This is a genomic window from Chitinophaga japonensis (assembly GCF_007830125.1).
Lineage (GTDB): Bacteria > Bacteroidota > Bacteroidia > Chitinophagales > Chitinophagaceae > Chitinophaga > Chitinophaga japonensis.
Genome location: NZ_VLLG01000004.1, coordinates 230,687 through 288,357, shown reverse-complemented (window position 1 = coordinate 288,357; position 57,671 = coordinate 230,687). Strand labels below are relative to the sequence as shown.

At 54.9% G+C, this 57,671-nt stretch carries 43 protein-coding genes (1 of these 43 cut by a window edge); 19 read left to right on the top strand and 24 right to left on the bottom strand.

The window, feature by feature from the left end:
• From LX66_RS18265 to LX66_RS18235, 7 genes are all read right to left on the bottom strand, one after another.
• Positions 1–852, bottom strand: partial view of an ABC transporter permease gene (locus tag LX66_RS18265; RefSeq protein WP_145716232.1) — the 5' portion only. 1,536 nt of this gene lie to the left of the window's left edge; only the first 852 of its 2,388 coding nucleotides appear in the window; the start codon lies at positions 850–852; its stop codon lies beyond the left edge, outside the window.
• Between the two features lie 119 nt (positions 853–971).
• A complete protein-coding gene (locus tag LX66_RS18260) occupies positions 972–2,171 on the bottom strand; it encodes an AGE family epimerase/isomerase (RefSeq protein WP_145716230.1) in 1,200 nt (399 codons plus the stop codon).
• Entirely contained in the window at positions 2,143–3,345 is a 1,203-nt protein-coding gene (locus LX66_RS18255; protein ID WP_145716228.1) for a glycoside hydrolase family 130 protein, read from the bottom strand. Before LX66_RS18255 ends, LX66_RS18260 begins: the two co-directional genes overlap by 29 nt.
• Before the next feature lie 83 nt (positions 3,346–3,428).
• Positions 3,429–5,255 carry a sodium:solute symporter family protein gene (locus LX66_RS18250; protein WP_145716226.1) on the bottom strand — a complete coding sequence of 609 codons (1,827 nt, stop codon included), beginning with the start codon at positions 5,253–5,255 and terminating at the stop codon, positions 3,429–3,431.
• Positions 5,256–6,347, bottom strand: a complete 1,092-nt coding sequence (locus LX66_RS18245; RefSeq protein WP_145716225.1) for a glycoside hydrolase family 26 protein — start codon at positions 6,345–6,347, stop codon at positions 5,256–5,258.
• 22 nt (positions 6,348–6,369) lie between these two features.
• Positions 6,370–7,959: a RagB/SusD family nutrient uptake outer membrane protein gene (locus tag LX66_RS18240; RefSeq protein WP_145716224.1), complete on the bottom strand. Its 1,590-nt coding sequence runs from the start codon at positions 7,957–7,959 to the stop codon at positions 6,370–6,372.
• Positions 7,960–7,985: 26 nt separating this feature from the next.
• Complete coding sequence (locus tag LX66_RS18235) at positions 7,986–11,135, bottom strand: SusC/RagA family TonB-linked outer membrane protein (RefSeq protein ID WP_158642672.1); 3,150 nt, start codon at positions 11,133–11,135, stop codon at positions 7,986–7,988.
• A 212-nt stretch (positions 11,136–11,347) separates the two neighbouring features.
• Here LX66_RS18235 and LX66_RS18230 point away from each other — a divergent pair, with 212 nt between their 5' ends.
• From LX66_RS18230 to LX66_RS18220, 3 genes are all read left to right on the top strand, one after another.
• Complete coding sequence (locus LX66_RS18230; protein WP_244620447.1) at positions 11,348–12,238, top strand: helix-turn-helix domain-containing protein; 891 nt, start codon at positions 11,348–11,350, stop codon at positions 12,236–12,238.
• Between the two features lie 59 nt (positions 12,239–12,297).
• Complete coding sequence (locus LX66_RS18225) at positions 12,298–12,828, top strand: hypothetical protein (RefSeq protein WP_145716222.1); 531 nt, start codon at positions 12,298–12,300, stop codon at positions 12,826–12,828.
• Positions 12,829–13,004: 176 nt separating this feature from the next.
• Complete coding sequence (locus LX66_RS18220) at positions 13,005–13,826, top strand: acyl-CoA desaturase (RefSeq protein WP_244620446.1); 822 nt, start codon at positions 13,005–13,007, stop codon at positions 13,824–13,826.
• Here LX66_RS18220 and LX66_RS18215 read toward each other — a convergent pair.
• The gene (locus LX66_RS18215) at positions 13,744–15,549 is read right to left on the bottom strand and encodes a T9SS type A sorting domain-containing protein (RefSeq protein ID WP_145716221.1); all 1,806 of its coding nucleotides are present in this window, start codon (positions 15,547–15,549) and stop codon (positions 13,744–13,746) included. The two genes, LX66_RS18220 and LX66_RS18215, sit on opposite strands and share 83 nt — an antisense overlap.
• Positions 15,550–15,707: 158 nt before the next feature.
• Here LX66_RS18215 and LX66_RS18210 point away from each other — a divergent pair, with 158 nt between their 5' ends.
• Positions 15,708–18,380 carry a cation-translocating P-type ATPase gene (locus LX66_RS18210; RefSeq protein ID WP_145716219.1) on the top strand — a complete coding sequence of 891 codons (2,673 nt, stop codon included), beginning with the start codon at positions 15,708–15,710 and terminating at the stop codon, positions 18,378–18,380.
• An 82-nt stretch (positions 18,381–18,462) separates the two neighbouring features.
• Here LX66_RS18210 and LX66_RS18205 read toward each other — a convergent pair whose 3' ends face one another.
• A complete protein-coding gene (locus tag LX66_RS18205) occupies positions 18,463–18,666 on the bottom strand; it encodes a cold-shock protein (protein ID WP_145716217.1) in 204 nt (67 codons plus the stop codon).
• Positions 18,667–18,856: 190 nt separating this feature from the next.
• On the opposite strand from LX66_RS18205, the gene LX66_RS18200 reads away from it, so the two are divergent.
• Positions 18,857–19,954, top strand: coding sequence for a fatty acid desaturase family protein (locus LX66_RS18200; protein ID WP_145716215.1), 1,098 nt, complete (start codon positions 18,857–18,859; stop codon positions 19,952–19,954).
• Between the two features lie 88 nt (positions 19,955–20,042).
• Positions 20,043–21,089, top strand: coding sequence for a succinylglutamate desuccinylase/aspartoacylase family protein (locus tag LX66_RS18195; RefSeq protein WP_145716213.1), 1,047 nt, complete (start codon positions 20,043–20,045; stop codon positions 21,087–21,089).
• 11 nt (positions 21,090–21,100) lie between these two features.
• Here the strand turns inward: LX66_RS18195 and LX66_RS18190 are convergent, their stop codons facing one another.
• From LX66_RS18190 to LX66_RS18180, 3 genes are read right to left on the bottom strand one after another with little or no spacing between them, the layout of a single operon-like run.
• Positions 21,101–21,649, bottom strand: coding sequence for a hypothetical protein (locus LX66_RS18190; protein ID WP_145716211.1), 549 nt, complete (start codon positions 21,647–21,649; stop codon positions 21,101–21,103).
• A gap of 35 nt (positions 21,650–21,684) precedes the next feature.
• Positions 21,685–23,643, bottom strand: a complete 1,959-nt coding sequence (locus LX66_RS18185) for a hypothetical protein (RefSeq protein ID WP_145716209.1) — start codon at positions 23,641–23,643, stop codon at positions 21,685–21,687.
• 19 nt (positions 23,644–23,662) lie between these two features.
• Entirely contained in the window at positions 23,663–24,322 is a 660-nt protein-coding gene (locus tag LX66_RS18180) for a DinB family protein (RefSeq protein ID WP_145716207.1), read from the bottom strand.
• 105 nt (positions 24,323–24,427) lie between these two features.
• On the opposite strand from LX66_RS18180, the gene LX66_RS18175 reads away from it, so the two are divergent.
• From LX66_RS18175 to LX66_RS18155, 5 genes are read left to right on the top strand one after another with little or no spacing between them, the layout of a single operon-like run.
• Positions 24,428–24,751 carry an ArsR/SmtB family transcription factor gene (locus LX66_RS18175; RefSeq protein ID WP_145716205.1) on the top strand — a complete coding sequence of 108 codons (324 nt, stop codon included), beginning with the start codon at positions 24,428–24,430 and terminating at the stop codon, positions 24,749–24,751.
• Positions 24,752–24,757: 6 nt separating this feature from the next.
• Positions 24,758–25,225, top strand: coding sequence for an SRPBCC family protein (locus tag LX66_RS18170; RefSeq protein WP_145716202.1), 468 nt, complete (start codon positions 24,758–24,760; stop codon positions 25,223–25,225).
• A gap of 12 nt (positions 25,226–25,237) precedes the next feature.
• On the top strand, positions 25,238–25,627 hold the full coding sequence (locus LX66_RS18165) for a DoxX family protein (protein ID WP_145716200.1): 390 nt from the start codon (positions 25,238–25,240) through the stop codon (positions 25,625–25,627).
• 5 nt (positions 25,628–25,632) lie between these two features.
• A complete protein-coding gene (locus LX66_RS18160; protein ID WP_145716198.1) occupies positions 25,633–26,199 on the top strand; it encodes a DUF4256 domain-containing protein in 567 nt (188 codons plus the stop codon).
• 38 nt (positions 26,200–26,237) lie between these two features.
• Complete coding sequence (locus LX66_RS18155; RefSeq protein ID WP_145716196.1) at positions 26,238–26,816, top strand: YdeI/OmpD-associated family protein; 579 nt, start codon at positions 26,238–26,240, stop codon at positions 26,814–26,816.
• 1 nt (position 26,817) lies between these two features.
• Here LX66_RS18155 and LX66_RS18150 read toward each other — a convergent pair whose 3' ends face one another.
• Positions 26,818–28,380 carry a hypothetical protein gene (locus LX66_RS18150; protein WP_145716194.1) on the bottom strand — a complete coding sequence of 521 codons (1,563 nt, stop codon included), beginning with the start codon at positions 28,378–28,380 and terminating at the stop codon, positions 26,818–26,820.
• Positions 28,381–28,562: 182 nt separating this feature from the next.
• Between LX66_RS18150 and LX66_RS18145 the strand changes: the two genes are divergently transcribed.
• Positions 28,563–29,261: a uracil-DNA glycosylase family protein gene (locus tag LX66_RS18145; protein WP_145716192.1), complete on the top strand. Its 699-nt coding sequence runs from the start codon at positions 28,563–28,565 to the stop codon at positions 29,259–29,261.
• 62 nt (positions 29,262–29,323) lie between these two features.
• Here LX66_RS18145 and LX66_RS18140 read toward each other — a convergent pair whose 3' ends face one another.
• Entirely contained in the window at positions 29,324–29,584 is a 261-nt protein-coding gene (locus LX66_RS18140; protein ID WP_145716190.1) for a hypothetical protein, read from the bottom strand.
• A gap of 96 nt (positions 29,585–29,680) precedes the next feature.
• Here LX66_RS18140 and LX66_RS18135 point away from each other — a divergent pair, with 96 nt between their 5' ends.
• From LX66_RS18135 to LX66_RS18125, 3 genes are all read left to right on the top strand, one after another.
• On the top strand, positions 29,681–30,667 hold the full coding sequence (locus tag LX66_RS18135) for an ABC transporter ATP-binding protein (RefSeq protein WP_145716188.1): 987 nt from the start codon (positions 29,681–29,683) through the stop codon (positions 30,665–30,667).
• 7 nt (positions 30,668–30,674) lie between these two features.
• Positions 30,675–32,327: a M1 family metallopeptidase gene (locus tag LX66_RS18130; protein WP_158642671.1), complete on the top strand. Its 1,653-nt coding sequence runs from the start codon at positions 30,675–30,677 to the stop codon at positions 32,325–32,327.
• Positions 32,328–32,395: 68 nt separating this feature from the next.
• The gene (locus LX66_RS18125) at positions 32,396–33,109 is read left to right on the top strand and encodes a 2OG-Fe(II) oxygenase (protein WP_145716185.1); all 714 of its coding nucleotides are present in this window, start codon (positions 32,396–32,398) and stop codon (positions 33,107–33,109) included.
• 3 nt (positions 33,110–33,112) lie between these two features.
• On the opposite strand, the gene LX66_RS18120 is transcribed toward LX66_RS18125, so the two are convergent.
• Both LX66_RS18120 and LX66_RS18115 read right to left on the bottom strand, forming a co-directional pair.
• On the bottom strand, positions 33,113–34,099 hold the full coding sequence (locus LX66_RS18120) for a sodium:calcium antiporter (RefSeq protein ID WP_145716183.1): 987 nt from the start codon (positions 34,097–34,099) through the stop codon (positions 33,113–33,115).
• Between the two features lie 12 nt (positions 34,100–34,111).
• Positions 34,112–34,957, bottom strand: a complete 846-nt coding sequence (locus LX66_RS18115) for a universal stress protein (RefSeq protein ID WP_145716181.1) — start codon at positions 34,955–34,957, stop codon at positions 34,112–34,114.
• Between the two features lie 145 nt (positions 34,958–35,102).
• Between LX66_RS18115 and LX66_RS18110 the strand changes: the two genes are divergently transcribed.
• Together LX66_RS18110 and LX66_RS18105 are read left to right on the top strand one after the other, a co-directional pair.
• Positions 35,103–36,911, top strand: coding sequence for a TrkH family potassium uptake protein (locus LX66_RS18110; protein WP_145716179.1), 1,809 nt, complete (start codon positions 35,103–35,105; stop codon positions 36,909–36,911).
• Between the two features lie 12 nt (positions 36,912–36,923).
• Complete coding sequence (locus LX66_RS18105; RefSeq protein ID WP_145716177.1) at positions 36,924–37,604, top strand: potassium channel family protein; 681 nt, start codon at positions 36,924–36,926, stop codon at positions 37,602–37,604.
• An 8-nt stretch (positions 37,605–37,612) separates the two neighbouring features.
• Here the strand turns inward: LX66_RS18105 and LX66_RS18100 are convergent, their stop codons facing one another.
• From LX66_RS18100 to LX66_RS18075, 6 genes are all read right to left on the bottom strand, one after another.
• Positions 37,613–38,506, bottom strand: coding sequence for an alpha/beta fold hydrolase (locus LX66_RS18100; protein WP_145716175.1), 894 nt, complete (start codon positions 38,504–38,506; stop codon positions 37,613–37,615).
• A gap of 176 nt (positions 38,507–38,682) precedes the next feature.
• Positions 38,683–42,123 (bottom strand): PA14 domain-containing protein, encoded by a 3,441-nt coding sequence (locus tag LX66_RS18095; protein ID WP_145716173.1) that lies wholly within the window; start codon positions 42,121–42,123, stop codon positions 38,683–38,685.
• Positions 42,124–42,235: 112 nt separating this feature from the next.
• Complete coding sequence (locus LX66_RS18090) at positions 42,236–44,680, bottom strand: glutaminase family protein (protein ID WP_145716171.1); 2,445 nt, start codon at positions 44,678–44,680, stop codon at positions 42,236–42,238.
• An 89-nt stretch (positions 44,681–44,769) separates the two neighbouring features.
• Positions 44,770–45,483 (bottom strand): DUF3823 domain-containing protein, encoded by a 714-nt coding sequence (locus LX66_RS18085; RefSeq protein WP_145716169.1) that lies wholly within the window; start codon positions 45,481–45,483, stop codon positions 44,770–44,772.
• A gap of 14 nt (positions 45,484–45,497) precedes the next feature.
• Positions 45,498–47,393: a RagB/SusD family nutrient uptake outer membrane protein gene (locus LX66_RS18080; RefSeq protein ID WP_145716167.1), complete on the bottom strand. Its 1,896-nt coding sequence runs from the start codon at positions 47,391–47,393 to the stop codon at positions 45,498–45,500.
• An 11-nt stretch (positions 47,394–47,404) separates the two neighbouring features.
• The gene (locus LX66_RS18075; RefSeq protein ID WP_145716165.1) at positions 47,405–50,575 is read right to left on the bottom strand and encodes a SusC/RagA family TonB-linked outer membrane protein; all 3,171 of its coding nucleotides are present in this window, start codon (positions 50,573–50,575) and stop codon (positions 47,405–47,407) included.
• 258 nt (positions 50,576–50,833) lie between these two features.
• Here LX66_RS18075 and LX66_RS18070 point away from each other — a divergent pair, with 258 nt between their 5' ends.
• On the top strand, positions 50,834–53,944 hold the full coding sequence (locus LX66_RS18070; protein ID WP_145716163.1) for a ligand-binding sensor domain-containing protein: 3,111 nt from the start codon (positions 50,834–50,836) through the stop codon (positions 53,942–53,944).
• A gap of 7 nt (positions 53,945–53,951) precedes the next feature.
• A complete protein-coding gene (locus LX66_RS18065) occupies positions 53,952–54,722 on the top strand; it encodes a response regulator transcription factor (RefSeq protein WP_145716161.1) in 771 nt (256 codons plus the stop codon).
• Positions 54,723–54,763: 41 nt separating this feature from the next.
• Here LX66_RS18065 and LX66_RS18060 read toward each other — a convergent pair whose 3' ends face one another.
• Both LX66_RS18060 and LX66_RS18055 read right to left on the bottom strand, forming a co-directional pair.
• On the bottom strand, positions 54,764–55,057 hold the full coding sequence (locus LX66_RS18060) for a hypothetical protein (RefSeq protein ID WP_145716159.1): 294 nt from the start codon (positions 55,055–55,057) through the stop codon (positions 54,764–54,766).
• 378 nt (positions 55,058–55,435) lie between these two features.
• The gene (locus LX66_RS18055; protein WP_244620445.1) at positions 55,436–57,616 is read right to left on the bottom strand and encodes a GH92 family glycosyl hydrolase; all 2,181 of its coding nucleotides are present in this window, start codon (positions 57,614–57,616) and stop codon (positions 55,436–55,438) included.
• Positions 57,617–57,671 lie beyond the last annotated feature (55 nt).

Genomic DNA, 57,671 nt, shown 5'->3' with positions numbered 1-57,671 from the left:
TATGCGGCCGCCGGTATTAACACCGTTCTCAAATGATTCATACAAATGCCATTCACGCATAGGGTGCAGGAATAAGACCGGTTGTTTGGAGGCGGCTTCCGCTTCACTAATATATTTGCGTTTTAAGTCCCTGATCACGGCAGATGCCTGCTCCATACTCACATGGTCTGCCACCTGCACAAACAATTGAAAGCTGTTGCTGCCCCAGGAACCGGTAGTGCCCCTGATCCAGGTATCTGTTTCCAGCATCAGTTTCCAGGGAGCCATAAAGGTCATGTCGGCAAAAGCGCTGTTGTGCGGCAGGTCCTTAAATACACCGGCCACTTTCACATCCTGCTTATTATCTACCCGGATAATCTTACCCAAAGGATCTGCGTCGCCAAAGAAGGTTTTGGCCAGCGATGCGGACAGCAGGATGGAATGAGGGTCGTCCAACGCTGTACGGCTGCCGCTGATCATTTGCAGGTCCAGCATTTCCGGGCCCTGCGGCTCCATGAAGTTGCCCTCTTTTATGAATTTCTTTTCACCTGCCGACAGCAGACGGGTCTGCGTCCAGGACGACATGATCACCGCCGAAAAATAATTGCCGCAGTTATTACGCACCGCCTCTCCTACCGGGTATGGCATGGCGGTCCAGCTTCGGATGCTGCCGTTAAACGACTGGTTTTGCATCACCTGTGCAATGCGGTCGTAATTTTTATTGTACCGGTCATAAGTCAGCTCATCCCTTATCCAAAGGCCGATGAGCATGGCCACCGCCATGCCGGCAGCCAGGCCCGTGATATTGATGAAAGCATGCAGCCTATTCTTCAACAGGTTGCGGAAGGCAGTCTTCAGGTAGTTTTTCAGCATATCAGTAGTTTAGCCGTTAAAGGCGCACGCCAATAGTGTACCGGAAATTATGTAGCTGCCAATCAATTAATTAAGTGTGAAGCCATGTCCGGTTGCGATACAGGGGTGTCCGCTTTCGGTCATACCAGCTCATCCACCCGGCGTATCACCTCCAAACATGCCCTGCTGTTGTGATAAGGACATTTCCAGAAGCCGGCCTTATCCTGCCCGGGCATTACGGTCAGGTTGCCGGTTACGCCCCAGAACCATTCCCCGTGCTGCTTGTCCAGCAGGTATTTTTTTACGAAGGCCCAGGCATCCAGGGATTGCTGCAGGTAACGGTCCTCCCCGCTCTGCTGGTAGGCATTGAGGAAGCCCACCATGGCTTCCGCCTGTACCCACCAGTGTTTTTCCGCGTTCATGTGGCGGGAAGCCGGTTCATATTCATAGCGCATGCCACCGGTGCTGTCCAGCCCTTCCGCAGCGGCATTGGTCAGGGCCATGCTCACCGCCTTCACCTGCTGCGTGAGCTCGCTGTCATGTAGCAGGTGGACCGCTTCCGGCAGCAGCCAGGCGGCCTCAATGTCATGCCCGTAGGACACCAGGGGGGACGGGTGCCGCCACTGGTCGTCAAAGAACAGGATGAGGTGATGGTTGCCGGCGTTAACGATGTGATCAATGAACACTTTTACCAGGTAGTATAGCTGGGTGCGCAGGCCATCATCCGGCCATACACGGTATAAATTCGTATAGGCTTCCAGTACATGCAGGTGGGTGTTCATGGTTTTGGCGGCATTGTCGTCCTTGTCGCTGAGCCGGGTGTCTGCTATGCGCGCCCACTGGCGGGAAAAAGCGTCTATATATCCCTTGCGCTGCGGGTCAAAGCTGTGGCGCTCCAGCAGCTCATAAATATGAATGGCCCAGTCCAGCGCGGGCTGGTGCTTTGTATGCCGGTAATATTCGCTGAGCGCGTAAATGGCGAAGGCCTGCCCGTATACCTGCTTGCGCATATCCTGCGGGCTGCCGTCTGCCGCTACGGACCAGTATACACCGCCGTATTGCTGATCGCGGAAATGCTGCTGCAGGTAATCATAAGCCCTTTGCGCAAGGGATAACCAGTCCGCATTGCGATCAAACCCGTAAGCCGCTGCAAAGGTCCAGAGAATGCGGGAGTTGAGCACGCCGCCCCTGGGGGCGCCGGGCTGTATCTCGTTGGCATTATTCAGCGCGCCGTAAAAGCCGCCCTGCGCGGTATCTACCGTATGCGACTGCCAGTAGCGGAGAATGTTGTACAGCTCCTCCTTTACTTCCTCACGGTAACGAATAAGCGGTGTTTGCATGAGACAGGTATTGTTTGTTCTTGTTGATGATGCGGTATACAGTGTTCACAGTCTCGGCGGAACGGCCGCCATCTGCGGGGCTGTGCGTCACATAATCCAGCAGTTGCTGCACACTGCTAACGGCCACGTGCATGCGGGTATCTGAAGAGCCGTAGTAGATGAGCACCCTGCCATCGTCGTCTGCTATCCAGCCGTTGGAGAACACTACGTTTGACACGTCGCCGATGCGCTCCTCCCCTTCCGGTGCCAGGAAATAGCCCGCCGGCTTGTGAGTGATGCGGGCCAGGTCCTGCAGGTCTGTCATGAACATGTACAGCACATAACGCAGGCCGGCGGCGGTGTTGCGCACCCCGTGGGCCAGGTGCAGCCAGCCCTGCTCCGTTTTAATGGGCGCAGGCCCCAGGCCGTTCTTCACTTCATATACCGTATGGTAGGCCTTGCCGTCCAGGATGCTTTCCTGCGTGATCACCGGGCGGGTAATATCGCTGCACAGGCCAAAGCCGATGCCGCCGCCGGTGCCGGCCTCAATGAAGCCGTCCTGGGGACGGGTGTAAAAAGCGTACTGCCCCTGTACCAGCTCCGGGTGCAATACCACGTTGCGCTGCTGCGGCGAAGGCGTTTGCAGGTCCGGCAGGCGCTCCCAGGATTGCAGGTCCCGGGTGCGCACAATACCGCAGCCCGCCAGCGCGGCAGACTGGTCGTACGGCGCCGCTGCCGGGTCTCTCCGCTCCGTGCAGAACAGGCCGTAAATATAGCCATCTTCATGGGCTACCAGCCTTATGTCGTAGATATTGATATCCGGGTCTTCCGTTTCAGGGATCTGTACCGGGTAGTCCCGGAAGCGGAACTGGTCAATACCGTTGGGGCTCTCTGCAATGGCAAAGAAAGATTTGCGGTCCACGCCCTCTACCCTGGCCATCAGCAGGTACCGGCCCTGCCATTTGATGGCCCCGGCATTGAAAGCGGAATTGATGCCAAAGCGCTCCATCAGGAAGGGGTTGGACGCGGGGTCCAGGTCGTAACGCCAGAACAGGGGCGCATGCCCGCCGGTCAGTACGGGGTAGCGGTAACGCAGAAAGATGCCGTTGCCCGGCAGGATGGGCTCATTGGGCCTGGTCACCAGGGTTTGGTATGCCTGCTCCAGTTGCGCCAGCCTTTCACTGTAGTGATTCATGGTTCTAAATATTAAGTGTGTAGTGAAAAGTGAAAGGTGAAAAGTGAATGGTGAAATAGGATGCTTTCACCATTCACTTTTCACTATTCGCTATTAAGGTGTTTCCACCAGGTTTTTCTCAATATGATGCAAGCCGCTACCAGTATGGCAACGGTAAGGGCTAATGGCCACTGCATGGACAGCACCAGGTAAATGGGCAGCAGCGTGAGGCAGAGCTGGGCAATAATGCCCAGCAGCACGTTGAACATGTCTGCGCCGAATCTTTTATTGGGCCGGAAACCGGGATCTTCCGCCACTACCTGCGCATGCACCGGTTTCCACCAGCCCCAGGGGCGCACGGTACGGTAAAAATGCCTGAGGGTCGCCATGTCCGTGGCGGGGGCCGCATAGGTGCCGGCAATACAGCCCGCCAGGGACACCAGGAATATCCATGGGAAATAGTACAGCCCCAGGGTATGCGGGAACAGGTGCGGGAAAATAAGCGCCGGCACAATACCGGCCAGCATGCCCCAGAAAAAGCCGTTGCCGTTAAAACGCCACCAATGCCATTTCAGCACATTGGCAGCCACGTAGCCCCCATACAGGGCAGACACGATCCACTGCAGCACGCTGTTCACATCCCGGGCAAAGAGGCCCAGCACGATGCTCACCAGCGTCACCAGTATGCCGGAGCCATAGTTCATGAAAGCAATGCTGCGGTTGGACGCCTGCGGCCGTACATATTTCAGGTAAATATCGTTCACGATATAAGCCTGCGCCGCATTGAGGGTGCCGGCAAAAGTGCCCATGAAGGCGGCCAGCAAACCGGCCAGCAGCAGGCCGGTAAGGCCCACCGGCACAAAATTGGAGATGGCCGACGGCAGTATCTTTTCAAAATCAACGCCCTGGGGCGTGGCCAGGTTCAACTGGTCGTAGTACAACAGGGCCAGCACGGCAAAGCCGATGATCATGGAATAGCGCACCGGTATCAGCACCACGGACACAATGCCGCTCATCATGGACGCCTCTTTGGGCGAGCGCGTGGAGAGCACTTTCTGCATGTCGTAATTGGGAGCAGGACCGGCCAGGCTGGCCAGGATGCCTTTGAACACCATCATCATGAAGAACACGCCGAACAGGGAGAAGCCGTCGCTGCGGATCTTGTCGTTCACCTCGCGTATGATACGGCTCCAGTCCAGTTGCAAACGCATGCCAAAGAAGGGGTTGTACCAGCCCTCCGGCACCGGCAGCGCCCGCCCCGCCAGGTTGCGGTAAGCGATCACCGCAATGGTCAAGGCCGCCACGGTCATGATCAGGTACTTGATGGCATCGGCCCATACCACGCTGTTCATACCGCCCATTACGGCGTAGAACACGGCAAACAGGGTAAAGAGGATGCCATAGCAATGCGGCACATATTCCGCGCTCACCTCGAAAGGCACATAGGGCTGCACCGCCTGCCAGGGCACAAATATCTCCACGAACTTGCCCAGCCCTATAAAGCCATAGGCCAGGAAGCCCAGGCAACTGATGAGCGCAAACACCACCACGATGGTATGGGACAGGGCCGCGCCCCGCCCGGCGCCGAAGCGGGTATTGATCCATTCCGCGCCCGTGGTCACATTGGAGCGGCGCAGCCAGGCAGACAGGTACACCATCATGAACACCTGGTTAAAGGAAGGCCAGAGCCAGGGTATCCAGATGCTTTTGAGGCCGTACACAAATGCCAGGGTCACCATCCACATGGTGCCGGAAATATCGAACATATCCGAAGCGTTGGAAAGCCCCAACATGTACCAGGGCAGGGATTTGCCGCCCAGCATATATGCGTCTTTGCCGGCCCTGGCCTTTTTCTTCAGCAGGATGCCAACGGCGATCGTGGACAGCAGGTATACCAGGATAATGAACAGGTCTACGGTGGCTAATTTCATCTATTGTTTTTTGGGTTGCAGGTCCGGCAGGAAAAGCGTTCGCTTGTCTGCCCGGAACTTTTTAAAATCGGCGGCGCTGGCCTGGCCGGGAAAGGGTGCATAGTAATGGTCCGGCCGGCCGTTGCGCCATACCAGCACATAGGACAGCGGGTAGGGCTGCAATGCGGGTAGCAGGGTTTGCGTCCACCAGTTGGGTTCCGGTATCCTTTCGAGGCCGGTTTCCGTAAGCGCGGGTATTTTATGATGCGCGGCCGCTACCTGCGCCAGCACCTGCAGGCGCTGCTCCAGTTGCTGCCGGTATTGCGCGGCGCTGCCGTACTGGTACAGGTCAAAACCGATGATATCCACGAACGCGTCGCCGGGATAGCGCTCCAGGTACCGGGCGGCATCGCTGAAATCCGCTGCGGAATAGGCATACAGCAGGTTATGTACCTGCTTTACCGCGCCCAGGTAGTTGACGGTGAACTGCCAGAGCGTTCTGAACTCCGTGGTGGTGCAATGGCGTTGTCCCCACCAGAACCAACTGCCGGTATGCTCATGGAACGGCCGGAAGATAACGGGAATGAGCGAACTGTCTGCCGCCCGCAGGCTGCCCATAAAAGCCGCTACTTTGTCCAGCCAGGCCGTATAGGCCGCATGGCTGCTGCCACCGGGCAGGATGGCGGTCACGGCCAGGGAAGTGTCCCAGGTGGAGCCGCCACTCACGGGATTATTGCTATGCCAACTGATGCTGTTCACCCCTCCCCTTTCATGCACGGTACGGATGTAGGCGCGCATACTGTCAAAGGGCACGCTGTCCAGGTTATGGGGGCTGCCCAACTCCAGGTGGCCCAGGTCCCAGCCGTACATCGCAGGCCACTGGCCGCAGGCGTCCTTTACGTCCGAACGGTTATGGATGTACTTCCAGCCAACGCCGTAGGCCATATCGTCCTGGTGGCCAAACATGATGCCGCGCTGCCGCAGCGCCTGCAGGCGGGCGTACAATTGCCGGGTTGACGGGGTGGCCGCCGCATCGGCAGGGCCGGGTTGTGCAGGCAACGTTGTTGGCTGTACGAACAGGGCCAATAGCGTAATTGTCAGGAGATGTTTCATCGTTGATTTTACATTCTTTTTTTCAATACCCTGGGTTATTCGTCTCTATCAGTTTGTTCCCGGCAATTTCCTCCTGCGCAATGGGATAGAGCTTTTGATATGCCTGGCGGGGACGACCGGCGTCATTCATGGTTTGCAGCCAGGTACCCCAGCGGACCAGGTCCCAGCGACGCTGGAACTCGCCATACAGCTCAAACCTTCTTTCGTCCCGCACCTTCTGGCGGAAGGCGCTTTTGTCCAGGCCGGACAAGGGGGCCAGGCCGGCGCGCGCCCTTACCGCGTTAATGGCGTTGTAGGCCACGGCGGTAGGGCCGTTCACTTCATTCTCCGCTTCGGCCAGCAGCAGCAGCACGTCTGCATAGCGCAATATAATGGGATCGTTGCCATTTTCATCCTTTGCCTGGGCATTGGGGTCGGTATATTTCAGGCTGTAGTAGCGCGGAGAGCCGTAAATGGTGCTCCCGTTCAGAGTGTAGGTGTTCTGCCCGTAACCGCCGCCGCCATCGTATTCCTGGCCCCAGGTGCCGGTGTTGGTGAGCACGGCGCCGGCCGGCACCTGGGAAATGTGATAAAAGGTACTGCCTCCCTGGTCTTTCCAGGCAGACCAGATGGCGGAGCCAAAGGCCACCCTTTTATCGCCCGCTTCAAATGTATTGACAAAGTCTGTACGGACGCTCACGAAGCCGCCGCTGCCGCCACCGCTGTAAAAGCCCTGCGGGGAGAAATAACCGGGCAGCTCGGAGCCCTGGTTGGGCGAGTGCGTGGCCGGTATGGCAAACAGTATCTCGTTGCTCAGGTGCTGCGTGGGCTCGTCAAATATTTTCATGTAATCCGTTTCCAGGGCCGGGTAGCCGTTGGCGTTGGCCATGTCCACTACGGCCTGCGCCGCGGCAACCGCCCGGGCATAGTATTGCGGCTGCTTCAGCTCATCACCGGCCATGTGCATGTATACCTTGGCCAGCATCCCCATGGCGGCAGCTTTGGTGGGACGGCCGCGGTCAGACGCCGAATAGTTGCCGCTGTAGGTTTCCGGCAGTATGTCCGCCGCCTGCTGCAGGTCTGCCACCACCTGCGCGTATACGTCCGCTACCGGGCTGCGGGCAATGTCCATGGACTGGGAAGGATCATAGGCTTCCAGGCGCAGGGGCACATCGCCGTAGCGCCTTACCAGCTCAAAGTAGCAGTAGGCGCGCAGGAAATGCGCCTCTCCCTTAATACGGCTGATCAGCTCCGCATTGCCGCTGACCTGCGCCGCGTATTTCAGCACCAGGTTGGCGCGCTGCACTACATAGTAGAAGCCCGTCCAGGGGCGTTGTATATACCACTGGCCGGCCTGGTTGCCACTATAGCCGCCGGCCAGCCAGTTTTCCAGCAGCAGGTCGTCGTCCTCTCCTATCACGGCCGACCAGGCCGGGGAGATCCAGAGGTCCCAGGTCATCAGGTTCTTATACACCCCGTTCACGCCCAGCAGCAGCTCCTGGTCCGTTTCATAGAAGGCTTCCGGGTCCTTGAAATCGTATACTTTTTCTTCCAGCGCCTTTTTGCAGGACATGCCGGCGCCGAGGGTGAAGGCCGTTAAGGCTATTGCGAATATTTTCTTTGCGTGTTTCATGATCGCTTCTTTTACGTGGAACAATATCAGAATGTAACGTTAGCGCCTATACTGATGGTACGGGACTGCGGGTAGCTGCCCAGGTCCACGCCGCGCATGTTGGCGTTCTCAAATGCGCTCACTTCCGGGTCATAGCCGGTATAGTCGGTGAAAGTAAAGAGGTTCACCGCGTTGAGGTAGATGCGCAGGGCGGCAATACCGCGGATGCGGGGCACGTTGTAACCCAGTTGCACATTCTTCACGCGGATATAGGACCCATCTTCCAGGAACAGGCGGGAGAAGCGGCTGGCCGTGGTGTTGGACTGGTTGGCCTGTATCACGTCCGTGCTGGTGCCTTCTCCCCTCCATATCTTGTTGTACACATCCCGGGGAATGTTGCCGGAGCCATTCAGCGTATAGAAATTGAGCAGGTTGGTGTTGATCACGTCATTGCCCTGTACGCCGGTGAGCAGCACGCTCAGGTCAAAATTCTTAAAGCTGAAATTGTTGGTAAAGCCCCAGGTAAAATCCGGGTTGATATCGCCGATCTGCGTGCGGTCCAGGTCATTCACCGCGCCATCGCCGTTACGGTCCTTAAAGCGGGTTTGTCCCACCCTCGCGTCGGACTGGATGGCGATGTAATCGTCCACCTCTTTCTGGTTCTGGAAAATGCCGTCTGTTTCATAGCCCCATACGGCGCCAATGGGCAGTCCCACCTTCTGGATGAAAGGCCTTACGTCCAGCCCGTAGCCAGCGCCCAGCCGGTCGGCGAACTGCTGGTCCACGTTGCCCAGGTCCGTGATCTCGTTCCTGTTCACGGAAAAGTTGGCGGCGATGTTCCATTTAAAATCACCGTTGAACACCTGGCTGCCCAGTTCCAGCTCAATGCCGCGGTTACGCACGCTGCCGGAATTGATAGCCATGGTGGTGTAGCCGCTGGTGGGCGGCAGGGTGATCTGCTGCAGCAGGTCGCGGGTATTACGCTGGTATACGTTCACGGTAAAATTGAAACGGTCTGCAAAGGCGGCGTCCAGCCCGATGTTGAACTGCCCGCTGTGCTCCCAGCCCAGGTCCTTGTTGGGCAGCGTGGTCTCGTTCACGCCGGACACCACCTGGTTGGCCATGTTGGCGATCACACCGGACAGCACGCCTTTGGAAGCGTAGGGAGAAATGGCCTGGTTGCCGGACTCACCGTAACTAAGGCGCAGCTTCAGGTCGGAGAACAGGTTCATATTCCGGATGAAGTCCTCTTCGCTCAGGCGCCAGGCCAGGGCAACGGAATGAAAATAATCCCATTTGCGGCCTTCCGCAAGGCGGGAGGAGCCATCTGCACGGAAGGTGTAGGTAAAGAGGTATTTCTCGTCATAGTTATAATTAGCGCGGCCTATAAACGACGCCAGTTGCCACTGCTGCGTGCCGGAGTTGACAGGCGCGGTGGAAAGCCCGTCCTGCAGGCGGTAGTAGCCCAGCTTGTCGTCCGGGAAGTTCCTGGACTCGGAGGTACGGTAGCGGCTCATGCTTCTTTCGTAGGAGAAGCCGCCAAGGAAGTCGAAACGGTGCCGGTCTATTTCCTGTTTATAGGTCAGCAGGTTTTCCGTAAGTATGCTGGTATAGGTGCTGTTGCTCACAATGGCCTTGCCGTTGGTAGCGCGGCCTTCGGACACCGTGCGGGGGTAATAGGTTTCGTTCAGTTGTTCAAAATAGTTGGCCCCTACGCGCGCCTGGAACATCAGCCCTTTTACAATGTCCACGTAGGCGTTAAAGCCGCCGAAGCCGTTGGTAATGGTCTGCCGGCTCTTTACTTCATCTGTATAGCGCAGCGGGCTGGCGCCAAAGCGGTTGAAGATGTCCTGTGAAACGGTGCGGTCCGTTTTATAATCTATTACCTGCACCTGGTTGTTGCTATCTATCGTATAGTAAGGAATGGGCTGGTAATTGAGCGCGCCCCTTACAATCCCGCCTTCCAGGCCGGCGGTACCGGCGGAGGTGCGCACCAGGTTGTTGGTAGAGCGGGTCAGGGAAAGGTTGGTGGAAGTCCTTACGCGGTCCAGCACCTGGTTGTCCAGGTTCACGCGCACGCCCCCACGCTTGTAGCTGGAACCTTTGATCACGCCTTCCTGTACCAGGTAGTTGCCCATCACGGCATAGGTGTTCTTGTCCTTGCCGCCGGAAATGCCCAGCTCATAGTTCTGTATGCGGGCATTGCGGTAGATCTCGTCCTGCCAGTCAATGCCTTCCCCGAAATGCTGGCGTATCTGCTCCGGGGAAAGCTTGCCGTTGATGCCACTGTAGGGCAGATCGTTGCCGGAAAAGCCGGCGTTCGTATAGGCTTCGTTCACGTACTCCGCATATTCCCAGGCATTGAGCATGTCCAGTGTTTTGGTAACGGAGGCAATGCCCTGGGAGGTGTGCAGCGTGATCTTCCCCCTGCCGGCCTTGCCTTTTTTAGTGGTGATCAGCACTACGCCGTTAGCGCCGCGGGAGCCGTAGATGGCAGTGGCGGAGGCGTCTTTCAGCACCTCGATGGACTCAATATCCGCCGGGGAGATGGTGGATAATACATTGGTGTTGGTCATCATGTTATGATTCGGCTCCTGGGCGCCCATCTGGTTGATGGAAGCCCGGGCATTGGCCACCGGCACGCCATCTATTACATACAGCGGTTCCGAGCTGCCCAGCAGGGTGCTGGTGCCGCGCACCTGCACGCTAATGCCACCGCCGGGCGCCGCATCGTTCTGGGAAACGGCCACGCCGGCCAGGCGGCCCTGCAGGCCCTGCTCCAGGGAGCTCACGGCGGACTTGGTGATCTCGGCGCCTTTTACAGAGGCCACGGTACCGGTGAGGTCCCGTTTCCTGACCATGCCATAGCCCACTACCACCACATCGGAGAGGCTGGTGCTGGACGGCTGCAGGGCAACGTTAACGGCAGTACGCTGCTGTACGGGTACTTCCCGTGTTTCCATGCCGGTGAAGGTGATCACCAGCGTAGCGCCGGCGGGCGCATTGATGGAATACCTGCCATTGCCGTCTGACACGGCTGCTATATTGCTGTCTTTTACACGGATGGTGGCCCCGGGCAGGGGGCTGTTCTTTTCATCGGTAACAGTCCCGGTAACGGTCCTGTTCTGTGCAAACAGGGATAGTCCATACAGTAACAGGAAGCAACTGTAAATGGAGACTTTTTGTATCAGGTTCATAACGGAAGAATTTGAACCAAAACTACTCTTATTACCTACGCATAGTTGATACTTTTTTATCTGATCATTGTCTTTAAGACACATTGCATTCTAAACACTTCTTGATTACCTGTCATAAATGCCCGTTAAACGGCATATTCATCAAATTATCCTGTCTGCATTATTTTGATATTATTTTATCCATTATCTTTGATACATTCAACATTCCCGTTATGATGAGAGCAGCTATTCATACCAATATTTTACGGGAGATCACGCCGCTCACGCAAAGCGACTGCTTTATGATCTTTGCCCGTACCAAGCAGCAATTTGATTTTCCCTTACATTACCACGAGGAGTTTGAGCTGAACCTGATCCTGAACGCCAAAGGCGCGCAGCGCATCGTAGGCGATCACATAGATACCATTGAAGCGGAAGAGCTGGTGCTGGTAGGCCCTAACCTTACCCACGGCTGGTTTACCCACGAGTGCCGCAGCCCGGAGATCACGGAGATCACCATCCAGTTCCACAAGGATCTTTTTGATGACAAGCTGCTGCGAAAGAACCAGCTCAGCTTTATGCGCAGCATGTTTGAGAAGGCGGCCAACGGCATCCTGTTCTCCCCGGAAACCATCCGGCAGCTCACGCCCCGCCTGCTCACCCTCAACCAGCAAACCGGCTTCGACTCCGTGCTGGAGCTGATGTCTATCCTGCACGACCTGTCCATTTCGCGGAATATGCGCACCCTGTCGGACACTACTTTCCACAAAGGACAGTTCAATTACAACAGCCGGCGCATCGAGAAGGCCTTTGAGTACATGAACAATAACTACGACAAACCCATCAGCCTGACCGATGTAGCCAGGCTGGTGAATATGACGGAGGTTTCGTTCAGCCGTTTCATTAAGAAATGTACAGGCAATACCTTTATAGACAGCCTGAACGAGATCCGGCTGGGGCATGCCTGCCGCATGCTGGTGAATACCACGCAGGCGGTGGCGGAAATATCCTACAGTTGCGGCTTTAACAATATTTCCAACTTCAACCGCCTTTTCAAGAAAAAGAAGGGATGCACGCCCAAGGCGTTCCGGGAAAGCCTGTCGGGCACCCGAACCTTCATTTAACGCTGTACCGCGAACCATTTAGCCTGGTATTTGTATAACTAATACAAAAACGGCTGCTTATGCACAGCAATCACCATGCTTCCCTCCTCCTGGCACTCCTGCTGGCGGCTGCCTGCCAGTCCGGCCAGCGCCCGGACACCAGCGCACAAACAGTGGACTCGCTGATACCGGATACCATCGCTTCCGTACCGCCCGATGTGTCGATGGCGGACCCCTATGTAACGCAACTGGAGGGCCAGGATACTGTATTTGAGGACGGTACTGTCCCCTCCTCCTGGGCGGATGCCGGTTTTGATGATCCTGCCGGGTTCAAGCATTTCCTGCTGCGCTTCAAGGAATGGGTGCGCACGGACAATGTGGACAGCGTAGCGGCGTACATTGATTTTCCCATCCGGGGATATCAGACAGCGGCGCAGTTCAAAGGGCAGTACGCCACTGTTTTTGATGAGCAGATGAAGGAGATGGTGGCCCGGCAGCGGCTGGACCGGGTATTCCGCAACTACCAGGGCGCTATGCTGGGCGAGGGGCAGCTATGGTTTGCGGACCAGGAAGGAAAGGGATACAGGATCATTGCGATCAATAAGGAGTAGCCCGTTGTGATTTCCTTAACATAATAAAGGCTATCTTTGTCCTGTCATCGGAATAAAGCGTTTTCTCATTTCATTTCTGCTGCCGGTCGTGTAATACATGATATCCCTAAGCAGCTCCTATCAATTTGATTTCCGCACTTTTATTTCAATCTTTCATTCCAGCACAATTGTTTTTTATGATTGCTATACTCATTTTCTTTATAGCACTTTGGTATTTATCCCTGTTCTCCCAAACCTTTTTCCAGCACCGGTATGCCGCGCACGGCGCTTTCAAGATGAGCAAAGGCTGGGAACGGTTCTTTTTCATATTCGCCTATATAACGCAGGGATCGTCGTATATGAGCCCGCGGGCGTATGGGGTGATGCATCGTATGCACCACGCCTTTACGGATACGGAAAAAGACCCGCATTCCCCGCAGTATTCCCGCAACGTATTTGCCATGATGTGGCGTACCCGGAATATCTACCAGGATATTTTCAAGGGCAGGATGGCCGTTGAAAAACGTTTTACCAGGAATGTGCCGGACTGGCCGGCCTTTGACCGCTGGGCCGGTTCAGGCATCAGCCGTATATTATGGACGGCGGCCTATGTTACATTTTTCATTTTCTTTGCCACCTCGCCCTGGCTATACCTGTTGCTGCCTATCGTTATTCCCATGGGCGCCGTGCATGGTGCGATCATTAACTGGTTTGCCCACAAATACGGGGAAGCCAATTTCAAGCTGACCAATACCGCCAGGAACCTGTTCAAGCTGGATGTGTTCATGCTTGGGGAGTCTTATCACAACAACCACCACAAGCATCCTTCCGCCATTAATTTTGGCGTGAAATGGCATGAGCTGGACCCGGTGTACCCGGTGATCCTTTTCCTGAAATGGCTGCGTATCATTAAGGTGCCGGCCGTAAAACCACCGTTTACTCCTTCTTCACCTGGAACATTCTCACCTTTCCTTTATACTGCACCTGCAGGAAATACAACCCGCTGCCCAGGCCGCTGAGCGATACCTCGTTGCGGTTGCCGCCCGGTAGCACCACTTCTTTTACCAGGCGCATATCCGTTGAAAATACGCGCGCAATGATATTCCCTTTGTTCAGCGTAGTGCCGTAATCAAGGTACAACTGGTCGCGCGCGGGATTGGGATAGATGCGCATGTCCGGCAATAATTTTGCAGCCGGCGTTGTTGCTTCTACCAATTGCTCCACCAGCGGAGCCAGGCTGAACGCGTTATACGGGTCTATATAAAAGTTGCCGCATTCCGGGCGCGGGATCACCCGCTCAAATGGCCGCAGCACATCGCGGTAGCCGGTAAATATCAGGCGGGGATAGTTGTAGGACACCGGCGTAACGCCCAGTTGGTAGCGGGTAACCGGGGGTTGGTGCAGCTTGATGCAATTGCCGGTGCCATCGTTCAGGTCGCGGATCAGCACATTGGTAAAGGTCCGTTGCTGGGGACTGAGAAACGCGTCTGCATTATCCAGGATGGCAAAACGGTCCCGGCCGGCGGACTTGATCTCCAGGCCCCTCCTGGCCACATAGCTGCTGTTCATGCCGGGGAAAGTGCTGAACTCTGCCAGGCCGTACAGGCCGCCGGCATAGCGCAGCCAGAGGAAGAACACTTCCGTTTTCACATTCGTATAGTAGCTGCCGGTATAGCCGGTGAGATAAAGATAATAGTTGTTCCCGCCCAGGTCTCGGAAAACCAGGTCATTAGCGGCTTCGGGACCGGCGTCGCCAATGTGGCTCACGGTGATCACGCCGCCGCTTTCCTTGATGTCCAGCAGCAGCACCTGCTTGTTGACCGCCCCGGAGGCATTCACCAGGTCAATATACCCGGTAATGAAGAATTCATCACTGCCGGGCGCATTGGTATGCCGAACTATTTTGCTGCCGGACAACGCCTGCCCGCCGGAAAGCTTTTCTATCACGATGGGAATGCCGGCAGCCGTAAAAGCGCCGTACAGCAGGCGGCGGGGGCCGGAAAAGGTGGACCCGCATTCCTCTATATAGCCGGTAAGGGCAATGTTCCGGTCGGCCGCTTCTGCCAGGGAAAGCGCCTCCGCGTTGCAGCCATTCAGGAAATACTGGTAGGTCCACAGCACGGCGCCTGCCTGGTTGAGGCGGGTCATCAGCACACGGTTCTGCTGGCCCGGCACATCGCTGAAACGGCCGGCCAGCACCAGGTCGCTGTTGCTGACCTCTATAATATCGTTGTATTCGATCAATGCCTGCGCCGTGGTGCCGTTAAGGGATGCAAAATGCACCCGGTAGGCCCAGACCAGGTTCAGGTTTTCATCCATCCTTACTACCAGGGGCGTGGAATGCACCGTTTGCCCGTTGATCTGGTTGGAGGAGCGGATAATATAGCCCAGCAGGTAATATCCTTTTACCAGTTTGGCCTTGATGATCTTTTTGGGCAGCAGGTACTCCGTGGGCGATCCGGGCTGGAGATTGATCTGCTGCGTGAGGAAATTGCCGGTCTTGTCAAATTCATCCAGGGTAAGGCCGCGCGTGGAAGGGTCCCGGGTGAAGTTCTTGCTCCACATCAGGAAGGCCCGGGCCACGGGACTGGACGGCGGCGGCGTATCCACCACGAAGCTGGCGGCCTGGTAATCATAGTCCACAGCGAACTGGTTGAAGTACAATTGCTGTGCGTTCTGGGCGTAAGACGCCACAATGGCCAGGAAAAAGGCCGGGAAAAACAGGGTAAAACATTTTTTCATACAAACGGGGTTTTAATAGTAAAGGGATGCTTCAGGTGCTTTCGACTACAGTACTGTATCAGTAACGCGATATTAGCACAAGTGCCTGCACATTTTACCGCAGTGAGGCGGCTGGTGGTCTGCAAGGCAGCAGGCATGATGCTTGCACTGCTCCCCGTATGGAACAAGCTGCACAAACGCCCCCCTACCAATCGGATATCAACACGGTCAGCCAGCAATGGAAAACAGATGCTGCCAAAGGCATCTCCCCGGAGGAAGCCGCGCAACGGCTGGAACAATATGGCTGGAACGTGATCGAAGCCACCCGGGGCCGGTCCACCTGGCAGATATTGCTGCACCAGCTCAGGAGCGCCGTGGTATACCTGCTGCTGGCGGCGGCGGCCCTCTCCGCCTTTTTCCAGGAATGGGCAGACGCCATCGCCATCCTGCTGGTGATCGTCGTGAATACCGTCATCGGCTTTATCATGGAATACCAGGCTGAGCACTCCATGGAGGCCCTGCGGGAAATGACGCAACTGCGCGCCCGCGTGATACGCAACGGCCGCACGCTGGAGATACCCGTGGAAGAAATTGTGCCCGGCGACCTCCTGTTCCTCGAAGCAGGCGACCTGGCGCCGGCGGATGGCAGGATCGTGGAAGCCTCCCAGTTGCAGGTAAACGAGTCGGCGTTGACCGGCGAGTCCGTACCTGTGGAAAAAAATACCCAGGCACTGGAGGGAAAAACGCCCCTGGCAGAACGCCACAACATGCTGTTCAAAGGCACCTACATCAGCAACGGCAACGCCCGCATGATCTGTACCGCTACCGGTATGCAAACGGAGCTGGGCCACATTGCCACCATGGTGGACGAAGCCGCAGCCGGCACCACCCCGCTGGAAAAGAAGTTGGAAGGCTTCAGCCGCCGGCTGATGGGCATTACCCTCATTATCGTGCTGGTGATCTTTGTAGCCGGTATCCTCAACCGGGTAGCGCTGCTGGATATGCTCTCCACCGCCATAGCCCTGGCCGTGGCGGCCATCCCGGAGGGGCTGCCCATTGTGGCCACCCTGGCGCTGGCCCGGGGCATGCTGCGCATGGCCCGGCACCAGGTGATCGTAAAACGGCTGTCTGCCGTGGAAACCCTGGGCGCCACCACGGTGATCTGCACGGACAAGACCGGCACACTCACGGAGAACAGCCTGGAAGTAGCCGCCCTGGCCATGCCGCCGGAACAGGTGCTGGAAAAAGATCCCAACAAAGGCCAGCCGCTGGCGGAAAGCATCCCGGAAGAAGTGCGGGAAGGCGGGAACTACCGCTATATCCTGGACGTGGCGGTGCTGTGCAACAATGCCTCCCTGGCAAAGCAGAACGGCGGCTGGAAAGAGTCCGGCGACCCGCTGGAGACCAGCCTGCTGAAATTTGCCTGGCAAACAGATATGAACGTGGAGGAATACCGGCAGCGCTATCCCAAGGAAAAAGAGGCCACCTTCAGCTCGGAAACGCGGGTCATGGCCACCCTGCACAAAAAGGACCAGGGCTGGTTCATTGCCGCCAAAGGCGCTACGGAAAACCTGCTGGAATACTGCACGCAGGTGCTGGACAAGGGCGAGATAAAGGAACTAACTGAGCCGGATAAACGAAAATGGCTGCAGCGCACCGAAGAGCTGGCCGGCCACGGACTGAAACCCCTGGCCTTTGCCATGCGGGAGCCGGAACAGCCGGCGGAGGAGCTGCTGCGGGAGCTGGTGTTCCTGGGCGTAACCGGCTTCCTGGACCCGCCCCGGAAAGATGTGAAACAGGTGATCAAAGAATGCAGGTCCGCCCGCATTAAAGTGACCATGCTCACCGGCGATCACCCCGCTACCGCCCGCAACATTGCCGAACAACTGGGCATCGGCGAAAAGGAGCAGGATACCGTGATCAACGGGCGGGATATGAAAAGCTATGCGCAATTGCCTGCCGAAGACAAGGAGCGCTGGGCGCAGGCCGCCGTATTTGCCCGGGTAGACCCGCGGCAGAAGCTGGACCTGGTGAGCGTACTGCAGGAACGCGGGCAGATCGTGGCGATGACCGGCGACGGCGTGAACGATGCGCCCGCGCTAAAAAAAGCCGACATCGGTATTGCCATGGGCATACGTGGCACGCAGGTGTCCCAGGAGGTGGCGGACATGGTGCTGAAAGACGATGCTTTTACCTCTATTGTAAAAGCCATTGAGCAGGGCCGCGTTATTTTCGAGAACATACGCCGTTTTATTATGTTCCTGCTCTCCTGCAACCTCAGCGAGCTGCTGGTAATAGGCACAGCCGCCGCGCTGAACCTGCCCTTCCAACTGGTGGCCCTGCAGATACTGTTCATTAACCTCATTACGGATGTGCTGCCGGCCCTGGCCCTGGGCGTAACAGAGGGCAGCGAGGCGGTGATGGAAAAAGCGCCCAAAAACCCGGAACAGCCCATTATAGACCGCAAAAGATGGATCGCCATCTGGAGCTACAGCGCCGTTATTGCCGCTGCGGCCCTGGGCGCCGCCATCATGGATGCGGGCACGGAAAACGAGCAGGCGCCCAATAACGTGCTGTTCTTCACCCTCATATTCTCGCAGTTGCTGCATGTGCTGAACATGGTATCCGCCAAAGAGCCGCTGTTTAACAACGAGATATGGAAAAACAAGTATATATGGTTATCCATCGGTGTCAGCTCCCTGCTCACACTGCTGACGCTTTTTATACCCGCTTTGTCAAAAGTAATGCATGTGGGCGCTATGGAAAGCCGGGACTGGCTGCTGGTGGCTGCTTTCAGCGTGGGCGGCTTCGTGGTGGTACGGGTGCTGAAACAGGTACGGCTGATATTGTAGGGGCCTGGTATAAAGTAATAAAGTGACATAAAAAAAGGTCCCGGTGAAATACCGGGACCTTTACAGGTATTTAAAAGAAAGCTTAATCTATGCGTCTAACATTTACAGCATTCATACCTTTTCTGCCTTCCTGCAGCTCAAATTCAACCCTGTCATCGGCCTGGATCTCGTGAATGAGACCGTTTACGTGTACAAAAGTTTCTTTATTGGATTCATCATGTTTAATGAAGCCGAAGCCTTTTGTCTCGTTAAAGAACTTTACAGTTCCTTGAAATTTTGTGTTCATTTGTTAATTATTAAAAGAATGTAAAGGTGCAAGGTAGGCTTAACAGGCGAATAAACCAAAATTATATTACCTTACAGCCGAAACTGGCACTTTAACTTTTACTGATTTGCATTTATTCGCATATTTCCTTCTCAGTCGATCTTCAATTGCCAATCATTTAATTAGCGGGCTCAATCTATCATTACAACGTATGCCAAAAGTAACTTTTAATAACAGGAACGCTTTCTTTTTCCAGTCTTTGAAAGCAGCCGTAGAGACCTATTTCAGGGAAAACCGGTTAAAAAAGACGGGCAATCTCCGGCTCTACATGAAAACAGCGGTGCTGATACCGGGCGCGCTGGCCATTTACATTATCCTGCTCACGGGAATACTGCCGGCGGTGGCCGCCATCCTGCTCAGCGCCCTGCTGGGCTTTGTGCTGGCCTGCATTGGCTTCAACGTGATGCACGACGCCTGCCATGGCAGCTACTCGCGGAAAGCCTGGGTGAACGAGACCCTGGGCCTTACCCTGAATGCGCTGGGCAGCAACGCCTTCCTGTGGAAACAGAAGCACAATGTCATTCACCATACCTACACCAACGTGGACGGGCTGGATGACGACATCGCCAAAAGCCCGCTGATACGGCAGTGCAGCACACAGCCCTGGAAGCCGGCGCACCGCGTACAGCACCTGTACCTGCCGCTGGTGTACGGCATATCCTCCCTGGCCTGGGTATTCCTGACGGATTTTATGAAATACCTGAGCCGGAAAGTGCATAAAACACCCCTGCAGCCCATGCGGCTGAATGATCATATCGTTTTTTGGGCCAGCAAGGCGCTGTACCTGGTATTTTACATCCTGGTCCCCATTCTTTGCGTGGGCTGGCAGGGCTGGCTGCTGGGCTTCCTGGCCATGCACCTGGTGCTGGGCTTTACGCTGGCCATTGTTTTCCAACTGGCGCACGTGGTAGAGGAAACGGAGTTTGAAAGCGTGGCGCAGGAAGACAAGGTGATCGAGAACGAATGGGCCATTCACCAGGTGAAGACCACCGCCAACTTTTCGCCGCGGAACAAGGTGATATCCTGGCTGGCCGGCGGCCTCAATTACCAGATAGAGCATCACCTGTTTCCCCGCATCAGCCATATCCACTACCCGGCCATCAGCAAGATAGTAGCGGCCAAATGCGCGGAGTTCGGGCTCCCCTACCATAGCATGCCTACCATGATCGCCGCGGTCAGGTCCCATTTCCGTCTGATGAAGGCCATGGGCGTAAAACCGGCCCCGGCAGTGGTGCTGGCTAAACGCTAGCATCTCCCCTCCCTATTATTCGCAACAAGGTTGCATTTATACACAATTGTATTACTTTTGCCCGCGGAACCATTTTAAACAGTGATACATGCGCGTACAAGACCTATTGCGGCCCCTGCTGCTTTTTTGCTTTCCACTGGCCGCTTTTGCCCAGGCGCAGCCTTTTTCCTTTGCGGGACAAACCATCCCACCGGGACAGCAGCGGCAACTGGAGATCCCGGTAGCAGGGGAAACTGACAGTACGGTGATCCCCGTCACCATTATCCACGGCGCCAAGGCAGGGCCGGTGCTGGGCATTACCGCCGGTGTGCACGGGTATGAATACCCGCCCATTATGGCGGCGCAGCAACTGCCCGGCCAACTGCAGGCGGCGGATATGAGCGGCACGGTGATACTGGTGCAGGTAGCCAATGTACCGGCTTTCCTGGGAAGAAGCATTTACACCAATCCCATAGACGGCAAGAACCTGAACCGCTCCTTTCCCGGCGATCCAAAGGGCACGCTTACCGACCGCATGGCCTGGACCCTGGCGAACGGGATCATGCAACGCTGTGACTATTATGCCGACGTACATGCCGGGGACGGCAACGAGGACCTGCACGATTATGCAGGTTACTATGACTACCAGGGCCATGCGGCGCTAACGGAAAAAAGCCGGGAAATGGCCTGGTCACTGGGCTTTGATTATATCATTCCCATTGCGTGGAACCCGGAGCCGGGCGCTCCCACCCTGTACGGCACACGTGAAGCGATGTCCCGCAATATTCCCACCGTAGCGATAGAGTGCGGCCGCCTGGGCATGGTGCGCCCCGGGGAGGTGGAGAAAATAAACCGCGCGCTGCGTAGCCTGATGCGGCACCTGCAAATGCTGCCGGGCCAGCCCCTGCAGCCGGAAAACCCGCTGATCATCCGGGAGCGCAGCTATGTGAGCAGCGGGCATACCGGAATTTTCTACAGCAGCTTTCACAGTAATGACTATGTGAAAAAAGGCATGAAGCTGGGCTATTGCACGGACCTGTCCGGGCGCCGCCTGGGCGATGTGATTGCACCGGTGGACGGCATTATCCTTTACAAGGTGGGCACGCCGCCGGTAAACAAGGGCGAAACACTGTTCTGCATTGCGCACACGCCATAAGGCTTGCCGTTCTAATCGTCCTTCCCTCCTTTTTCCCCGGTAAACCAGTGCTCCTTATCGCGGAACAGCACATTGAAGGTAGTGAGCGAGCCATAAATGCGGGTAACATATTGCTGCAGGTTCACCTTATCCTCATCGCTGAGCAGCTTATGCCCGTTGATCTGCTGTTCCAGCACGCGGAGGCGGTCCCTTACCATTACGATCTTGTGGAAGAAAGTTTCGATCGGCACTTCCTTGGGCTTCAGCGAAGGATCCGCCGGTTTCAGCACCAAGGTGCCGTTTGCCCAGCGGTCGCCCAGGGGCACTATTTCCGTCATGTTGCCCCAGAGTCGCAATATCTTGAGCAGGGAGGCTTCCACCTGCGATACGGTTTCCACTTCCACGCTGCGGTTTTCTGCGTACAGTACTTCAAACTGGGGATCGGTCTTGTCTATCTCCTCGATACCGCTGTTTAAAAAAGTGACTACGTACTGTGCGTATTTCACACCGATAATAACGCCGGGTCCAAACCGCGAGTGTTGCACGCGGGAGCCCAGTCCTGCCGTCAGTTCTTCTTCCATGACAATTTCAATTAGTAATTAACAATGAATAATACCTATATCTTTTTCTCACCGCCATCGTCTTCGTCCTCGTTGATATAAGGATTCGGCGACATCATAAACTGGTAGCTTTGATCTACCAGCTCCCCGGTAGGCTCCTCTCCTTCTTCCGGCTCTGCATGTAGCTGCTGCAAAAAATTCTGCGCATGCATGTTATACATCTGGCCGGCTTCCATGTCCATTTCCGCGAGCTGCTGAATGCCATTCATGGTGCTCTGCTCCTGCTGGCTCCACAGGGAGGGATCGTGCGGGGCGTTCCAGTCCTGGGTTTGTGTAACATTGGTGGTAGCGCCGCCGGCGTACATCGGCATATTGTACAGGTAATTGCCGATATCGCTTTGCCCGTGAAACCCGAGGTTTAAATGGGCCGCTACCCCGATGCCGAACTGCATCCCCCGGAAGATCTCCTCCAGTTGCAATACGCGGAAGCTGAGCATATGCTTCATTTCGGTCTTATTGGCGCGGGTAAGCCTTTGCAGCTCGTCTTCATTCCTGGTCATCAGGGCCCGGAACAGGTCCGCGGGACTTACCTTCCATTTCGTGATCCGCTGCTGGAACCAGCGGGTCTCTTCGGGATAGGTTTCCAGCCCTTTCACCTGCAGGCCGCCCTGGCCGATGGACGTGTAGGATGCCTTACCCGATCCCAGCGCCAGGTCACTTTTCCCGGTAGTTTTGCTGCTGGTGAAAGCGTGCAGCGCTTCCAGTACCTGGGCGCTTGACATATTCACGCTTTTGAAGTCAAGCGAACCTTCGCTGATCATTTTGGTAATGCTGCCTTTTTCTGTTCCTGTTTTCCTGAACTTCAGGACAGCCTGGCGGGAAGCCAGCATCACCTTCTTCCGGAAGCCAGGGCTTCTCATCTTTTTACGCAACGCCACCCTTTCCTCTTTTGACAGGAAACTCTTCCCTCCCCCGCGTAAGCGCTTTTTCTTCGGGGACTTCAGTTTATAGGCCGTCTTGAACGCTTCCATTTCTTTTTTAACGGCGGCCGGCGACCGGAAGCTCTTCCCGGCCGAGCGGGCGCTCTTCGTGATCTCGCCCTGGAAATCCGGCTGGGAAAAATCTATAGCGACAGAAAAATTATGTCTTTGGTGTACCTGTGAAATAGCTAAGGTCAATACCTCGTTCAGCGATGCACGGCCTTGCGCCAGCCTGTGGAATTCGTCCGTCTGGTAGATTTTCCTGGCTTCAGAAGGTTTCGGCAGGTCGTTGATCGCTTTTTTTCTTTGCGCCCAGTAATTGGCATAGCCAATGTCCAGGAAGCGGTTCAGGTTTTCCCGGTTGCTGCGGATAACGGTTTCCTGCAGCAGGCGCTGCATGTCCGTGCCAAACCCGGTTTCAAATACATGCTCTGTATTGGTAATGGCCAGGCTGATATGCCTTGCCGCTTCCCTATTGGATTGCGCGGCATTGTCCGCATGCACCAGGTTGTTGTACAACGCCTGCCGCTGCTGGTTCACGAAGTCAGCGGGCGCTTTGTAAGCTACCTTTGGGTCTACGGTGGCGCCATTCAGCAGGCTGTGCGCCAGGTGCACGGCATGGAGGCCGCAACTGCCATCGCCCACCACCTGGTAATCCACCTCTTTATACCGAAGCGTCCAGTGGTTGCCCCCCACATGGTTGATGGCTATGCCATAATTGTATGGCATACCCGGTCCTACCACCCGGTTAAAGACATTCCACACCTGGTCTTCCGACAGGAAGGCCTGGGCGTCCAGGAGATCGCGGTGATAGGTGTCCAGCCATTCCCTTGGTATATGGGCCGGGTCCTGGTAGGCTTCCAGGCCGGCAATGACACGCTGTACAACCGGCTGGCCGCTACGCGGTGCGGGCATGCGTTGCGCCGCAAACGGCCCCTGAGCTACCGCCGGCCTGGCGATGCCTGCTGAACCGGGACGGTGCGCGGCCGCCCGGGAAGCGGAGGCGGCAGGTGATGCTTTATGATGGCTTAACATGCATGTTGTTTACGATAAATTACCTGGGCAACCGGCCCTTTATCCACTTGATCTGCCCATTGTGATTGGACTCATGCTCACAAACATGGAACCATTTGCAATAGTTATTGGTGGGGCCCCAGTACCATTTCTTATCTACCGCCAGCAGCCACTGGTCGTCCCTTTTCTTCAGCTCGTCCAGGGTATGCTGGCGCACTTCCTGCAGCGCGTCCAGGTAATACTGCAGGTCATGCCCTTTGATGGTTTTGCGGGCGGACTCGCCCAGTTCGGAGGCTGCGGTCCAGCGTTGCTTATCCTGCTCACTCCAGTCGCCCCATTGTTTTCCCTCAAAAGTATGCGCCTGGTAAAACCGTTCCGTGGCCGCCAGGTGCATCAGCATGGCGCCGATGGTGTTGGCCTTGGCGTCATGCAGGTAATCCAGCTCTTCCTGCTGCAGGCCTTTTAAAGACAGCAGCACTACGTGGCGCATCCAGTTCATCATGGATACCAGGGTGCCTACCTGGGGAGCATAGCCGGCTTTAGGGCCAATGAGGTTGATGTTGTCTTCCGCTTCCGCGCCGGGTATGGGGGCAGCCCATCCTCCCAGGGGTAACAGGCCCAGGCCGGTAACAGCAGTGGTGAGGGTGGCCGAAGCCTTCAGGAAATTCCTGCGGTCGATAAGGGTTTTACGGGTGCGCATGTGGATGTGTTTAGTTTGGAGCAGGAAATTAGCAATTAATTTCTTCCCAAAAAAAATTGTGTAGTTATATAACTACACGTATATTTGTAGTCAAATAGCTACACAATGAACCTGCGACGAGATGTATTTCAAGCTATAGCAGACCCTACAAGAAGGGCCATACTCCTGCTGGTGGCCTCGCAGGCCATGACAGCAGGCGCCATTGCCGCCAACTTTGACACCGCCCGGCCCACTGTTTCCAGGCACCTGCAAATACTTACCGAGTGTGAATTACTGGAGCCACGGCAAAAGGGCCGGGAAATTTACTATCATTTTAATCCCGGCAAAATGAAGGAGGTAGCCGATTTTCTTGAACCTTTTCGTAAACTGTGGGATGACCGGTTCAACAAGCTGGAAGACATTATGAAAACCTACAACGCAAAAAAATAGCATCACATGGAACTAAAAACAAAAGTCAATGCCGAAGAAGGCAAAAACGACCTCCTGATCACCAGGGAATTCAACCTGCCCCTGGAGTTATTGTTCAGGGCCTGTACAGAACCTGCACTGGTAGAGCAATGGATGGGCACCCGGGTGCTGAAGATGGAAAATAAAAAGCATGGCGGTTTCCAGCTCGAAACCAGGGACGACCATGGCAACGTGGTGTTCGAGGCCAATGGCACCGTTCATGCGTTTGTTCCCAACGGGAAGATCACCCGTACTTTTGAAATGACCAACGCATCTTTCGGCGTGCAACTCGAGTTCATGGAATTTGAAAAGCTCACGGACGACACGAGCAAACTTACTATTCATACCATATACCGCTCAAATGCGCTGAGGGACGAGCACCTGAAGCTGCCCTTCAAACAGGGGATCAACTGGGCGCATAATGAATTGGAGAAAATTGCAGGCAAACTAAAATAAAACCGCGTCACCATGAGCAAAAGAAACAAGATCATCTACTGGATCGCCACCTGCTGGCTGGCCTTAGGCATGCTGTCAACTGCCATCGTACAGTTAATGAAAACAAAAGAGGAAGTGGACAGCATTGCCCGTTTGGGATACCCTGTTTATATCCTGACCATTATAGGCGTTTGGAAAATCCTGGGGGTTATCGCCATATTTATTCCTAAATTTCCGTTGGTAAAGGAATGGGCTTATGCAGGCTTTTTCTTTGCCATGTCCGGGGCGATCATTTCGCACCTCGCGGCCGGCGATCCCGTGAGCCAGGTATTTCCCCCGTTGTTATTGCTGGTCCTGACAATCACGTCCTGGTATTTCAGGCCCGCGAACAGGAAAATTGCTCCCATTAATATAAAAGGATGAACATTATGAGCAGCAGTAAAAACAAAATATCCACGGAGCAGCGGGAAGCGCTGCTCGGCGTATTAAAAAAACGCTTTGAAAAACACATGCACCGCCATAAAGGCGTGGAGTGGACGAAAGTACAGGCGAAGCTGGAAGCCAGCGCCGGGAAACTGTGGTCGCTGAACGAGATGGAAAACAGCGGTGGCGAACCGGATGTGGTTGGCCAGGATAAAAAGACGGGCGAGTACATTTTCTATGATTGCGCTGCAGAAACGCCCAGGGGCCGCAGGAATACCTGTTACGACCGGGAAGCGCTGGAGTCCAGGAAAGAGCACAAGCCGGAAAACAATGCCGTGGATATGGCCACCGCCATGGGCATTGCACTTTTAACAGAGGAAGAATACCGGGCCTTGCAGCAACTCGGGGAGTTTGACACTAAAACATCGAGCTGGGTGCAAACACCGGCTGCTATCCGGGAACTTGGCGGCGCCCTCTTCTGTGACCGCCGCTACGACCACGTGTTCCTGTATCACAACGGGGCCTCCTCCTACTATGGCGTTCGGGGATTCCGTGGCTCGCTACGGGTATAGGTTATTCATTACATTCACCTGCTTTAATAACATGCAACATGAATCCTAAAGTTGATGACTTCCTGAGCCGCAATGAAAAGTGGCAGAAAGAAATGGAACAATTGAGAAAGATCGTTCTTGACTGCGGGCTGACCGAGAAACTGAAATGGGGTAATCCCTGCTACACCTTCCAGGAAAGGAATATCGTGTTAATACACGGGTTCAGGGATTACTGCGCCCTCCTGTTCTTCAAAGGCGCCCTGTTAAATGACACCCACGATATCCTTATCCAGCAAACGAAGAACGTGCAGGCGGCGCGCCAGGTGCGCTTTACCAATGTGAAGGAAATAGTGAAGATGGCCCAAGTGCTGAAGGCCTATATTTATGAGGCTATTGAAGTGGAAAAGGCCGGTTTGAAAGTAGCGTTAAAGCCCACCGCAGCCTTTACGATGCCCGGGGAATTTCAACAGAAGCTGGATGCAAACCCTGCGTTGAAAGCCGCCTTTGAGGCGTTGACGCCGGGACGGCAAAGAGCGTACCTGCTTCACTTTGCAGCCGCCAAGCAGTCCAGGACCCGGGTGTCGAGAATAGAAAAATATATCCCGCAGATCATGGATGGAAAGGGAATAAATGATTAGCCTATGCAAACGACCTGATGATGACGGCAATGATCGCAGCAATGATCACAACTGCCACCATTGCTACCGGGAATAAAGGTATGGACCGGGCCGGCTGTGGCACATCTTTCCTGTGGGATTTTTTTTTGTTCATTTTATCACGGGACGTAACTTTCTTTGTGGCGGTAGGCGTTGGTACCGCCTTTTTGCTTTTTTCAGGTTCTTTTTGCCGATGCTCTTTCTTTTTCCTTTCCTTTTCCTCTCTCCTTTTCTCGTTCACAACCTGCATGAATTCCTTCCGTTCCTTCTCTGTCCTGAGAATCTTTCTCCCCATTTCCAAGGGGGCCTGCCTTACTGCTTCATCCGGGTCTTTCAGAAATAATTCATTAAAAGCCCGGATGTTGGCATCCACAATCTCCAATACATGTTCTCTGATCTCCTCACCATACTCACGCTGATGCCCCCCGGGAAATTTTCTGACAACTGCTTCTATAATAGGCGCTACATCCAGGTTGTTCACCTCCTGCCTGTCCCGCAGATGGCTAACCGCACTTGTAACTGTCCGGTGCACCTCCTCCGCTTCCAGCTCGCCTACCGGGATGGCACCAATGCTTTTTTTATCTTGTATGTAGGGGATCATGAACTGGCAATTCAGGCAGGATGGTACAGATTCGGACCTGTTATTATAACGCCGGTCCCGGCCAATTTGATCCTTAATGGTAACCGTACTGTCGTCCGGCGCAACAAATACTTCCGTCATCATTACAGGAACGACGCCGGCCAGTTTGGCCCCGGCACAGGAAGCCAAGGCCGCACGGCCCTTCTCCGCACCTGCCTGCGAGATGTCTTCCACTACGTCGTACTCATGGTTATCACTATCCCGGTGCTTGCTGAGGGTGGCCTGTTGTACAGTTGCTACTTTGTTCCTGAAATCTTCCAGGACGGTAAATTGTGTATTGAATACTCTTAGCTGCTGCATTTGGGCTATACGGGTAAAATTTTGGTCGCGACCTGCTGTACGGGGCTCGTTCTGCCCGGAAAAAGCGGCATAAAGGCGATTGTTGCTATCAGCCGCTACCCCTATCATGTATCCTTTATAGGAGCTGTTATCCCCCTTGTACTTCCATACTTTTTGCTGTTGTAATTTCTCCCTGAGCCGCGCTGCATGCCAGGCTGTTGTAACAGTGGAAGGAATGCCCTTTTCAGTTTCTCCATACACATTCCTGTCTGCTCCTGACTTATATGGATAGTGCGGCACTCCCCGCTGAACTTCATTCACCAATGCCGTAGTAACCTTTAACGCAGTCCAAAATCCTTCCTCATTATTTTCCTGAATGTGCTGCATTACCTCCCCGTTTGCTCTCTCCACGTTTCCGTCGTTATCGAAATTCTTCATTGTGAATGCGATCTCCTGTTCCCAGGTACGCCCCTGGTTATTTACTCTCCATATCCGCAGGGCTTTATTAATAATAAATCCTCTGGCTACGGGAACGGACTCATAGCTTGCCTGTAGTTGTTTGATAATCTCCCCAAGACCACGTCTGTCCCGTGTGATCATCCGCTGTACAATTCTTTCCTCTTTCATTGGTAAAGAAAAAACGGCCTTTTGTTGTTTAGCTCCGGGAGCAATGTGATCAGCAGTGGCTCGATGAGGGGATCTGGTTGTCATTTGGGGGCATCTCATAAAAACAGGTATCAATTCCTGCTAAATTTACCTATTATTATGTATTAAATCCTTTTATTTAAAAAAATGATGTCAATTGCCATATGCGCACTTTTGCAGACCAGGTGATACAGTTTAACAGCTCCCTTGACTTTACAGGTCCCCTTCCGGATGGCATACAGGTGATGAACCCTTTCAGGGAACAGGGGCATATCCTGGACGTCATGCGGCAGTTTTACAAAAAATTCTACGACGATAACCATACCCGGCGGTTGATACTGGGCATTAATCCCGGCCGGCTGGGCTCCGGCGCTACCGGCGTACCTTTCAGCGATACCAAGCGGCTGGCGGAGGAGTGCGGCATTCACGTCAAAGGTTTTAAGACCCATGAGCCTTCCTCGGTGTTCGTGTATGATGTGATCCATGCCTACGGGGGTGTAGCCGCATTTTACCGGGACTTTTACATCAGCTCCATTTGCCCGCTGGGCTTTACTGCCGGTAATGGCAATGGCAAGGTGGTGAATTATAATTACTATGACAGCAAGGCGCTGACGGCCGCCGTACAAGACCTGATCGTGGACAGCCTGCACACGCAACTGGAATTTGGCATCAGCAGGAAGGTATGCTATTGCATGGGCACAGGAAAAAATGCAGCTTTCCTGCAGGCCCTGAATGCAAAGGAAAAATTCTTTGAAGAAATTGTACCGCTGGAGCATCCCCGTTTCGTGATGCAGTACAGGATCAAAACCAAGCAAACCTACGTGGATAAATACCTGGCCGCTTTAAAAATTAATAATGAATAATTAATAATTCATAGTCGTAACACCGGTGCTCCGTGAAACATGGGTGTTGCGGAAATTATTAATTATTCATCATTAATTACTAATTCCTCCCGGGAGGTGGGCCGTTTTTGCAGCATGCGCCGCAGCTCGCTGGCTTTCTCGTAAATGTGGTCGTCCTCATCCAGCAATATGGCGCCGGAATTAGCCAGGAAATCCTGCATTTTTTTCCGCCCGTTTGCAACTACCACGGTAATGGTTCCATCATCCATTGCATAGATAAACCTGCATTTTCTTACACCGTGCACAAGCGGGGTAATCTGGTAATGGGTGATCATGTAATCCATAAGCCACTGGGTTTATTACAGGAAATTAATTGTTATCCATCATACCAGGAGTTAACCCGTTGTAAACAGGCAAATATTAGCTACTTTTAACCCCTTATGGAATTGTTAAAAGTATCGGGCATCAGCAAGCAGCAGGCAGGCGCTTTTATTCTGAAGGACATCAGCTTTACATTACCACGGTTCCGGAAAATTGCCATTGCAGGCGAAACCGGCTCCGGCAAGAGCACCCTGCTGAAAGTGATTGCAGGGCTGTCCCAGCCGGATACCGGAGAGGTGCTGTTTGAGGACAAACGCGTGGAAGGCCCCCTGGAGGTATTGATACCGGGGCACGAAGGCATTGCCTATCTTTCCCAGTACTTTGAGCTGCGCCATCATTACCGGGTGGAGGAGATCCTCTCCTACGCCAACCAACTAACCGAAGACGAGGCCAGGAACATATACGCCATCTGCAGGATCAACCACCTGCTGCAGCGCCGCACGGATGAGTTGTCCGGCGGTGAGGCGCAACGGATCGCGCTGGCCCGGCTGCTAACCACCGCTCCCCGCCTGCTGCTGCTGGACGAACCTTTTTCCAACCTGGACATGATCCATAAAAACCTGCTGAAGTCCGTGATCCACGACATTGGCGAAAGCCTGGAGATCACCTGCATGCTGATATCGCACGACCCGCATGATATCCTTTCCTGGGCCGACGAGCTGTTCATCATGAAAGCCGGGCAACTATTGCAGCGGGGCGCGCCGCAGCAGGTGTATTACCAGCCCGTGGATGCGTATGCGGCCGGCCTGCTGGGCAAATACAACCTGGTGCCCCCGGACGGTCTCCGCCATCTGTCCGCCCTGCCGGGCATAACATCCAACGGCAAAAGCCTGTTTGCACGCCCGGAACAGTTTACCCTCACGGCCCCACAGCCGGACGCGCTGAAAGGAAAAGTGCAGGCGATCACTTTCTGGGGCGGCTATTACGATATAGCGGTACAAGTGCCCGGGAAAACAATGGTGACGGTCAGAATGATCACCTGTGATGTTAAGAAGGGAGATACCGTGTACGTGGGATGGCGGGGAACGGATGTTTGGTATATTTAAGGTACATATGAAAAGACTCCTCTGGCTGTTGTTACCCTGTATATATTCCCAGGCAGCGCAGGCCCAACCCTGGAATAATAAAACACACCTGACGCGGCAGGACACGCTGCGCGGCTCTATTACCCCGGAACGGGCCTGGTGGGATGTGCTGCGGTACGACCTGTGCATACAACCTTCTTTTACAGCGCGCACCCTTGCCGGGCACAATAACATTACCTACAAAGTATTGCAATCACAGCGTACCGCCCGTATGCAGGTAGACCTCCGGTCACCGCTGCACATAGATAGTGCCTTGATCAACCACCAGGAACATGTGCCCTTTGCCCGCGAAGGAGATGTATGGTACCTGCATTTGAAAACGCAAAACAAAAACGCTGTTAATACGATTACTATCTACTATTCCGGCCGCCCCCATGAAGCTGCGCAACCGCCCTGGGACGGGGGCTGGATATGGGGGGAGGACAGCCTGCACCGGCCCTGGATGACGGTAGCCTGCCAGGGCATTGGCGCCAGCACCTGGTATCCCTGCAAAGATCACCAGGGCGATGAACCGGACAACGGCGCTTCCCTGGCGATAAGGGTGCCGGATACCCTGGCAGCCATTGCTAATGGCCGGCTGCAATCGAAAAGGCAACATCCTGACCATACAGTTACCTACAAATGGGCGGTAACAAATCCCATCAATAATTACAATCTCTGCCCCTACATCGGTAAGTATATGTCTATTGACACGGTGTATCAAGGGCAAAACGGCCATCTCAGCATGCGCTATCATGTGCTGGATTATAACTACCAGAAGGCCCGGGCGCACCTGCTGCCGCACTCCTTTCTTGTGATGGAATGCTTTGAGCACTGGTTCGGCCCTTATCCCTTTTATGAAGACGGATACCAACTGGTGGATGCCCCAGGCTATGGCATGGAGCACCAGAGCGCCATCGCATATGGCAATGGCTACCGGAACGGACATCACGGCAGGGACTATTCCGGCACCGGCTGGGGCATGCAATGGGATTTCCTGCTGGTGCATGAAAGCGCGCATGAATGGTTCGGCAACAACATCACCGCCCGCGACCCGGCGGATAAATGGATACAGGAAAGTTTTGCCTGCTATGCGGATGTACTGTACATGAAAGACCTTATCAGCGACGCGGCAGGCAGCACCTACGTGATCGGCACACGGCGCAATATCCGTAACGATGCACCGATAACAGGCCCCTATGGAGTTGGCAGGGAAGGCAGCAGCGATATGTATCCCAAGGGCAGGAACCTGCTGCACATGATCCGCCGGATGATCCATAACGATGACCATTTCCGGGAAATACTGACGGGGATGAACCGGGATTTCCGTCACCAGACCGTTACTTCCCGGCAAATAGAAGATTATCTCATCGCCCGGTCCGGCATTGACCTCTCCCCTGTTTTTGACCAGTACCTGCGTACGCCGCAGGTGCCGGTATTTGAATACCGGATCGGCGGCCGGACGCTGGCCTACCGCTTCACCAACTGCGTGCCTCACTTTTCCATGCCACTGCTGATAAAAGCCGGCGGAGAGCACTGGATCACACCCCGCGCATCCTGGCAGGAGTTAACGTTGCCGCATAACATTCACACCATTACCGTAGACAGTTGTTTTTATGTAGGCGTGCAGGCACGCCTGTAAAACCGCAAGTTCCGGGTTTCGCACCCGCTCCCCTCCCGGTACCTTCGTGCCGTAAACAAGCCTGAATCATGCAAAACATTATTGAGCGCCTGCAGGAGCAGCACTGGGAGCAGGTAGCGGAAGACATGCACCGCCAGGGATACGCGGTGATCCCCCATGTGCTGACCAGAAAGGAATGCGATATCCTCGTTGAATCCTACCACACCGATCATCTTTACCGTAAAACCATCAGTATGGAGCGGTACCGCTTTGGCGCGGGCGAATACAAATACTTCCGGTATCCCCTGCCGGCCCTAATAGAGGATATCCGGCAAACGGTGTACCCTTACCTGGCGCCCATTGCCAATAAGTGGATGGAGGTGCTGGGCATGGCGCAACGCTTTCCTCCTGACCATGCAGCGCTGCAGGCGCGCTGCCATCAGCAGGGCCAGACCCAGCCTACGGTGCTGATCCTGCAATATGGTGAGGGCGGCTTTAACACCCTGCACCAGGACCTTTACGGCGATATCTTTTTCCCCATGCAACTGGTGCTGTTCCTGGACGAAGCGGGCCAGGATTATACCGGCGGCGAATTTGTGCTCACGGAGCAGGTGCCCCGTGCGCAATCGAAGGCCAACGTGCTACAGCCCCGGCGCGGCGATATGCTGTTGTTTACCACCAGTTTCCGGCCGGCAAAAGGCAGCAAAGGGTACTACCGGGTGCATATGAAGCACGGGGTCAGCCCGCTGCGCAGCGGCCGCCGGCATACGCTGGGCATTATCTTTCACGATGCCCTCAGTTGACCGTTAGGCCTTCAGCCAGTACAGCAGCAGCAGGTTAAAGAGGAAGATCAGCAGGATCACGAAGGTGTCCCAGGTAAGCAGGAAGCCTTTTTCCGGCAGTTTGATCATCAGCCCGGCAATGGCCACGGTGGTCATCATGATGGCCGCAAATATGGAAACCAGGTTGATGTCGGAGGCATTGAACAGCAGGCTGCCGCCTGCATAAAAAAGATCATCCAGCGCAAGAATAAAAATATTGAAGATGTTGCTACCCAGGATGTTGCCCACGGCAATATCCACGTTGCCGGCGCGGAGTGCGCTGCCGGATACGGCTACCTCCGGCAGGGAGGTGCTGGCCGCCAGGAACAGCGTACCTACAAAAGTCAGCCCCAGGCCACTTTTCAACGCAATACCTTCCGCGAAAGTGGGTAGCATGATGGCTGCCGCCACGATAAAAAGGCTGTTGAAAATATAGTAGCGGACCGCCACCCGCAGGGGCATACCGGTAGCGGCCACTTCCGCTTCCGTATGATGGTTCCTTTTCTCGTAGTTGAAAAGCAGCCTTATGGTAATGAAGTATACAATGAAAGCCAGGAGGGATACGGCGCTCAGCCATCCTGCAATAGAGATGTCCACCGGCAGGAACAGCCCGATACCGACAATGGCCAGCAAGAGGATGCTCATGGAAGCGGCCAGCACATGCGTATTGGCGGCCCTGCCCAGCAAGGGTTTGGGGGACATGAAATCTAACAGGGACAGCAGCAGCAGGTTAAACGCGCAACTGCCTGCAATGTCGCCAAGGGCCAGGTCGGCGGATTTTACAATGGTAACGGAGCCGATGCCCACCACCAGCTCCGGCAGCGAAGTAACCGCCGCCACCAGCACCAGCCCGATCCAGGCTTTCCCGATACCGGTCTTGATGGCGATGAGGTTCCCGTAATAGGACAATTTCCTGCCTGCAATGAAAATAACGACCGCGCAGGCGCTGAAAAGTAACAGATCCGGCAGCATAATCACCTGGTATTAGCCCGGTATGGCCAGTAAAGGAATTTTAGTATGATAGGCCATTTGCCTGGTGCGGCTCCTGTGCAGTAACCGGTCCATAAACCCGTGCCGGTGCGGTACCATGGCCAACATATCTATATCCAGCCGGCTAACATACTCCTGCAGGGTGGTCTCAAAATCATCCCCTTCCAACTGTATGGCAGATGCTACCGGGAGCTTGTATTTTTTCCGGAAACTTTTGCGGTAGTCCGTCAATGCCGTATCATGCTCCAGGTATTCGTGGATCTCCACTTTATCTACTTCGTTAAAGACGGCTACATGCAGTTGAGCGGAAAACAGGGCCGCTATGTCGGCCAGCGGCGCATCCGGCCCGGCGCCGGTCTCAAAGCCTTTGGTGCAGAAGAGTATGTTGGCCGGCGTTTTCCATTGGTAGGTAATGGGAATAGCCAGCACCGGTATCGTGCTTTTGCTGATCAGGCTGGCGGTAGTGCTGCCGATAACTACCTCCTTCAGCCCGGAAGCGCCCTGCGTGCCCATAATGACCAGGTCCGCCACATGCTCAATAGCGCATTGCAGGATACTTTTCTGCACGGATCCCTTGTAAATGCGGGTCAGTATTTTTACGCCTTTGGCTTTTTCCGTGACCTTACTTTTCCAAACCTTCAGCTCCCCGGCGATCTCTTCCACCAGGTTCCGGTTATAAGCAGCACGCAATGCCTGGCGGTCCACAAAGGGGCTTTCCAGCAACTGGCATGCGTGCATCAATACAATCGTCGCTTGATTTCTTTTACTGATCTCCACCGCGTATTGCAGGGCTTTATAAGCATTTACGGAAAAATCCGTAGGCACCAGGATGGTTTTCATGACGCTGATATTTGTTGATATACCAAAAGTAGGACAGCGCAGCAGCGGGAGTAATGACCGGGGTCAGGTATTTGTTTGATTGTCGTTAATAAAAATTTTCGGTACTTTCAGCGTACACTGATACGGAAATTACAGCCAGATCGTTATGACAAGACCCGACAAAAACAGCGCCCGGCACTGGTGGATCGTTACAGCCATTAACAAAATGTGCCAGGTACTGATACCTGTTTTTTTACTTATTGCCTTCTGCTGGATCTTGTATGATACCGGTTTCAACCACTTTCAGACCAACGACGCCACGGTCAATTACTGGCTCTCGCTTTTACTACCCGGCCTGGTGATCATGATGGGCCTGCGCTGGCTGGCCGGGATATTTGAAAAAAGGAAATTACGTGCACGCCTCATTTCCCTGGGGCTCTGGCTGATCACCATCTGCTGCTACGTGGTGCTGTTGCCGCTGAAAAGATCAATGGTTCAACATGACAGCAACCTGTACCTGCTTTACAAAATACTGTTATATACCTGTATTTCCTTTGTAGCGCTGGCGGAGCTGTCGCTGATCATCCGGTTTTCCCCCAGGAAGGCGCCCAATTCCGCCCTCCTGTTCGTAGCCAGCTTTGCGCTGATGGTGCTGCTGGGCACATTGCTGTTAAGCCTGCCTTATGCCACCCATCGCGGCCTGTCGCTGACGGACGCGCTGTTCACTTCTACGAGCGCCGTATGCGTAACGGGGCTGGCGGTAACAGACACCGCCAGGGAATTCACGGTTTTCGGACAGGTGATCCTGCTGCTGCTGATACAGGCGGGAGGCCTGGGCATTATGACCTTCACCGGGCTTTTGAGCTATGCCATTACAGGCAGCATATCGTTCCGCAACGAGCTGGCCTTCCGGAACATGTTCCTCAGCAACAAGCTGGGAAACGTGATGCACCTGGTGTCCCGCATTGTGCTGGTCACTTTTTTCTTTGAGGCCATCGGCGCGGCCGGCATTTATTTCACTACCGGGCCGGAGCTTTTTGAAAGAAAGCTGGACAAGCTGTTCTTCTCCGTGTTCCATTCGGTATCGGCCTTTTGCAATGCAGGATTTTCCACCTACTCCAATGGCCTGTACCACGAAGGGCTGCGGTTCAATTACTCCTTCCAGCTCCTGATCGCCCTGCTGATCATCCTGGGCGGACTGGGTTTCCCGATCACCTTTAACCTGTTCTCCTACATACGGGTGAAAGCCACTAACGGCTGGTGGCGCCTGCAGCGGAGGGGCAAGCGTATCCATATTCCGCGGCTCATCAACATCAATTCCCGCCTGGCGCTGGTCACCAGCTTCTTTTTGCTGGTAACGGGCTTTATAGCCTACCTGGCCTTCGAGTGGCGCGGCACGCTGCAGCAGCATCCCTCCCTCTGGGGCAAGATGGTGACGGCTTTCTTCGGATCGGTGACGCCCCGCACCGCGGGATTTGATACGGTGAACATCTCGGGCCTCAACCTCTCCACCGTGATGATCTACCTCTTGCTAATGTGGATCGGGGCCTCCCCCGGCTCTACGGGCGGTGGTATCAAGACCACTACCTTTGCAGTGGCGGTGCTGAACATGACGAGCGTGGTGCGAGGAAAGGACCGGTCCGAGTTCTTCAACACGGAAATATCCGCGCCCTCCGTGCGGCGGGCCTTTGCTATCATGCTGCTGTCGTTGCTGGTGATCGGCATTGCCGTATTCCTGATTTCCATACGGGATGGCGACAAAGGGCTGATCCAGATCGCCTTTGAGGCATTTTCGGCATTCAGCACCGTAGGCCTTACACTGGGCATTACGCCGGAGCTGTCCGGCCTTAGCAAGCTGGTGCTGGTGCTGACCATGTTCATTGGCAGGGTGGGTACGCTCACGCTGATCATGGCTTTTGTAAAGCAGCAGCAGCAATTGTATTACCGGTATCCTAAAGAAGATATTACGTTCTAAAAATATTAACAGATGAAATTCATTGTATTCGGACTGGGCAATTTCGGCGCCGCTTTATCACAACAACTGGTAAGCCTGGGACATGAAGTGATCGGCGTGGACCTCAAGCAGGAGTTGGTAGACAAATACAGCTCCAGCATTACCCATACCATTACACTGGACGCCACGCACCGCGAAGGCATGCAGCAACTGCCCCTGCACGATACGGATGCCGCCATTGTAGGCATCGGCGAAAATGAAGGCATTACCATCATGGTCACGGCCCTGCTGAAGCAGATAGGCGTTAAGCGCATCATCTGCCGGGTTACCTCTCCCCTGCAGCAGATTGTGCTGGAAGCCATGCGTATCGAGGAATTCGTATACCCGGAAGCGTCATCCGCGGAGCGGCTGGCCTTTAAGCTGGACCTGCCGGGCGTGCTCAACTCCTACCGTTTCCGGGACGATTACCGCCTGCTGGAAGTACAGGTGCCGGAGCGTTATGTAAACAAGACCGTGGAGTCCATCCGGTTTGCTGAGAAATACCGCCTGGTGCTGGTCACCATCACCCGAGACGAGCATGGCAAGAATATTTTTGGCAGTGAAAGCGCGGTGCCGCATGCCATGGGCCCGGTAAAGCCGGATACGGTGCTGCTACCGGACGATACGCTGCTGATCTTTGGCACCGCGCATGACCTGCAGTCGTTTGTGGACTAAAGGTGATATCAATGTTCCAGCTCTGGCCTGGCCTGCATCTTTCCATCCAGGAAAGGCCGCACGGTCTGCGGGAGCTCAGGCGCCATCAACATATCATAGTGGGTGTGGTTAGGCAGGATGGCGAGACGGTTTTGCGGCATGTTTTCCCGGTTCCAGCCGGCGTCTTTCTTACCGCCGCCCAGCAGCTCATAGAATTTTACGATATGCGCAGGACGTATCATGTCTCCATCGCCATACACCAGCATAACCGGCATTTCGAGCCTGGCCACTTCTGCAGACCAATCAAAGGGGCGCTTCATCATCTGCCCCATCTGTTCCAGCAGCTTTGGAAAATCTTCCGGCTGGGGGGCAATGGCTGCATAGGACTTGTAAATGGGCGTTTGCTTCAGCAATGCTGCGGCGCCGGCGTTCATCTGTTCCTGTTGCGCCAGTATGTCCGGGTAGAAACCGTCCCGTGCAAAGACTGTTGACACAAGGGCCAGCCGGCGTACCAACCCGGGGTGTTGTATAGCCAGCCGCAGCCCGGCGATACCTCCCATTGAATAACCCAGCACATCTACCTGCTTGATCCCAAGCTGCCGGAGCAACGCGGCGAGATCATCGGCCATATCGATGTAGCTGACGGGCCGGTCAGTCAATGCCGTACGGCCGTGCCCGTAAAGATCAACGGCAATTACCTGCCGCCCGGCATTTATTGCAGGCATTATCCGCTCAAACATACCCATGGAGCCCAGGCCGCCGTGCAGCAACAGGAGCGGCTCGCCTGTACCGCTGATCTCATAATACATTTTAATACCATTTACCCGGGCATAGCCTTTCCCGGTGGCATCCTGCGCCTGTATGCTGCCTGCGGCCGCCATGCAGGTTGCGATGACCATGGCCGAAATAAGATACTTTTTCATGTACAGATCGTTTTTTTTGTTTTTGATGTCACAAAGATACCCGGGCGCCGGCGTTCGGGCCGGGGGGAAACCTGACATTTACAGGGGGAGTTGCGACAAGCGCATGGAAATAAAAATGGCCGCTCCATACCGGAGCGGCCCAGCCATGATGACTGTCACATCATGCATCATTCTATCTATCCCTTAAATAAACGCTTCGTTGTCGTCACCCCGTCCACTTCTATGCGGATCAGGTACAGCCCGTCCTGCAGGGTGGATATATCCACCGCTTCGCCGGAGCTGATAATACGCGCCGGCATCACCACCTGGCCGGACACATCGTACATGATCATCCTGGCCTGTTTGCCCTTGAACTGCAGCCGGATATTGCCGGAAGCAGGATTGGGATACAGCAGGATGTCGCGATTGTCCTCTCCTGCTGCCGGCTTGCTATTGACCATCATCATGCGCGCGCCGGCAGCGGCTGAAGGTGTTGCATACAACTGGTGCTGAGGAATGATCTCCTTAGGCTGCGAGGCGCTGGACCAGCGCAGGCGGCAGTTGGCCCCGCCGTAGTTCTCGAAATATTCCAGTTTTATGTCGTACTGTTGACCGGCCGTCAAGGTTATGGTACCGGAGTATTCCACGTCCCAATCGTCTATCCATTTGTCAATGACCAACTGGTTATTGACCCACAGCCGCCGGCCGTTATCGCTGGTGATGTAAAAGGTATACTCGCCGGAGTACCGGGGCTCTATCTTCCCGGTCCACCTTACCGAGTAGCCGTCTGCGTTAATACTGTCGGCCGGTGCGCCTTCGCCCCAGTCAAAATCCACTTTGGGATCGATCCGGGACAAAACAAAGGTCTCGAAGTTCATGCCATTGTAATAGTCTGCAGTAAGACCGTTGCCGTTGCCCATGGGCGGTTGTACGATCAGCTCCCAGCGGGCGGATGCCTGGGCCGTATCCATATGCAGCTCCACGTTGGCTTCCGGGGCGGTGCTTTCATTGCGGATAGCGATCACCTTGCCGCTCAACACGGAAACGAACTTGTAATACCCGTTACCGGCCGGTAAGGCTATGAACTGCTGGTTGGCGGCGCCGGTGCCGGTCCATTGCCAGATATTGGCGTTTTCGGCAGTATCGGATTGCGCCACATCCAGGTTTTTGGCGCTGTGGTAGGCCGTGATGGTGTAGCGCCCGTCGCCCAGGTGCCTGAGGTTAAAGGTCTGGTTAGCCGCACCGGTACCATTCCATAGCTGTATGTTCACGCCGTCTCCCAGGCCGCCAGTGCCGCCCCGCACATCCAGGAACAAGCCGCTGTTCACATTCCTAATCGTATAGGTGCCGGCCAGTCCGGGATCGCCATTGGCCAGCACGCGCATGGAGCTGGCGCTGTCATTCCAGCCCGGCAGGTGCATGGCGTTGCCGGTCAGCACCAGGGAATCGCCCTGGAAATTATCCTGCTTATAGAGCACCACCTTATACCCTTCCCTGATTTTCAGGGAGGAAATTTCATTGTTGCGGATGCCTTTCAATGCCATGCCGGCCAGTTTGTAGCTGCCGATGGGCAACCCGGCGTGAAAGCCGCCGTAGTTGGCATGCTGGTACACCGTTACCGGGCCTGCTGTAGAGGCAGGCCGGCTGTACAACTGCGCCCGGGGGATCACCTGGCGCTGCTGCCGGGCGCTCTGCCATTCCAGGTGGCAGAAGGCATCGCCGTTGCCTTCCGCATAGCGCAGCTCGATATCATACTTTTGCCCGGCTGTAAGCGTGATGGAACCGCTGCGGGTATAGGCGCCCTGCGTGTTGTAATCATCGATCAGGGACTGGCCGTTGACAGTCAGCTTTACGCCATCATCGGAGTACACGTAAAAGGTATACTGCCCGGAGTACAGAGGCTGTACCTGCCCGGACCATTTCACGGAGAACTGGTTCACCCCCAGCAGGGAATCATTGGGCGAGCCTGCGCCCCAGTCAAAATCCACGTTGCGGTCCGTCTGCTCGTATTTTAATGCGTTATGGTGGTACCCGTCGTAGTACTGTGCTTTCAACCCGTTGCCGGTGCCTGCGGGTAATCCTTTCAGGTTTTTGCGGATGAGCCATACAAATTCATCGGGCGCCACTACCCTTACGTTGGGGCCTAAACGACTAATGCAGTCCAGCACATCGTTCACGCTCCTGGACCAAACATGCACGGAAATGAGGCTGTAGCCATCCCCGGAATAGATATCCGTGGAAGCCTGGTTCAGTTGCGCGGCCAGCGACTGCGGGGAAGATAAAGTGCCCCATAGCGTATACCGGCCACCGATAGAGGGCTTGTCGCCATACCAGTCTATCTGCCCGGCACGCCCGGTATAGTTGGCGCCATAGCTGTAGTAGAACAGCGCGTCAATATTGTCCTGCTCCAGGTAGGCAGAGGGATCGTTATCACTATCGTCCGCATCAATGATGTTCACAATGCGCAGGTCTGCTTTTTTCATGTACCGGTTCAGCAGGGTGCATTCCGTTTCCAGGTCGGCGTCGGGATAGCGGCCGGGCAAATGGTAGCCCCTGCCGGAAGGACCGGCTATCAGCACGTTCCGGCCATCGGGAGTGGTCAGGCAATTGTCTATGTACTTTTCATATACCACGGGGGCCAGTTCCGCCAGGGAGGGGGAAATGGTCCATCCCAGGTTTACACGGCCGCGGTTGGGATTGTTCCAGTTGTTCATGTTATCGTGCGTTCCCAGCAGCCATTGCACATTGTCCCCGTCGCTGATCACAAAGCAGACGGTGTGCACGTTGGGCACCACTTCAAAAGGTTGGATGGGGTCTTTCTGGCGAAACGAATCTTTGGTGGCCGGGATATTGGTGAGGGCAGACAGGTTAGGCGCCCAGTCCGACGGCAGAATCATCATGGAGTGCTGTGACAACTGCTCCACCGTTTCATACTCCTGCGGGCCCCAGCCAAAGAAGGCGGCGCCTTTGTTCATGCGGTTGTACACGCTGTCTGCCAAGGGGCCGGTGGGAGAATCGTCCCAGAACTGGAAAGCTTTCGTATAGGTGCTGTAGTCAGCCAGGAAGCCTACCCGGTCGTCGGAGCTTTGTTGGTAGGAAGCGATGTTTTTGCTGAACAGGTGGCCGTAGTGGGCCAGCGCCCAGGACTCGTTCCGGCCCCGCACATCCAGCAGCATGGTCAGCCCGGCATTGATGGCGGTTTGCTCAATGTCCGCCGGGATGGCTACGGCATTCATCACGCCGGCCAGCGAAATGGCCACATTGGTGGAGCGGTCTTTGGCGTTGCAGAGGATGTACCCGTCCAGCCTGCCGGCGAAATGCGCCAGCAGCCCGGGAAAATTCGTGTAGTAGGTGTCGTCAATGGTGATCCCGGTCTTTTCCACCAGGCCCCGGTGACCGGAGATATCGCGGAGAATTTCCGGCTTCTCCTGCGCAATAACGCCCATCAGCGTTTGCAGGGCCACCCGCTCCGAAGGAGAATAGTTTTCCGAGGTGAGGTACAGCCGGTCCGGTACCGCTGTGTAAGGGTAAGGACTGCCCTGCACACGGTCAGGCACCGGCTGCGCACTGGCAACCGGTACCTGCAGGCCGCATGCCAGCAAAATACCCAGTAATTGAGGGAATAGAGTTGTTTTCATAAAGAAGGGTTTTCGGGTTATATAATTAATAATTAAGAATTAATAATTCCTGTAACAACAGTGTTTCGTCGAAACACCAGCGTTACGATTATTAATTATTAATTCTTAATTCTTAATTTTTTAATTGAGTGGCCAGCAGCTTAATGAAATAGCCGCCTACCACGCTGCGTGCCTGGAAGCCTACCATTTTCCCGTTGGTGGTCTCATGCCAGTCGCTCAGCGGCACCCGGGATTCCGTTTCCAGGGCAAACCGGTACACCGGCACTACCAGGTCCTCAAAATCCTGCTGATTGTCTGTCAGCACGGAAGTCCACAGTATCCAGTCGGATTTGGTGTAGGTGCGGCGGCTGTCCAGCGGCAGGCCGTATTTGTTTTGTTTGGTGAGGTAATACTTCACCTCCCGCTCATACACGGATGCCGGGAACAGGTCCAGGTTCAGCAGCTTGTCCCATACCAGGTTATACTTCTGGCTCCAACTGCCTTTACCTTCAAAGGTCAGCGCGTAGTGATCACCGTCATCGGCCAGCTCCATCCATTTATGCACCATGCCTTTTGCCAGTTGCCGGTATTTACCGGCAGTGGCCTGCTCGCCCAGCTCCTTTGCCATCTCCGCATAGCAGCCCAGCGCTACAATGGCCTTTACGGACAGGTTGGCATTGCGGGCCAGGTGACCGGCAAAATCGTCCGTGCACAACTGGTTAGCGGGATCAAAGCCTTCTTTGGCCAGGTATTCCGCCCAGGTAGTAAGGGTTTTCCAGTGCTTTTTAGCGTAGTTGGCATTTCCTTCCGCTTTGGCAATAGCGGCGGTGAGAATGATCATGTTGCCGCATTCCTCCACGGGCATATCCTCGCCATAGGTTTGCCCGGTGGCAATGGGATAGGTGCCCAGGTCGTGCGCGGCAAAGGGTTTGGTCCATTTGCCGGACTCGCTGTAGTAAAAGATACCGTTCAGCATCCCTTTCAGCAGGTCCGGGTTATATACCAGGTACAGTGGCGCGGAGGGATAGGTGACATCCACGGTATTGATGGAGCCGTTGCTGAAGTTCTCTTTGGACAGGAACAGGATCTCTCCCTGCGGGCTTTTGAGCAGCTTGTGCGCGGCAATGCTCTGGCGGTAGGCCAGCTCGCACAGCCTGGCGTAGTCCTCACCGCCGGCGCCCTTTGCGCTGTTATACAGTTGCTGGTTGAAATCCTCGCAGCGCTGCAGCACGTCTGCATAGGCGTCCGCAGCCTGGGCTAACTGGTCCTCCATGCTGCCGCCTTTTTCCTTCCACCAGGCCTGCAGCCTGTTCTCAAAGTATTGTATGGCATAAAGGTCATCGTAGCCCAGCAGCACCAGTTGGGTCTTACCATTGGCATCCACTTTACCCAGGGGTATGATCGTATGCAACTGCAGGTGCTTACCGGTAAGCGTGCGCTCCGCGGCCGGCCTGAATGCCTGCGTCATGGGGCGCGCCGGCGTAATGAACTGGGACACCTGCCCTGCGGCTGGAACGGCCACATACACGTAGCCCCAGTCAATCTTCACGTTATCGCCCTTTTTCTGCAACACCGGCTGTCCGGTGGTGCCGGCTTTCAGGATAGACAGTCCGCGGGCGGCGTACTGTTCCGCTTTTACTTCCTGCGAAGGCTCATTTACCGCCAGGTCCGTAGAGGCGCCTAAGTACAACTGCACATCATGAGCGGCGCCGTCATTGGCCTTTACCGCTACCTGCACGTAGGAAACGGGCCTGGACAGCAGGTCCAGGTCGTTCAGCAATAAAGGAGAGGTAAACGTAAGGGTCACATCTGTTTTGCCGCAGGTCAGTTCGTAGATGGTTTGGGTAGCATTGAGGGTCACGCTTTTCTGCTGCGCCGTTGCTACCGGGGGGCCGGCAGGCGGCAGGGGCTCCCGCGCCAGGCCGATGTCCAGCCAGGCGCCGCCGCCGGTGTTCCTTACATGCACGGCAAAGAGATTCCTGCCCGGTTTCAGGTGCTGGCGTATGGCGGCATCCAGGGGCAGGTACACAAAATGGCCTGTATGGCCTTTGCGTTTGTAGATCTCCTGCCCGTTCAGGTACACCGCAATGTCGTCGTCGTGGCGGAGCTTCAGGTATAATTCGCGGCTGTCTGCTTTATTCAGGGTAAAGGTTCTCCGGATCCACAGGTCCTTGCTCAGCCATTGCGTTTTCACCATGCCCTTTACATCACCGAAGGGCGCCTTGCCTGTTTTCCACTGCCCGTCGTTGAAGTCCGGCATCATCCAGTTCTCCGCCGGTGCAGTTTCCGTATAGGCGGTTACGTAGTTCATTTCATCGCCTGCCGGCAGCACTGTTTCGTAATGTTTACCTTCGTTGCCCAGGAAACGGTACAGGTCTCCGTCCACCTTCAGCATGCCGATCAGCGAGTGGTTGGTCCCAGTCCAGTGCCTGGTGGGAGTGGCTGTCAGCGTGTCGCTCATAGACCAGATACTAAAATACGGATCGTGTGTGATGAGGGGATAAGCGGGCGCCTTCCGCTGCGCATAACTCCACAGGCCTGTCAATAAAAAAAATACCAAAAAAACGTTTCGTCTCATGAACACTTGTTTATAGTTAAAAATCCGGTTTTAGTGACTGGTGCATCTGTAACAAACAATGGAAGGAAAGGCCGGTGCCCTGGCTGCGCTTACAGGTCCAGCCTGACCAGCGGGGAGAAGATGCGGTCCTCCACCCCGGCAATTTTCAGACCGATACGGGCATACACGTAATCCTGCGCGGGCGTCATGGCCGGCACGGTTACCTGCAGCGTTACATTGTCCGGATCGGCAATATCAGCGGCAGACAGGGTGGCTGACTCAATATTATCCGCGCCGGATACAAACTGGGTCTTGTTCACATACAGGCTTACGCTTTCCAGGTCCCTGGCGGAAGCGTCCGTAATGATCTGCTCAATACTGCAGGTGGCGGTCACCTTGTTGTTGCCGGCCGTAAGCTGCGGCGAGCGTATCAGGTAGTACGGCGTTACTTCCATATCCAGGGTCTGGTTGCCCTGTATGTTGATGGTAACGGAGTCCGGCGCGCCGGCCCCGGTCTGCTTCCAGCGGAAGGGCCCCTGGCCGTTGGGGATAATGAATTTATACTCCCCGTTGAACAATACCTGGGAATACACGCCTTCCTGGTTAAAGGTGCCTTCAATAGGTCCTACCTTGCCGAAGCCGAACTGGTACAACTGGTAGGATACCTGGTTATATTCCACGTTAACAGGCTCGCCGTTGTAAACGATCCGCCCGGTCAACTGGGCCGCGGGAGGATCATAATTGTCCTTTTTACAGCCGCCGGATAATAGGAAGCAGGAAATAAGCAGCAGGAAGTAGGAAGTATGATGATATCTTGATTGCATGTCTTCAGTTTTTGTTACTGGTTAGGTTGTCTTACGATCTTCGGATTGTTGGACCTTATCTCGTCATTGATAAATGAATAATAATTACCGAGCCGGAAGCGGTTGGTACCGGTTACCAATGCCGGCCGTACAATCTTATATATCCATTTTCCATTGTTGGTACTAGCCGGGTCGTATATTTTATAAGGCCACAACGCATAGGGCTGCGTGCTGTGCTTGGCGGCTTCCCCGATGTTGCTGGTAAGGTCGCTGACGCTCATCTGTGCGCCGTCCCATACCCGGTGGGCCAGGCGCCAGCGTTTCATATCGAACAGGATATGACCTTCAAAGGCCAGCTCCACGCGGCGCTCATGCACGATCCGGTCAAAAGTGATGTCCGCCGCATCCAGGGGAATAACCAGGCCGGCGCGGGCGCGCACCTGGTTCATATAACCGGCTGCGGTGCCGGGCTGTCCCAGCTCAAAGGCCGCTTCCGCTGCGTTGAGCAGCACTTCTGCGTAGCGGTAACGGATAAACGGCACTTCGCTGTTGGTGCCGCGGGAGCCGGCACCGGGCGCAGGGTCCAGGTACTTGCGGATGTAAAACCCGCTTTGCGCGGTAAATTCCTTGGCATTAACCGGCCCGTCAAAACCTACTACCTGTACGGGCGTATTGGTGCCGGGCAGCTCCTTTTGCGCGCCCCGGTCGTCGCCGGTTATGATGCTGCCGTCTGCCAACTGGTAGCCGGCCCAGATGTCCACATTGCGGCCACGGAAAGCAGATCCGGGGAGGATCACCGTACCGGCCAGCCGGGCATCCCTGCCGGCAAAGATGTCCAGCAGGTTCTCATAATAAACCGGGTTGCCGTCCGCATCTGCCACAGGCAGGGGCGCAAAGGTATTGTCCAGCTTCTCAAAGGCCTGCACCAGGTTCAGGGAAGGATTGAGCCTGCCGCCCTCCTCTTCTTCTGCGCCGTAGCGGGGCTGGTTGGCCACGGTAAACCCGTGCACCTTGCCGCTTTTCAGCTTGAAGTCCTCTATCCAGATGGATTCCGGGTTGCCGTTCTTATCCAGGAAAATATTGGCGAAGTTGTCTGACAGGTCTGGCTTCCGGTTGTACAGGGCATAGGTGCCGGCGCTGCCGCTAATGATCTCCTGGGCGGCCTGCAATGCTTTGGTATAATAACCGTTTGCCATGGAGGCAGGAATGCCTACCTCCCCGCCCGGCAGGGATACCTGGGGCGTGTTGACGCCATATTTGGCAATGGAGCCGGCATACAGGGCGGCCCGGCACTCCATGGCCAGTGCGGCGGCCCTGGTAGCCCTGCTTTTTTCACCGGGGTCCGCCGGCAGATCATTCTTGATAGCCTCCGCTTCGCTGATCACAAAATCATAGATCTCGGATTCCTTTGCCCGCGGGTACTGCAGGTAAGTGGGATCACCGCCGAAATCATATTCCAGTGATTCCAGGATCAGGGGCACGCCGCCCATCCTTTTCACCATTTCAAAATAGTAATTGGCGCGCAGGAAGCGGGCTTCCGCCAGGAAACGCTTCTTGTCGGAATCAGACAGCGCAGGCGCTGCGGTGGCCCTTTCTATGAACAGGTTCAGGTGGCGGATATAGCCGTAGTCCCAGGTGCCCCAGGCGCCAAAATCCCAGCTATTGCGCTGTACAATGCCTGTCTGCCCGTTCTCGGAGGGAAAGCTTTCGCTGAAATCGGCAAAGGAAACCCAGCCGCCATCCAGGCTGCTGAAGTCCACCTGCCGGTTGTACAGGTCCGCCAGTACAGACAACGCCTGGGAAGGACCGGCAAAGGCCTGCTCCGGGGTGAGAATGGAAGTAGGTTGTACGTTCAGGAAATCGCTGTCTTTTTTACAGCCTGTTGCGCTGAGCAGCAGGGCTGATAGTATATGTGGAAAATATCGCTTCATCTGTTGCATTTTTAAAAGGTAAGGTTTACGCCTGCGTTGAATACCTGGCTTTGCGGGAACTGCAGGCCATTGGCGTCTGCTATTTCCGGGTCGATGTTGAACTCGCTTAAGTTGTCGATGGAGAACAGGTTATACGCATTCAGGTAAAAACGGGCCCGCCGTATTTTCACCCGGTTCAGCAGCGGCGCAGGCAAAGCATAGCCCAGCTCGATGGTCCTGGCCCTGATATATTTTACGTTGTGCGCCCAGAAATCGGAATTCCGGTAGTTGCTGTGCCCACCGTCATTAAAGCGCAGCGCGGGATATTTGCCCGGTATCCATTCACTATTCTTGTCATAGGGATCTGCGCGATGCCAGCGGTCCAGGAAAATGGTGTTCAGGTTCCCGTCATTCTGGAAAGGCCAGCGGGTTTCCCAGTTCTGGAACCAGGTGTAGCCGGCGCCGCCGGAAAAGTCTGCGTGAAAATCAAAGCTGCGCCAGGCCAGTGAAATATTGAAGCCAAAGTTGATATTGGGCTGCGTATTGGGATCGCCGTCCGTGCTCAGGCCAATGGGCCGCTCGTCCATCCCGTCTATCTTGCCGTCGCCGTTCTGGTCCTTGTAGATCAGGTCGCCGGGCAGCAGGGTGCTGTTGCCTCTTCCGTCAATGTTCACCGGGTAGCTGTTGATCTGTTCCTGGGAGGTGAACTGGCCGATGGTTTCCAGTCCCCATTGTATCCGCGTGAACCGTTCTTCCGCAGAATTCCGGTACTGGTCCCAGGAGTTAAAGAACACCGGGTTGTAGCCATGGAGGAATTTTTGCCTGGAGTAAGCGATATTGCCGCCCACCCTGAAGGTCACTTTGCCGATGGAGCCATTGTAGGCCAGCGAGAACTCTTCGCCGTACTGGGCGTCGCTGTTGATATTCTCGTCCGGCAGGGCGTACCCTATTTCGTTCGGCACCAGCACATCGGTCTTGCGGCCGCGCAGGCCGGTACGTTTGCGGTAGAAATAATCGAAAGTACCGGTGATCTTGCCATTCATCAGGCTGAAGTCCATGCCCACATCCGTCATCTTGCTCTTTAACCAGGAAATGTTGGTGATGGGCACGCCCCGGTCGCGGGAGCCAACGATCGGCTGACCGCTGATAATGGCCACCGGCTGGTTGTAATCGTACCCCTCAATGTAGGCGTAGGCCGGCAGGCCCAGTTGGGTGCCGTCGTCGCCCAGCACGCCATAGCTGGCCCTGAGCTTCAGGTCAGACAGCACGGTGCTGTTGCCCATCCATTTTTTCATGAATGCTTCGTCGGATATTCGCCAGCCTGCGGACACGGAGGGGAAATACCCAACCCTTTTGTCCGGTGCAAAAAGATAGGACGCATCGCGGCGGGCCGCTACTTCCAGGAAATATTTGTCGTTATAGCTGTAGCTCAACCGGCCCACGTAACCGATACGGGCCTCCCGGTCGTCGCTGTCCTGGTAAGTATCCGCCGTGCTGAAGTAGATCAGCGACAGCTCATTGGTAGTAGGCACCGCATGTATCCAGTTACGGAGGCGCTGGTTCTTGATACGTTCATTCACCAGCGTCAGGCCAACGGTATGCAGGCCGAAGGTCCGGTTATAGTTCAGTTGTAGTTGGGAGGTGATGTTGATCTGTTTCACCTGCTCCCGCTCCCGCCAGGGATTGGTGCTGCCGCCCGTAGGTGCATAGCTGTCATCCGCCGGGTTGTAGGTGTATGTTACATAGGTGTATTCATGGTTATTCAGCATATGATCGGCCAGGTAATAGGAGTACATGCCCCTCACGCTCAGCCCCTTAATACCGGGTATCTCGTATTCCCCGGTAAAATTGGCCTGCAGCACGCGCCAGTCGCTGCGGTACTTGCCGGAAAGCGTTTTGTTCAGGTAGGCCCAGTTGGTCTCGTTATGCTTGATATCATTGAGATAGGCCGGGTTATCATTGGCGTAGGGCCTTTCCAGGGGCGTATTGCGCAGGATGGCAAAGCGGGCCAGCCAGTAATCGTCCCCGTAGGGTACGCCGGGATTGTCCCGGGTCTCTATACGACCGTTGATCTGCACGCCTATCTGCAGGCCCTTGGCTACCTTGGCGGTAACGTTGGACTGTATGTTGGTGCGCTTGAACAGGAACTCCCGGCCCAGCACGGAGTTCTGGTACAGGTGGGTGCCGGACAGGTAATAGTTGATCCGGTCCGATCCGCCGGTCACGCTCAGGTTGGCGGAATGGATCGGCGCATTTTTCTGGATAATGAAATCCTTCCAGTCAAAGCTCTGGTAGCCGCGTTCCGTGCCGGCCTTGTATTTTTCCAACTCCTCCGGCGTAATGGTGGTGCTGCCGTAGCGGTTGATCTCCGCTTCCGCACGGTACCGCATATAGTCGTAAGAGTTAGTGAGCACGTCCGGGAAACGGGTCCAGTTCTGGATACCGGTATAGGCATCCACATTAAAGGTATTGGGCGTGCCCAACTTGCCTTTTTTGGTAGTTACCACTACCACGCCGTTGGCCGCGCGCACGCCGTAAATGGCGGCGGAAGCGTCCTTCAGCACCGTAATGCTTTCTATATCGTTGGGCGCCAGGTTATTGAACTGCCCGGCATCCTGCTGTATCCCGTCTATTACAAAGAGGGGATTGCCCATGTTACGGATCTGTATGTTGGCGCTGGCGCCGGGCCTGCCGTCCGCCATACGGAAGGACACGCCGGGCAGTTTGCCGGCCAGGGTGCTGCTCACCGTGGAGCCGCCGTGCACCCGGCCGATATCGTCGGCCGTTATGCTGGACATGGCGCCCGTTACGGCTTTCTTGCGTTTTTGTCCGTATCCCACCACGATCACTTCTCCCAGGTCGGTCCGGTCCTTCTGGAGCCTGACCTGCAGGGAAGATCTGCCGGCTACATCCACTTCCGTAGGGATAAAGCCCACGTAAGAGAATAGCAATACGGCATTTTCATTTTTCACCGTGAGGGAGAAATTACCGTCCGGGGTGGAAAAAGCCCCGTTGTTGGTTCCTTTCTCAATAATGTTCACCTGGCCCAGGCCATTGCCTGCGCTGTCTGAAACTGTTCCTTTTACCGTGAATTTTTCATTGTTCTGTGCGGCAAGGGGATGATAAAGGGAAAGTAGCAGGAGGAGTATCATGGTAAGAGATGCCCCCACCCCCGCTGGGGGGCGTTTAACGCGAAATTTCATATGAAAGTTTTTTGGTTGTTACTATTGCGACATGGAGCCTTGCACTAACGTGGTATCATGCCTGGTTTCATATAGCGATTTAGTTGGTGAATAAAGGACGTAAACGTTTACGTAATTAATCCAAAAGGATTTGTACTTTTAAATGCTGGTACGAAATAACTTTTTGTTGATCAATATCTTTATTCGGGGCATATCATTATTTGTTCAAATTGTTTCAGGTCTGCAGGACCTGAGGAGCACCAAAATCTATTCGGGGAGATGCATTTCCTGCTGCGTTTACAAAAGACCATTATCTTTCTGCTGTTGTCGTTGCGCGGGATGGCGCAGCCTTATTATTTCAGGCATTACCAGGTGGAGGACGGCCTGTCCAACAATACGGTGATCTGCATGGCGCAGGACCGGGACGGCTTTATGTGGTTTGGCACCAAGGAAGGCCTGAACCGCTTTGACGGTTATCATTTCAGGTCATTTCAGTTGGACGAGGACTACGAGCGCTCCCTTACCAAAGACCTGATCAATTCCATCTTCGTGGACCGGCAGCAGGTAATGTGGGTAGGCGCGCAGAAAGGACTGTACCGGTATGAGCCGGAAAAGGAGCGCTTTGTGCAGTTCATCGATACCCTGCGGAATGTTTCCAACATCGTGATGGACCGCAGGGCGCGGCTGTGGTTCATTGCAGACCATACACTCTGTTATTACAGTTTCCTTACCCATACGCTGCAACGCTTTCCGCAGGAGCAGTATTTCAGCGCCAACACCCTTTGCCTGTCGGAGGACGGGGATATCTGGATAGGCGCCGCCGACGGGTTCCTGCAGCACTATGACCAGGCTACACAAACCTTCCGGGGCTATAATATATTCTCGCATTCCCCACCGGTCACCACCTGCTTTATTGAGAAACTCATACCCGCCGGGCCGAAATCCATTTTCATCGGCACTTCCTGCCAGGGCGTCAAACAGTTCGATATAACCAGCCGTACCTACAAAGACATTCTTACCTACAACCCTGATAAAACGACCGTCTATGTACGCAGCATGCTGCGCTACTCGGACACGGAGTACTGGTTTGGTACGGAGTCCGGGGTATTTATCCTGGATACCCGGAGCGGGGAGGTCACCAACCTGAAAAAGAAATTCCTGGACCCCTACTCCCTTTCGGATAACGCCATCTATTCCCTGCACCGGGACCGTGAGGGGAATATGTGGGTAGGCACCTTTTTTGGCGGGGTGAACTATTACGCGCACCAGCCGCTGCTTTTTTCAAAATATTATCCCAACTATTCCAGCAATTCCATCAGCGGCAGCGCCGTACGGGAGATATGCCAGGATAACGACGGCAATATCTGGATAGGCACCGAAGATGCGGGGCTGAACAAGCTATACCCTGCTTCCGGGAAGATCGTTCATTTTGAGCCGGGCAGGCGGCCGGGGGATATTTCATACTCCAACATCCACGGGCTGGCAGTGTCGGGCAACGACCTGTGGATAGGCACCCATGAGCATGGCCTGGACGTGCTGGACATCCGCACGGGCAAGGTGCGCCGGCATTATGCAGCCGGCCGCGGCCCCCACGACCTGAAAAGCGACTTCATTCCCAGCCTGCTCCGCACCGTGGATGGGCGCATATTTGCCGGCACCGGCAACGGCCTGTACGAGTACCTCCCGGCTATCGACGGCTTTAAACGGGCGCCGGAGATACCGGGACACGCCATGATATCCTGCCTGTTCGAGGACAGCAGCCAAACCATCTGGGCCGGTACGCACAGCAACGGCGTATTTTATTTTAACCGGCGCAGCGGCGCCAGCGGGCACCTGGTAAACGACCGGTACAATAAGAACAGCCTGTCCACCGATTACATCAATGCCATTACCGGAGACCACGCCGGCAACCTGTGGATCGCCACAGAAGGCGGCGGGCTTTGCCAGTTGAGCCCCGACCGGCGGCATATTACCCGGTATACCACCCTGCACGGCCTGCCTGGCAATTACATTTTTAAAGTGGTGGAAGATGATGATCGCCAGCTATGGATCAGCACCTCCAAGGGACTCGTCAATTTTGACCCCGCCAGCCGCCGCATGCATGTATATACGAAAAGCAACGGCCTGCTGAGCGATCATTTCAACTATAATTCCGGGTTCCGCGATGCAGACGGCACCCTCTACTTCGGGAGCATCCGGGGCATGGTCACCTTCCGGCCCTGCGACCGCGTGCACCGCCTGCTGCAGCCACCGGTATACATTACCGGCCTGCAGGTAGATAACCGGGAGGTATCCGCCACGCGGGACAGCAACCTGCTGAGCACCTCCATTGTGTACGCCGGCAAGGTCACCCTGCCTTACAACCGTTCTTCCATCAGCCTGGACTTTGCTGCGCTGAGCTATGTATCCCCGGACATGACGGCCTACACCTACAGGATGGAAGGAATAGAAAAAACCTGGACCACGGTGCAGCCTAACCGTAAAGTATATTATACCAGCCTGCCGCCGGGGGAATACACCTTTAAGGTAAAGGCCGCGGTAAACGGCATCCCGGGCCAGTCTGCCCGGGAACTGGTGATACAGGTGCTGCCGCCTTTCTGGGCAAGCCCCCTGGCCTACCTGTTGTATACGCTGCTGGTGCTGCTGGCCGGTTACTACATTGTACGAAGCTACCACCGGCGCACGCAGAAGAAAAAGGAAAAGGAGGCCTATGAAGCCAAGATCGAATTCTTTACCAACGTGGCGCATGAGATACGGACCCCGCTTACCCTCATTAAAGGACCGCTGGAAAACCTGATGGAAAAAGCGGACGACCTGCCGGGCTTTAAAGCGGATATACAGATGATGGAGCGCAATACCAACCGGCTGGTAGGGCTGATCAGCCATATCCTCAACTTCCGGCAGATAGAAGCCAAAGGCTACAGCCTGGACTTTGACAGGGTGAATGTAAAGGCCCTGCTGCAGCAGAGCTGTGAGGACTTTGCCATACCAGCGGAGAAAAAAGGACTGGACTACCAGGTGGACCTGCCCCCCGCTTCCATATACGCCATCGCCGACGAGGAAGCCCTGGAAAGGATCTTCAGCAACCTGCTCAGCAATGCCGTTAAATACGCAGACCGGCAGGTAAGCGTCAAACTCTACCCGGTAATGAAAGAGGATAGCTACTTTACCGTGGAGTTCCTGAATGACGGCCCTGTAATATCGCCGGATATGCGGGAAAAGATCTTCCAGCCTTTTGTGCGGCTGAAGGAAACGGCCCGGCAGAAAGGCACCGGCATCGGGCTCACCATGGCCCGGTCGCTGACAGAGCTGCACAATGGCATATTATTCATCAGGAACACCGACACCGTCAATATTTTTGTATTACAGATCCCGTTAAAAACTGAATAAAAACCATATGCTACCCGTTATCCTACTTGTTGACGATGAAGAAGACATGCTGGAATTCCTGGAACGGATACTGTCTTCCCGTTATACCGTACTGAAAACAGGAAAGGGGCAGGATGCCCTGCAGTTGCTGGACAAGGAAAGCGTGCAGTTGGTGATCTGCGATGTAATGATGCCGGAAATGGACGGTTTTGAGCTTTGCAGGCACATCAAATCCAACCTGGAGCATTCCCATATCCCGGTAATCCTGCTCACCGCCAGGAACACCATCCAGTCCAAGATAGAAGGCCTGGAGCTGGGCGCGGACGCCTATATTGAAAAACCCTTCTCCAAAGAGCATTTACACGCGCAGATCGGCAGCCTGCTGGCCAACCGTAATAACCTGCGCATGTATTTTGCCAACTCGCCGCTGGTACATATCAAAAGCATGGCGCATACCCGGGAGGACGAGCGCTTCCTGGAGGCGCTGAACACCATCATCCACAACAACATCGAGGATGTGGAGCTGAACGTGGAAAAGCTGGCCAAGTGCATGAACATGAGCCGCATTACCCTGTACCGGAAAATAAAAGCGGTGTCGGACCTTACGCCCGTTGAGCTGATCAACATTGTACGCCTGAAACGGGCAGCGGAGCTGCTGGCCATTGGCCGGCACAAGATATACGAGGTGGCGGACATGACGGGATTCAGCTCCCAAAGCAACTTTGCCCGGAATTTCCTCCGCCAGTTCAATATGACGCCTACGGAGTACATCCAGTCCAAGCAAAAAGAAAATAAATGAGGGGCCTTAAGGCCCCTTTGAGAAAATCCATTATGTCATAGTCATTCCTGGTCAGTATCACCTGTTCTTCCCTGGTTTGCATAGTTGCTTATTTTAGAAATGATCGTTGATGAGGTGTTTTTTCTATTGGCATTACGCGCGGCCCTCCCCTGCCCCACCCGTTTCTTCCGGCCTGTATCCCGCATGGCCAGGAACAGTAAGGGCAGTGAAAGCAGCAGCCACCAATAGGTGCTGCTATTACCGGTAAAGGCCGCTCGCATAATGATGCCATTCAGTAATATCAATATTACTATCACCATTCTATTGAGCGAGGCCTGTTCTGGACCTCTTTTCATTTTTCAAAGTTTAGGCTGTTGTTATACCTGCAGCACCTGTGCAGCGAACAGCAATAACGTAATACTGCCTGCCCGGAAAAGTCTGCAGCACGCAGCGCATAGCAAGCACTTTTACTTAATCGATAAGTAAGCAGCAAATTGTCCCCAAGCCCGCGGCCAGTCAGGCTTGGGCAAAAGTGTTAAAGTCCTTAAAGTTGGAGAAGTAATAAAGTTGTGCGCAGAAGGGTACAAACTCGGGAAACGACCAGGTATAGCAGTCACTCATGTCGAGTATAGTGTGCTCAACAACAACGCTTTTTACCTTATGATCGGTATTTCCCCTCATCTAAACAAATATACTGAAAAAAAGGATAAAATGCTGCAGGAACAAGCGGCCGGTTATTTTGTAACAATGGTTATACTGCCGCCATTCCTGAACAGCTCATGCGGCACAAAATACCCCTCATGGCCCTTCCCGTCTACCTGTATCGCGTCCAGGTGCCGGCCGGCTGCAGGCTTTTTCAGCGTGAGCACGTTCCCGTTGTCCAGGTGCCATTGCACCTCATCAAAAACAGGCACGGTAACAAGGTATGCCGGGTCCGTAGCGGAGAAAGGATACAGCCCGGATGCGCTGAACACATACCAGGACGACATTTCGCCGGCATCGTCCATGCCGCAGAGGGCCAGCCCTTCGGGGCCTATGCCGTACAGGCTGTCTAAAATATGGTCAATGATCCGCTGCGATTTTTCCGGCTTGCCGGTAAAATAATATGCGAACGGCGCCTCATGGTCCGGCTGGTTGCCGTGGCAGTACTGCCCGATAAAGCTGGATACATTCCGGGCAATGTACTGCGGGTTCCAGGGCACGGAAAAAAGCGAGTCCAGTTTCGCCTCAAAGCTTTCCTTACCGCCATACAGGGCCACCAGGCCGTTCATGTCATGCGGGGCAAAAAAGGATACCTGCCAGGCGTTCGCTTCCCGGTACATGTATTCGTAGTAGGGATACTGCGGGTTGAAATTTTTGATCCAGTCGCCGTTTTCCAGGCGGCCGCGCATAAAGCGGGTGGAGGGATCAAATACATTTTTATAATTCCCTGACCGCTCCATCAGCGTGCGGTACTGCGCGCTGTCGCCCAGTTGCCGGGCCAGTTGCGCCAGCGAATAGTCGTCATAAGCGTATTCCAGCGTTTTAGACACGCCGGCCTTCGCCTTGGTCTCTACATGCGGGTTGGCCACATCGGGGTCGGAGATATAACCTTTCGCGATGTATTCTTCTATGTGCGGACGGGTGCCGCCGGCTTCATTTGCATTCTTCAGCAATAGCTGGTAGGCGCGCTGCACGTCAAATCCCCTGATGCCCCGCAGGTAGGCGCCGGTAATAAAGGACGCCGCATGATCGCCGTGGAAAAAGGTAGGGATGAAGCCCCGCTTCTCCCCGATGTCCACCAGGGAGCGGATCACATCTTCCGCTACTTTGGGAGATACGATATCCAGCAGCACCAGCTTGTTGCGGTAAGTGTCCCACAGGGAAGGCACGGTGTAATAGTTGAAGTCCGCCTTCACGGTTTTCCCGTCCGCATCCGTATACTCGCCATTGACATCGCTGCGCAGGGCCGGCCAGAGGAAAGCCCGGTACAGGGAAGAGTAGAATAATTGCTTTTGTTTTTCGGTACCGCCCTTTACACGGACCTTTGACAGCAACGCCTCCCAGGTGCTCACGCCTTCCTGCAGCACTTCCTCAAACGATTTATTGCCGATCTCCTGCGCCAGGTTCTGTTGCGCATTGGCAGCGCTTACAAAGGATAAACCGATCTTCAGCTCCACGGCGCCGGTATCCCGGCCGCTGACATGCAGCATGGCATAGCCTTCCCGGCTGCCCTCCGCCTGCTGCTCCAGGTTTTCAATGCGTTTGTTCAGCGTTGCGTAAAAATAAACGTGGCTCCTCCCGAACTGCTGGTAGCCCTGCACGGCGGAATCGCCCACCTGCGTGATCTGCCATTCCCGCACCCTTTCATTGGACTTTGCGAGGTCAAAGAGGATGCGCCGGTCCTGCCCGTCCTCGTAGCGGTACTGGTGGTAACCGCATCTTAATGTAGAGGTAAGGCGCACGTCCACCTTGTAATCCTCCAGGAATACCTGGTAGAAGGCGGGCGAAGCGGCCTCCCGCTCGTGCGTAAAGCGCGCGCCGAAATCCTTTGCGGCGCTGCCGGTGTTGGACACGGGCAGTACGGGAATGTAGCAAAGGTTCCAGTGCCCTTTGTTGGTATGGGTAAAGCCGTAAATAACGGTATCCTCGTATTCATACCCGGCGCCGGAGTGATATTCGGTGATGGGACTTAATTGCACCATGGCGTTGGGCAGCGAGCTGCCGGGATAAGTGAGCCCGGCCCATACCCGCCAGTTTTCCGGGGGCGTATAACCGATCACCTTAGGATCTGTCAGCGGTGCAGTGCCGATAAATGGATTTACATACTTCGTATAGCCGGAAGCGGCCTGGCTGTTATTTACAGTAGCAGTTTTACAGGATGCCGCCCCTGCGGCCAGCGCTACCCCCGCCATCAATACCATGCAGTAGTTCATCGTGGTTCGTTCGTTTTTTAGGATTCCGATTGTGCGGGGATAAATTAAAATAAAA

What these genes read in the sequence shown, in the direction of transcription:
- LX66_RS18260 (WP_145716230.1), bottom strand. Translation starts at nt 2,171, where the DNA reads ATGCAAACACCGCTTATTCGTTACCGTGAGGAAGTAAAGGAGGAGCTG.
- LX66_RS18255 (WP_145716228.1), bottom strand. Translation starts at nt 3,345, where the DNA reads ATGAATCACTACAGTGAAAGGCTGGCGCAACTGGAGCAGGCATACCAA.
- LX66_RS18250 (WP_145716226.1), bottom strand. Translation starts at nt 5,255, where the DNA reads ATGAAATTAGCCACCGTAGACCTGTTCATTATCCTGGTATACCTGCTG.
- LX66_RS18245 (WP_145716225.1), bottom strand. Translation starts at nt 6,347, where the DNA reads ATGAAACATCTCCTGACAATTACGCTATTGGCCCTGTTCGTACAGCCA.
- LX66_RS18240 (WP_145716224.1), bottom strand. Translation starts at nt 7,959, where the DNA reads ATGAAACACGCAAAGAAAATATTCGCAATAGCCTTAACGGCCTTCACC.
- LX66_RS18235 (WP_158642672.1), bottom strand. Translation starts at nt 11,135, where the DNA reads ATGAACCTGATACAAAAAGTCTCCATTTACAGTTGCTTCCTGTTACTG.
- LX66_RS18230 (WP_244620447.1), top strand. Translation starts at nt 11,348, where the DNA reads ATGATGAGAGCAGCTATTCATACCAATATTTTACGGGAGATCACGCCG.
- LX66_RS18225 (WP_145716222.1), top strand. Translation starts at nt 12,298, where the DNA reads ATGCACAGCAATCACCATGCTTCCCTCCTCCTGGCACTCCTGCTGGCG.
- LX66_RS18220 (WP_244620446.1), top strand. Translation starts at nt 13,005, where the DNA reads ATGATTGCTATACTCATTTTCTTTATAGCACTTTGGTATTTATCCCTG.
- LX66_RS18215 (WP_145716221.1), bottom strand. Translation starts at nt 15,549, where the DNA reads ATGAAAAAATGTTTTACCCTGTTTTTCCCGGCCTTTTTCCTGGCCATT.
- LX66_RS18210 (WP_145716219.1), top strand. Translation starts at nt 15,708, where the DNA reads ATGGAACAAGCTGCACAAACGCCCCCCTACCAATCGGATATCAACACG.
- LX66_RS18205 (WP_145716217.1), bottom strand. Translation starts at nt 18,666, where the DNA reads ATGAACACAAAATTTCAAGGAACTGTAAAGTTCTTTAACGAGACAAAA.
- LX66_RS18200 (WP_145716215.1), top strand. Translation starts at nt 18,857, where the DNA reads ATGCCAAAAGTAACTTTTAATAACAGGAACGCTTTCTTTTTCCAGTCT.
- LX66_RS18195 (WP_145716213.1), top strand. Translation starts at nt 20,043, where the DNA reads ATGCGCGTACAAGACCTATTGCGGCCCCTGCTGCTTTTTTGCTTTCCA.
- LX66_RS18190 (WP_145716211.1), bottom strand. Translation starts at nt 21,649, where the DNA reads ATGGAAGAAGAACTGACGGCAGGACTGGGCTCCCGCGTGCAACACTCG.
- LX66_RS18185 (WP_145716209.1), bottom strand. Translation starts at nt 23,643, where the DNA reads ATGTTAAGCCATCATAAAGCATCACCTGCCGCCTCCGCTTCCCGGGCG.
- LX66_RS18180 (WP_145716207.1), bottom strand. Translation starts at nt 24,322, where the DNA reads ATGCGCACCCGTAAAACCCTTATCGACCGCAGGAATTTCCTGAAGGCT.
- LX66_RS18175 (WP_145716205.1), top strand. Translation starts at nt 24,428, where the DNA reads ATGAACCTGCGACGAGATGTATTTCAAGCTATAGCAGACCCTACAAGA.
- LX66_RS18170 (WP_145716202.1), top strand. Translation starts at nt 24,758, where the DNA reads ATGGAACTAAAAACAAAAGTCAATGCCGAAGAAGGCAAAAACGACCTC.
- LX66_RS18165 (WP_145716200.1), top strand. Translation starts at nt 25,238, where the DNA reads ATGAGCAAAAGAAACAAGATCATCTACTGGATCGCCACCTGCTGGCTG.
- LX66_RS18160 (WP_145716198.1), top strand. Translation starts at nt 25,633, where the DNA reads ATGAGCAGCAGTAAAAACAAAATATCCACGGAGCAGCGGGAAGCGCTG.
- LX66_RS18155 (WP_145716196.1), top strand. Translation starts at nt 26,238, where the DNA reads ATGAATCCTAAAGTTGATGACTTCCTGAGCCGCAATGAAAAGTGGCAG.
- LX66_RS18150 (WP_145716194.1), bottom strand. Translation starts at nt 28,380, where the DNA reads ATGAAAGAGGAAAGAATTGTACAGCGGATGATCACACGGGACAGACGT.
- LX66_RS18145 (WP_145716192.1), top strand. Translation starts at nt 28,563, where the DNA reads ATGCGCACTTTTGCAGACCAGGTGATACAGTTTAACAGCTCCCTTGAC.
- LX66_RS18140 (WP_145716190.1), bottom strand. Translation starts at nt 29,584, where the DNA reads ATGGATTACATGATCACCCATTACCAGATTACCCCGCTTGTGCACGGT.
- LX66_RS18135 (WP_145716188.1), top strand. Translation starts at nt 29,681, where the DNA reads ATGGAATTGTTAAAAGTATCGGGCATCAGCAAGCAGCAGGCAGGCGCT.
- LX66_RS18130 (WP_158642671.1), top strand. Translation starts at nt 30,675, where the DNA reads ATGAAAAGACTCCTCTGGCTGTTGTTACCCTGTATATATTCCCAGGCA.
- LX66_RS18125 (WP_145716185.1), top strand. Translation starts at nt 32,396, where the DNA reads ATGCAAAACATTATTGAGCGCCTGCAGGAGCAGCACTGGGAGCAGGTA.
- LX66_RS18120 (WP_145716183.1), bottom strand. Translation starts at nt 34,099, where the DNA reads ATGCTGCCGGATCTGTTACTTTTCAGCGCCTGCGCGGTCGTTATTTTC.
- LX66_RS18115 (WP_145716181.1), bottom strand. Translation starts at nt 34,957, where the DNA reads ATGAAAACCATCCTGGTGCCTACGGATTTTTCCGTAAATGCTTATAAA.
- LX66_RS18110 (WP_145716179.1), top strand. Translation starts at nt 35,103, where the DNA reads ATGACAAGACCCGACAAAAACAGCGCCCGGCACTGGTGGATCGTTACA.
- LX66_RS18105 (WP_145716177.1), top strand. Translation starts at nt 36,924, where the DNA reads ATGAAATTCATTGTATTCGGACTGGGCAATTTCGGCGCCGCTTTATCA.
- LX66_RS18100 (WP_145716175.1), bottom strand. Translation starts at nt 38,506, where the DNA reads ATGAAAAAGTATCTTATTTCGGCCATGGTCATCGCAACCTGCATGGCG.
- LX66_RS18095 (WP_145716173.1), bottom strand. Translation starts at nt 42,123, where the DNA reads ATGAAAACAACTCTATTCCCTCAATTACTGGGTATTTTGCTGGCATGC.
- LX66_RS18090 (WP_145716171.1), bottom strand. Translation starts at nt 44,680, where the DNA reads ATGAGACGAAACGTTTTTTTGGTATTTTTTTTATTGACAGGCCTGTGG.
- LX66_RS18085 (WP_145716169.1), bottom strand. Translation starts at nt 45,483, where the DNA reads ATGCAATCAAGATATCATCATACTTCCTACTTCCTGCTGCTTATTTCC.
- LX66_RS18080 (WP_145716167.1), bottom strand. Translation starts at nt 47,393, where the DNA reads ATGAAGCGATATTTTCCACATATACTATCAGCCCTGCTGCTCAGCGCA.
- LX66_RS18075 (WP_145716165.1), bottom strand. Translation starts at nt 50,575, where the DNA reads ATGAAATTTCGCGTTAAACGCCCCCCAGCGGGGGTGGGGGCATCTCTT.
- LX66_RS18070 (WP_145716163.1), top strand. Translation starts at nt 50,834, where the DNA reads ATGCATTTCCTGCTGCGTTTACAAAAGACCATTATCTTTCTGCTGTTG.
- LX66_RS18065 (WP_145716161.1), top strand. Translation starts at nt 53,952, where the DNA reads ATGCTACCCGTTATCCTACTTGTTGACGATGAAGAAGACATGCTGGAA.
- LX66_RS18060 (WP_145716159.1), bottom strand. Translation starts at nt 55,057, where the DNA reads ATGAAAAGAGGTCCAGAACAGGCCTCGCTCAATAGAATGGTGATAGTA.
- LX66_RS18055 (WP_244620445.1), bottom strand. Translation starts at nt 57,616, where the DNA reads ATGAACTACTGCATGGTATTGATGGCGGGGGTAGCGCTGGCCGCAGGG.